Below are 57,671 nucleotides of genomic sequence, written 5' to 3' on the forward strand. Positions count from 1 at the left end.
TTCCTGGCGACCATAGCGGTTTGGAACCACCTGAATCCATCTCGAACTCAGAAGTGAAACAGACATGCGCCAATGATAGTGTGAGGTCTCCTCATGTGAAAGTAGGTCATCGCCAGGGTTTTATTAAGAATAGAAAAGCGGCCTGGAGCCGCTTTTTTTGTTTCTGCAGTCTGTAAATGATTACCCAATACCCATCTCCCGCGCGTGACCACAGAGCCTATCAAGCTTCATTCGTGGGCGAGAGAGCCAAATACCAGCCATTATTTTAACTTGAATCCGCCCATAGAACCTCATCACTGCCAGAGAGGAGTGAGTACGCGCTATGATTTTAATAGGGCTCTTCGCAAAATTCGCTCCCCGTCATTGCGAGCGCAGCGAAGCAACCCAGGGGTTCCGTGCTTCACATCACATTGCTAATTAGGATTAACTCCTATGCCCCTAAGCGTGCGAGCCTCGCAAGTGAAGCCTAAATTAAAGCAAAAGATGAATGAGAAAAGAGAGTAAAAGACAATACAACAATTTCAAATACTCTTACCCAATAAATAAAAAAACCTGGTTGCAAGCAACCAGGTGACATTGGCTCAATAATAATCAATAGTAGTAGTCGTCACATCAATAGGCCCTTGGCGATAAGGGAAAACCATAACTGGTTCTACAACAGGAGTAACAGCCACTTGCCTATAGGCAACAACTTGGGTACAACAACAACCAGACATAAATATCACAACCCCCAGCAGAACAATCCATTTCATCGTAAGCCCCTATTTCTTTATTTTAATCAAAGTGTAGATTAATTAATCACATATCGCCAATAAGGTTATAGCTTTTTTTATTAATACAACTGGTTCTCCCGGCTTCCAGATCATTTTCAATCCGTATATACTCATCACCTTGATATCGACAGCAATTCGACAGGATGTGAGGATGTTAGATAGAGCCAGTGTAGTTGATGAACAATTTGTTAAACGGGTACGGCAAGCAGATTTTCCCATACCCAACAGCTCGATTAGCTTGGAAACAGCCGAGCTCGATAAAAAAACTGCCATAGAGTTGTTTGACTCCCAAATTAAATCACGCTTACTCGATTTAATCGCAAGACAGCTTAAAGAAAAAGGTTTATCTTTCTATACCATTGGTAGTAGTGGGCATGAAGGAAATGCTGTTTTTGGCCAGGTCTTTCGACCACAGGATATGGCCTTTTTACATTATCGCAGCGGTGCCTTCTATATACAGCGCTCAAAACAAGTAAAAGGGATTGATGGAGTAAAAGATGTTTTACTATCCCTGGTTGCGGCTTCCAATGATCCAATTTCTGGCGGGCGCCACAAAGTATTTGGTTCTGTTCCCTTAAATATTCCCCCGCAAACCTCAACAATCGCATCGCATTTACCCAAGGCTTTGGGAGCCGCTTTATCGATTAAACGCGCTAAAGACTTAGGAATAGGAAGTAATTTAAGTCAGGACTCAATTATTCTTTGTTCCTTTGGTGATGCCTCAACAAATCATGCCACAGCCCAGACTACATTAAATGCTTGCTCTTGGATTGCCCAACAAAATTATCCATTGCCGATCATTTTTATTTGCGAAGATAATGGTATAGGTATTTCCGTACCCACGCCAATGAATTGGATTGAACATTCAATAAGTTCTCGCCCTGGGTTAAATTACATAGCTTGTGACGGGCTAAATCTTGCGGATATTTATGCCAAAGCTCAAGAAGCAGAATATCTGGCCCGCTATAAAAAACAACCTGTGTTCTTGCATATGCGTTGTGTCCGCTTATTAGGTCATGCGGGCTCGGATATTGAGTCACAATACCTATCACAATCACAAATAGAATTCACCGAATCTCATGATCCTTTATTACACACGGCGGGAATGCTCTATCGAGAAGGCTGGATGAGCTTAGAAGGCATTATCAGCCTTTATGAAAGTAATAAACATTTAATTGAAGCAAAAGCCGCCGAAGCAATTAGCCAGCCAAAAATGGATGGTGCTGAAGCAATCATGGCTTCCATTGTTCCTAAAATTACGCAGAAGCCAAAGCAGGCTTTGCCAAACGAAATAACCCGTGCGGCAGTATTTGCTAATGCGTACCCGCAATTAAAACAAAAACGTAACCTATGCCAACACATCAATTTTGCACTAACTGATTTGATGATGCAGTATCCCAATATGGTGGTTTTTGGTGAGGATGTAGGGAAGAAGGGCGGAGTCTATCGAGTTACTGCCGATTTACAATTTCGTTTCGGCAAACGCCGAGTCTTCGATACCATCTTAGATGAAACCACAATTTTAGGCACGGCAATTGGGATGGCTCATAATGGTTTTATCCCGGTTCCTGAAATCCAATTTTTAGCCTACCTCCATAATGCAGAAGACCAATTACGGGGAGAGGCATCAACTTTATCCTTTTTCTCGAGCGGCCAATACCAAAACCCCATGGTGATTCGTATTGCCTCGCTAGCCTACCAAAAAGGATTTGGTGGTCATTTCCATAATGACAACTCAATTGCCGTATTGCGCGACCTACCTGGCGTGATTGTTGCATGTCCTTCCAACGGTCCAGATGCTGCTAAAATGTTACGCACATGCATGCGCTTGGCTTACGAAGAAGGCCGAGTAGTAGTGTTTTTAGAACCGATCGCACTTTATATGACAAAAGATTTACACCAAACAGGCGACAATGGCTGGTTGTTTGACTACCCGCAGCCTCATGAAATGATTGCACCAGGAGAAGTAGGCACTCATGGTGAAGGATCTACCGTTATTTTAACTTATGCCAATGGTTATTATTTATCATGCCAGGCGGCAAAAGTTTTAAAAGAAGAACATCACATCGATGTAAAAATTGTTGATTTACGCTGGTTAAGTCCGTTACCTGCAGAAGCTATTTTAAAAGAAGTAGCGCAGGCAAAACAGGTACTTATTGTCGATGAAGGCCGGCAAAGTGGTTCGATTAGTGAGGGACTAATTACTTTATTAGTAGAAAAAGCCTCATCAAGTTTGCAAATTAAACGAATTACCGGTAAAGATTGTTTTATTCCATTAGGAACTGCTTGGCAATATTTGTTACCAAGTAAAGAAAGTATTATTGAGGCGGTAATCGCGTTACAGTCAGAGAAAAGGGAGATAGAAATTGGACGACTTGTTGTTTCTTGATGAACAATTGCGAGATGACGAACGAATGATACGCGATAGCGTAGCTCGTTTCGTTAATAACGATGTAGTGCCTTTAATGGCTGAATCCTATGAACAGGCACATTTTCCACGTGAACTGATTCGTAAGTCTGCAGAATTAGGTTTATTAGGCCTCACTTTACCGGCAGAATATGGTGGAGCAGAAGCATCCTATGTTTCTTATGGTTTAGTATGTCAAGAATTAGAAAAAGGTGATAGCGGCTTACGTAGTTTTGTTTCCGTACAAAGCTCCCTATGCATGTACCCAATTTTTCGTTACGGTAGCGAAGAACAAAGAGTACGCTATTTGCCGGGAATGGCCACCGGCGAAATTATTGGCTGCTTCGGTTTAACTGAGCCTGATGCCGGCTCTGATCCTGCAAGCATGCGTACCAACGCTAAAAAAGAAAATGGTGGCTGGCGTTTAAATGGCGCAAAAATGTGGATTACCAATGCTCCAATCGCAGATATTGCTATTGTGTGGGCTAAAACTGATACAGGAGTGCGCGGATTTATCGTTGATACTAAATTCGAAGGAGTAAGTCGCCCTGAAATTAAATTAAAGATGTCCTTACGTGCTTCCATCACTGGGGAGTTAGTTTTTGACAATGTATTTGTTCCAGATGAGAACTTACTTCCAGGCAGCGAGAAAGGTTTAGGAGCTGCGCTAAGTTGTTTAAGTCAGGCACGTTATGGAATCGCTTGGGGAGCAATGGGAGCAGCAATGGCATGCTTCGACATTACCCGTGACTACCTATTAGAGCGCAAGCAATTTAACAAACCTTTAGCTTCGTTCCAGATTATTCAAAAAGACCTGGCAGATATGTATACTGAAATTATTAAGGCACAATGTCTTAATTTACAAATAGGTCGTTTGAAAGAAGAGCAACGCGAAACACCAGTAATGATTTCATTAGCAAAAGGGAATTCTTGCCGCGAAGCATTGAAAATTGCTAGAAAATGCAGGAACCTATTAGGAGCTAATGGAATTAGTCTCGAGTATCATGTTATACGGCATATGCTTAATTTAGAATCAGTCTTTACCTACGAGGGTACGGATAATGTCCATACCTTAGTGCTAGGGAAGCATATTACGGGAATTAATGCGTTTGGTTAAACATAACTATTCAGCATTACGACTCAATGATCCTCTCTCCTATTTTTAAGGAGAGGGGAGGCATAAGTGAATAGTTTAATTGTCCTATGCAGCAATTCCTGCAGTTTAATTGCAACTTACAGGGAGTATCACTATGTCAAAAATGATTTTAAAACAAGCGCTTATCTTAAGTTTATTTACATTAAGCATGTCAGTTCAGGCAGATCAAAACAAAGAGCTATTAGTAAATCGATGCCATGAACTGGCAAAAACAGTAAAGTCATTGGTAGTAAGCCAACACAACCCAGCCTGCGTTGATAAATTAGTATTAGCTTCCAATCAAATGAGTGTTGCAGCTGCGTTGATTTCGGATGATTCTGTAATGCAGGCAAAACAAATAGTTGTAAATGCAGTAAAAGCATTACAATTTGCAGAGCTAACTGGATGCATCCATTACATTCAAATTTCGCATTCGAAACTGGAAGCAAACAAGCTAAGACACTTACTCTAAAAGCTCTAATTCTGCTTGAGGTGTTTAAAGTTGAATTTAAACCTTGTCTCTACACCTCAACTACTTGTTATTTCTCCCAGACTTAGTTATCATTTGGGCCATTCGGGGCGTAGCGCAGCCTGGTAGCGTACTAGCATGGGGTGCTAGTGGTCGAAGGTTCAAATCCTTCCGTCCCGACCAATAAAATCAATGAGTTAGCAAATTACGGGTCTTTCCCAATTACGGGGGCACTAATCAAGAACACAAAACTTTAACCCTTAACCTATAATTTTCATCTTACATAGTTTATTGATTAACTCTCGATATTGTTCCTCATAATGGCGTTGATACCAACGTTCTATTGTCGCTTTACCTTTCTTATAGCGCTCGGATAGGTCTTTTTGAGAGACCCCTCGGCTATGCTCATGAAATACCCCCCGCTTGGGCTCGCCAAGTCGAACGTTGGTGTTTATTTATTCCAGGGAATTGTTGATTACCATAACGCTTACACGCATGACAATACAACTTATACGCTTTAAATTTTAAGATACTTCTCCGATGACCTATCAGCTCATGATGAACCTCTCGAGTATAAGCCGACTTCTTTCTAACTTGTTTACTTTGACAATGACCACAACGCGCAAACGACTATAGCGAACATCTAAGAGTAAGGGTTGATAACCACTCACTTTTACTATAGTAAATCCAGGTAAATTTAGGATAAGATTATATTTTGGCACTTTAATTCCTTTTGATTGCTATCAGGGACTTAATCTAGACTAATTTAATTAAAGTGCCCCTTCGTTGAGGTTGAGCCATATTTCTGAGTTTGCGTAAGTCCAATAGAATTAAGCTCTCATCAAACTACGTAAAAATCTAAATTGATCCGAGATGCGCTCAGCTAATGATAAAACCTCATTACACAAGGGGTTGTCAAATTAATTGTGACTTAAATAATTTTAATTACAAAAAAAACATATAAATTGACTTGAATATATCGTCAAATCATGTCACATTTACGTTGACGAAATAATGGCTTTGGGCATATATGAAAAAGTTATTCTTCTATGTTAATGCTCGTATCATTTTTAATTGAAGCATGTAGTGAGGGATCCGCTAAAAAAAGAAAGGCAATCGATCAAGGAGTGAAAAATATTCAAGATAAGATGCAAAACAAAGGGTCAGCACAAAAAGCATGCGAAAAAATTGATGATGCAATCGGAAATCAATGGCTGCATATCTTGGAATAATCAGCATGACAAGACAATTGAGCAAATACATAAAATTGATGGCAGCTTTATTAATATTATTGTGCCCCGCCAGGGAATTGTGGCCACATCAAGCTATTGATAAAAATATTATTGAATCCTATAAAAATAAAAAAAATACGGTTTCATTGATACTTTTTTTTCAGAACAGTAAAGAAATTCCTCACTTCATTAACACGATGAAGAGTTTTAAAAAAATATTCATTCTACCTCTTAATTTCATGCCTGCAGCAATACTTACTGGGAATGATGATCCTATTATTTTAAGTGCAGTATTAAAAAGCCCCTTAATAACACACATTGCCCTCAATGAGCCTGCAGGTGAAAAAAGTGAAGCAAAATATAAGCGCGAAAAGAGGATTATACAGTATCGCTATCCAGGTATAGATAAATGGTGGGCTAAAAATTTTAAAGGCCAATCAGGCGTAGTAGGTATTATCGACTCAGGGATAGATAAAAATCATCCCGCTTTAATTAATAAAACCATACTCATCAATAAAACAAAAAATGCCTGTTATTCAAAGTATAAAGATGGGATCCGTACTCCTCATGGTACAGGTGTTGCATGTATCTACTCTGGATATCCTATAGAAACTGATCATAAAAATATACGTGGCGTAGCTTATAAAGCGCCTGTTTTATTATCTACGTTAGCAGGTGAAGGTTATCAAGTTAAAGAAAATTTTTGGCTTACCTATGCGGGGTTGAATTGGTTTTTTACGTACAAGTCAAAACCAAGCGTTATTAATTATAGCTTTGGTAATGGCCCCGTTAATTGCTCCGACTGCCCTGACTGGAGCGGAATGAGTATGATAATAGATTATATCGTAAATAAGTATAAAATCTTATGGGTTACCTCTGCCGGTAATAATGGGTTCGTTAAACCAAAAGCAAAGGCTCCTTTTTCCTCAAGCATGACAATCCCTGCAGACAATTATAATGCGCTTACTGTTGCCAATATGAATATCTACCATAAAAACCATGTTAATACTAAGGGCAGAAACGAATACAGACAAGCTATAAGTTTTAGTAGCAGCCGAGGACCGACTCTATTAGGAAGGAAAAAACCAGATATAACCGCGCCAGGTAATGACACCTACACCTGCGCGCCGCGTAAAAAATATCATTTTACCTATACAAAAAATATGAGTTATAAAAAAGGGTATCGTTACATGGGAGGGACAAGTGCTGCAGCCCCTCATGTGGGAGGAGCTATTTTATTAGTTAAAGAAGCAGGAATTACTAATCCTATAGCTATCAAGGCTCTTTTAATTAATAGTGCGGATACATGGACAGATAGTGGTCTACCTGGACCTGGAGATCCGGATTACCTCTACAAAGGTGGGCACCACAAAATAATAGGCTCCCAATGGAATCCTACCTATGGCTGGGGATACATTAATATGAACAAGGCTTTTGAGCAAAGATTTAATATTAAAATGGGTAGCTTATCGCAAAATAAAAACATTATTGATTATATTATACATGTCAAACCTCAAGAGAAAATTACTCTAGTGCATGAACGAAGAGTTGGATTTCATAAAGATAAATCACCATGGAAGTTAAGCCATTTAGTACTAGAGCTTATTGACCCCATATCTAATAAATCTTTAGTAAGTGATAAGAGTTCGATTGATAATGTTCATCAAGTGTCATTATGCTCACAACTTCCCTTTGAGCTATGCAAAAAAAACAAAGTTAAGAAGGTTATAGTCCGAATTAGCCTACAAAACACAATAGAGGGAGAAAAAAGAGAGCCCTTTGCTTTGGCATATGGTTAATTTTAGTCGATATAGGTATAGATTTAGATTTGATAACTAAAATTATAAATTTACAATTAAATCATAATAGACAGAAAAACACTTACCATTTAAAATAATACATAAATTTTAACTATTTAATTTATTACTAATAAACTGTTTCAAGAGTGAGAATAAAAATGTTGATTTTTAAGGAAAAAGAAGACGACAAAATCCAATTTCGTATTCGCATGAACGCAGCTACTTTAAAGCAGATTGAAGATTACTGTAAATGGGCTGGTATTCAGTATAAAGACTATTTTATTCAGCGAGCTTGTGAATATATATTTACGCATGACGAAGAATGGATTAACTTTAAGAACCAATCTAATAATTAGTAATCTTTTCAAAGATTTTGATAAATTTTAAAATGCTACACTTTTAAGATCAAATGCCAGAAGAAACAGCTCTAAAATAAGAAAGTATTCATTTAACTGTGTCACCTCATTGCTTATTTAAGCCCCAAAGTTAGTCTTTCTTCAAAATCGATTTGTAGTTGGGATACGATAAGCGCCCAATTGTGCATGGGCGGATTCTATTTTCCAGTACTTTCTGAACAGCACAGTAAATGAGTTTGATAAGGGCGTTTTCGCTGGTGAGTGCGCCTTTATTTTTAGTGTATTTGCGAATTTGTCGATGAAAACCTTTGACAATATTGGTTGTATAAATGATACGTCTGAGCTCTTCTGGATATTTAAAGTACTGTGATAAAGCTTCCCAGTGATTATTCCAATACTTTATTACAGCAAGATATTTTTTCCCCCATTTCTCTTCCAGCTCAAGCAGATGATGCTCCGCTAAGTCTTTGCTTGAGGCTTTATAAACAAGTTTTAAATCAGCCATAAAGGCCTTCTGGTCTTTGTTGACCACATACTTCAATGAGTTGCGAACCTGATGAACAACAAAAAGCTGCACTTCAGTATGGGGAACTACTTCGGTAATGGCATCAGAAAATCCCTTAAGCCCATCGATACTAGCAATAAGAATATCTTTTTCTCCTCGAGCCTTAAGGTCTTTTAAGCGTCGAGCCTAAAAGACCAGTGGTCGATTGAATTGTTTCAGTCGTTTTACCGTTACGACAGATGGCGATACCTGTCTCAGTGCAGTCGATCATATAGGAATCCCTTTCTCCTTCTAAGGCAAACTTTAATAACTCTTTAATTAGGGGTAAGCATAGGTCTTTTACTGATTTTAACTGCGCTAATTCTTATGACTCGCACTCGTTGAAATCCCAAGTCGATAAATCGATTGTCTTCTTATTCATATGCACCTCTTTTAAGTGTTAAATTATAACAAGTTAAAAGATGACACAGTTATTTAAATACTATGAAAATTTTAATTTAAAATTAGATACTCTATAAATGAAACTCAGTTAAAAGTTTGTTTATTTTTATATCATTTTTTTTTGCCGTATGTTATCTTTGAATCTTTAAATTATTTATCTATACCTAGATAAGGAAGTTCCATGCCTTTAATAGCTAACCGTGACAAAAGGAAAAAAGTTTCCATAACTACAGAAATATTAGCTGATGTTGATGCAGTGATTAAACAGTATTGCCAATGGAGTGGTGTAGTAGATATAGGATATTTTTTTGAAGAAGCGGCTAAGTATGTTTTAGCTCATGATCAATTATGGCAAAAGCATTTACATGAACTAAAGAAAGATAGTGAGTTTGTTGGATAATTTGTTTTGCTATTTATTAGGTAACTCATAACTTCACTAGCTCCAGTTTTAGCAATCTCAAAATTTATAATGTTCTGTACTTTGAGATTGCAGTCAATTAACTTTGTTCATAATTTAAAATAATTGGCTCTTTAGAAGACCGGCCAAACGTTTCTTTAATTTTAAATAATACAATCAATAAAGATACTATAGGCAATAAGGCAAGCAAACTAAAAACTCGCTGATAATCTGCCAAAGTAGGGCCTATATGCGTAGCATTTATTGAAAGAATATAGCTGATTATAGGTGCCATAACAGAAGCCGATAACATAGTTACAGCATTATTTATGCCTAACGCGCTTGATACTTGATTCGTTTTAAACTGTTCGGTCATAATAGCTATACCGACACTTGCTGAGCCGATACCAAATCCATAAGCAAAGAAAGCAATAATTGCTCCCCATTCTGCAAGAGGTATATAAACAATAAAAAACAGCGAGAAAAAACTTGTTACCGCACTAAACACAAGAATTGGCTTACGTAATTTTATTTTATCTGAAAAATAACCAAATAATGGAGAGCCTAAGGCAAAGCCAAACCAAGAAAGGGTAATCATATAAGAAGAAAATGAAGAGTCAAATCCCTTTGCTGCGAGTAAGTTTTTACATTCATTCTCAGACAAATATTCAAGACTGAAATAGATTAAGGCACAATAAATAGAAATATCCCAAAATTGTTTTTGCTTGATAATAGCCATTAACTCAGTTTTAAACTGAGTAGTTTTTTCTAAAATAATAAATGAATCTTCAGCATTAGATTTATTTCTAATAAATAGACTCATTAGTAAGGATAACAACAAACCAATAAGACTTAATATAAAGAAAAATTGTTGCCAAGTCATAATCGACGAATGAGCAAGCTCGTTAAAAGGTCCTCCAGCAAACATAGGGCCCAATGTACCCAAAAATTGTGATAGGCCTATAAAAAGAGCTAAATTGTTCCGGGGCATCCAATCATAAACAGCAACTAATACACCAACAAATCCGAAAGCCGATCCCAGGCCCATTAATGCTCGAAAGAATAATGCGCCAGCTAGATTGGTTGAGCAGGAAAAGCCAAGGGTAGCGATGGAGCAAATTAATGAAGCAAAAAAAATCGATTTCTTAAACCCATATCGAGTAATAATTGCTCCTATGGGTATTTGCATTAATCCATACACAAATAAATAAGCTGTAGAACTTATTAAAGTAAAGTTTAAGGTAGATAAATTTAAATCATGCATAATAGGCTCTTGGAACGTACCTACTAAGGTCCGCAGCAAAAACTCATAAAGATAGAATGAGACACTGAGCAACCATATTATTGCCCCTTGAATTGAGTATTGATTATTGTTCATGTTCGTTACCTTGTGCACTCCATTCTTCCAGGAATAATTCAGCACGGATGTTATCCATAAACGTGGCTATTTTGTAAATATTTTGACCTTCAAATATAAGTGGATTCCTATTGATTCCAACGATAATACCATCCTTAGGGGCAGAAACTACTTCGGATAGTTCTGCGTTAAACGGATCTTGAATATGACCTAGGATGTCTTTTTTGCTAACATGATGTCCTAATTTTAGGTCATTAATTAAAATGCCACTATAATGCGCCCTAACCCACTCTTGTTCTACAGAGAAAATAGGCTCCACTTTTACAAACTCTTCATTAGTCCCTTTTATCATATCAAGGGAGTTCAGCAAATTGATAATTCCATATTTCCCTACTTCAATTGCCTTTTCATCAAATCGACACGCTTCTCCTGCTTTATAAATTAAGAAAGGAATACCCATTGAGTAGGCGGTATCATGTAACGAGGTATTGATTTTAGTGTGGTTGATAACAGGGGCACCAAAATCTTTTGCTAATTTTTTTAATTCAAAAGTAGATAAATCAGCATAAATTTGCGGCAGAATATCATCATTGACCCTCCCTGTCTTAAGCTCGATTAAATAGTTAACCTTAGAAAGAAGTTCTTTAGTGAAAATTTCAGCAATACGCTCTCCATAACTTCCATCCGCTTTACCAGGAAAGCAGTCTTCAAAATTCTTTTCAAAGGGATGGAATGTTGGATTAACTAAAGAGGGTACATTAATGATTGGTATAGTTATTACCGTACCATTAATCAGTTTAATAGAATCATCTTTGATTAGACGATTAATAATTTCAATACCATTCATTTCATCAGCAATTAACCCTGAAAAAATTAATATACACGGACCTTCATTTTTCCCGTGAGTTACTTTAATGGGCATAAAAAATGAAGTACAGGAGTTATAATCAGGCAGAGGTAGTGCCAAATTAGCAGTTTCACCAGGCTGAATGGTAACATTGCATATCTTTAAAGGAGTATTTTTCATAATCGGCTCTTTTTAAAAAGTTTACGTAAATTAGGTATCAAAGGATAATTCCTTAGTATCAAATTTATAGCGAGCGGCAAGATCTACTAGATCATCAGCATGCTCTTCTTCCATGGCTAGAATTTCTTCAAAAACCTTTCGTGTAGTAGAGTCTTCATTTCCTAAAATAATAATAAGTTGTCTGTAAGTATCGATTGCAATACGTTCTGAAATTAAACTTTCGCGAATCATTTCTTCAATAGTATTACACTCAACGTATTTGATATGGGATCTCTGAGCTAACTCAATTGGATTGTAAATAGGAAGGCCTCCTAGTTGTACAATTCGTTCTGCTAATAAGTCGGCATGTTGCTGTTCTTGAATTGAATGTTCCAAAAATTCTTGTGCAACTAAAGGTGACCCTAAACGTAATGCTTTATAATAGTTTTGTTTGTATCTCAGCGAACAAATTGTTTCTGTTGCTAAAGAGGCATTAATCATGTCATGCATATATGCTAAATCAAATTTATAAAATTCGGTAACCGCCCCATTTTGTAAATTCCTTTGTGCATGTTTACGAATTAAATTTATATCTAATTGAAATTTATTATTCATCGTATCCTCTTTCATTTTATAATCCTGGTGAGCGTGCTTAACTATTTTACTAAGTGCAGTTCAGGCGATATATTAAAGAAAGATATTAACTCTAGGTTAATAACTTGTTTGCATCAATCAGGGACTCAACGCCGGAGCACTAACTGTGTTACCGCAAACAAATCGTAAGTCATTTAGGGGTAGACATTTAATAGATCTTAACTTGGCGCTTGACCATGCAAAGTCAAGCAAAACTAATTTCTACAAAATATACTTTAGAGCTGATATTTTTCTCCAGTTACCATTAAATTAACTGTATCTACTGTTTTTTTAGCTTGTTCTGCAGAATAACTATAATGCATCCTTAATAAGGATATATTTTAAGGTGGTCATTTCTAAGCTGCTCTATATCCGTCTAAGTTAACTTGGACTAAGCCTTGCGTACTGGGATATATATATCATCCCAGTCGCCTTTTAATATTTGCTTACCTCCCTAAGAAATTATCTACTGATTTCTTAGCCTCTTCTTTGGTATAGCCATAATGTTTTTGTAACGCTCCATAAATTTCTTGGTGATTTCCTTCAATAGCGAGGCAGTCATCATCAGTTAATTTAGCCCAAGCTTGTTTTAATCTTCCTTTTATTTCTTCCCATTTGCCTTCAAAAATATCAGTATTCATATAAACTCCTTATTGTATTATTATGTAAATCTATTTATAAAACGTCATTTTTTCAAAAGTTGAGCTAATTTAGGGGTTGCAGCGGATCAATGACTCCTAAAGGTATTCCCCCGGAATTAATTTTCGCTTCAAAATACTTTAACTTTACCTTCAGATACTCCAAATTTTAGCGTTATCGCAAGCCACTTCATTTTTATTTGCTCTCTTAAGTATCATTTTTTGAATCTATTCATGTTTCCTAATAATGATTTATTTACTAATAAAATTGACATTTTCTAGTTAAAAATTAAAGTCACTTTTTTAATTTAATATTAAAGCCAAATAATGTCAACAAATATTTGACACTATAATTTAAAATAAAGTCTTTTCTAAAGAATAATAAAATAATGGTTCTAAATTATAAGGGTAAATTTCAACATAATATTTGACATATATTGTTTAACAGTAGTGACAAAAACATAGCAAAAAATATGTATCAATTGTTTGTGCTTTAATATTGAGATTATGTAATCAAAAATAATTTTTAAAAAATGTCAAAATATATTTGACAGATCTGTCTTTCTGATTTAGATTAACGTTTCCAATTAACAATAAAGAGAGAAAATTATGAATAAATTTAAAATTGCAGCTTTATCAACATTGCTATTGAGCGGATTAGCTTCTGCAAATCCTGCGTGTGATAGCTTTCAATTAAGAATTAAAAATAATCTTGCAGAAGATTTAGCAATAACAAAAATAAGCCTTACTGGTGCTAAGATACAACCAGGACATTTTGAGGTTTTAAAAGCTAAAACGGAGCAGGTATTTACTGTAAATAGCAGTAACGAAAACGTGCGCATGGATGGTGAGTTTAATTTCCACACTATTTCATTACCAAGCAAAAGTGTAAAAATAAGATACAGCCTGATCAACTCAGGAATGACTTGTGAACATAAAGAATACTCTCCAGACCTTGATTATGCTGTAGAGAAAACCAGAAACATTGGTGAAGTTAGTTATACGATCAGTAATAAGTAATTATAAATATTAATAAGTAATTATAAATGAATAATGGCAATTTAAATGAATCGTAGATAAAGCACAGACTAAAGCAAAAACCAATTTGGTGTGATTTTTTAAATTTATAAAAACCTAAAAAGTTGAGTAAAAGCTTATATTAACCCCAAGCTACGCATCATTCATTTAAATGATATATATAATATGGAGCGTTAAATGAAATACCTGCAAACTAAAGAAACTTTGGATAACCTATATAAAAAACTTGAAGAAGTACACAAATCGGTCAAAAAAACTGTTGAAAATAAGCATTACAAAACAGCTAGTGAAACATTAGACAAAGCCATTGGTGAAGCTAATCGCGAAGTTACTAAAGCGAAGCAAGAAGAACAGCTACCGGATCCTACGCTGTCACAAGAATCAGTCCCGCTTGAAGACCTTGAGGCAAGTTACGAACGTGTTCAGAAAAAAATCAATGAATTAAATAAACTTAAGGAATTCTGCGATACTAGCTATAGTTATGAGCAATTTATAGAAGAGAGGTCTGATGCTATAAAAAGCAGAACAACAATACAAACAAAGCGCATGATAGATGAACAATATGACTTGAGTTTTGCACAGTTAAATGCACTTAGAAAACAAACTGAACCTTTTCCAGGAGTGGATAGTAAGTTGAATTTATTTCTAAAAACAATAAGGCAACTTCATACTGATAAATCAGTTTCAACTCAAAAGCTTACTCAAATAATGGATGCTACCTATCACAGGCTAACAGGTGGCCCACGTGAACCCTTTGATAATATGGTTGATAACCTCAACATGGAACACTCTATTCCCTTGCAAATTCTGGGCGCTACACTGGTCTTATTAGGTACCGCATTAGTATCTGCAGCAATATTTTTCGCTCCTGCAATAATAACTGCAGCTGGCACTGGTTTAGGTGCGGCCTCCCTTTTCAGTGGTGGGGTAGCAGCAGTGAGTACAGCTCTAACTTTCGGAGGAGCAGCATGTTTCTTTAGTAAAACTAAAAAAATGGAACTTGCGACAGCCGGAAAAGAGTTAGGTGATAATAATTTTGAACAAAGACACTATAACCAATTTGGTTAGGACAACAACCTACGTTTTAATATTAAATTTTTAAAGGAATTATCATGAATATGAAAAACATAGTAATTTTATTTGCCTCATTAACTTTAGGTGCAGCCCATGCGGCAGACACAGCGCCTTGTAATGGTTTCAAAATTAATCTTAAAAATCACACAGCACATCAATTGTTTATTGACCAAGTATCATTAAGTAACGGAACTATTCATTCGTGTGATCCTAAAGCAATTGAAGCAAATGAAAGTGCATTGTATACAGTTAATGGCGCAGTCGAAGATACAGTGATGCATGGTCAGATTATTGCTCATATGACTGAGGCACCACAAAAATTAATTCGCATTAACTTTGATTTAACTAATAAAAATATAACTTGTGAGTTAAACAACACCGCACAACAAGGTAATTTATCTACTGACTTTAACAGGGTTATAGGTGGCTTAAATTTACCTATCAAAGATTAGATCAAAGAAGCTCTTTATAGAGCTTCTTCTTAAAAATATTATTAGTTAATGCAACTTTTCGGAGCTTGAAATGTTTAAAAAATCTATATATTCAATTATTGCTTTATCGTGTATTTTAAGCGCTTGTCAAAAACAAATAGACCCTACTAACGCTCCTCTTACTCCAAATTATGATGCAACACATGAATTAATTACCGTCTATAAAGATAGTACTGAGATTCCTAAAGGTGCAACAATTATTACTCATGTAAAGGCTATGAATTCCCTTCCGAATGGTACTAAAGCTACTCCAGAGGCTATTATGGTGGAGCTTAAGAGACAAGCAAAACTAGCAGGTGGATTTGGACTCGTTCATATAACACCCGGAACTGCCCAAACTACAGCTGATGTAGTAGGTGTTCGTTAACATTTAAATTTTAGATGTCACTCTAAGAGGGACATCTAATTTCCTTTTGCTCCCTATTGACTGCGAGTGCCTGAACTTCGAGGTACAGCATTAATCATGTATAACACTGGATAAAGGGACTTTCCCTTCCTCTACTGGGGCAGAGTCAATTTAACTTTTGAATTAAACTGTATTTTATTTGCAGGAGGATCGTGATGTTAGGAAAGGAAGCCCAAAAGATATCGTTCCCCCTTACAGAGACGTTGATGCTTGGCCCCTAAAATTTGACAAATCTTCTCATAAATAACCTGTATTTGATAATATTTACAATCAATAGTTTTCAGTGGCTGGTTTTAATAAGGCATATGTTTCCAATATTAATTATGTTTGGACTCAAGAAGGCTGGTTATATCGGGTAGTTGTATTGGATTTGTACTCCAGGAAATCGTTGGCTGGCGCATGAGTTCTCGAATGAAAGCTCAATTGGTTTGAGATGCTCTTAGAACAGCTATTTGGCAACGTAAACAATGTAATGGACTCATTGTTCATTTAGATATGGCGACACTCAATACGCAATCGATGGGTATAAGCGCTTTTTTGGCGATCCAACATTTCCAAGGGAGTATAGAAAAGGAATTGTTGTGATAATTCCGTGGCTGAAAGCTTCTTTGGCAGCTTAAAACAACAGCGGGTTCAGTGGAAAAACTACCAGACTCGTTATGAGGCATAACAAGATACACTAAATTACTTTACGATGTTTTATAACAGTAGGCGACTGCCTTTTTCATTGAACTATTTGATTTCCACTCAATATGAGTTGCAGAGACATCAATTACAAAAAGTAGCTTAACTGGGTTGTATCGTTTTGCTTGACCACATCAATCTAATCAATAAACACACTAGCAACGATGAAAAAATAATGAATTCTAATAGTATCAATTAAGAAATATCAAATAGTACTAAACCATTATTATCTTGGCCGTTACTAATCGTACATGTCCAATCAACAACTAATTGTTCCTTTTGCAAAATGGGATCGAAAAAGCTAAGGTGAAGTGTCGCTGTATTATCTTCGAAGACATTTAACCGACCGGATAAGATTAAAGATTCCCCTGTAGGACGCTCTATAAAAAATTTTATCGGTGTAGTGACGGTATCAATTAATCGTTGATTAATTGTTTCTTGAGCATGGAAATAATGGGTAAAATTAAAACCAGTTGTAGCGCCATTTAATCGTCTCGTTACCTGAGTTCTGATAGATGGTTCTGTTACAAGACAATTATCAAAATGGATAATTGCTCTTACCTCATTACCACTCTCAACTGCTTGCACTAAATCAGAAAAGCTAGTGATATTCGTGCTTGCTGCATTCACTTGATTTAAAGAAAGTAATAATAAAACGTTAACAATAATTATTCGCCAGATTTTCATTTATGTCCTCCATGACCATGATTTAGAAAAAATATCAATCAGAGTAATTAATAATCTTCCATTAAATGTATTTAGTGTATTATCTGTTGACTAAATTTTCCACTTTTCATTGTGCTGGAGATCCCGAAATCCTATAGAAGAGCCTAATGTAAAAGCAGCTTGCTTGTTGATAAGCGATTTGCCATGGCTTGCGGTCGTATTTTAAAAATACGGCGCTAATATTGCTGACTCCATACTTAACTCAGGTGGGGCGCACTTCTCAGACTGTTCTGGTAAGTTGTCGGGCTGGCAAAACTCTAAGGAGAATAGTAAGGAAGCATACGAGATTGAGTTATTGACTATGTGTGCCCCTATAGCGGCCCATAGTCCAAACTCAATAGCCGTCACCCCTAGCGCAATACCTATAAGTGTTGCGACCAACGCTTGGCGGTAAGCTCCTTCATGGTCGTTCCTAAGATGCAACAGCCCGAACATTCCAGCAGTTACGCCAATCGAGATAGCGGCTGCCAAGGTTATACCTGTTCCCCAAAACATCATCGTAGTGGTAATAGGGAAAAAAGCAGTTATCGCCGCTAACATTGCAGGCAATAATAATCCTCGAAAAAAAACCTCTTCAAGTACTGGTGCTATTAACGTTACATATAAAGGCTTATTAGCAACTGTACGGTAATAGCTGCTATCTTGCAGAGTTAGGGGGTTTATTTGTTGCATGATAAGGGTAAGCGACATGTTAGCTAAAGCACATGCAAATCCTATTGATAATCCTGCAGTGAATCCTGGTAAATAAATGAGCCCCAATGCAAGGCAAGCTACATATATAGTAATAAACTCAGGTTCAAAATTTCCTATGGCGGTAAGCGTACCGACTCCTATTGCTGCTGCCACAGAGGTTAATGAAGGTGGATTTATATTAGGATTTGAACCGGTATTAGGCTGTGGCTTAAAAATAGAGAATTTTCCTAAGGAATGGGTTAGGTTTTTCATGGAAAACAGTTATTCAATAAATGAAGACTAAATAGTGTACATTGAGATCTTTAAAAGATCTACTTTTTTGCTCAATGGGCAAAGAATCTATTTAGGCCACTAAGTGGCCTCTGTTTAGTAATTTATCCTGCTTTTTTTAATATGCATATTGAGGCCGGGAAGTGAGACGAGCGCAGCTCAAGCGAGTCTCCTTTTTTAACTATATCAACATGCAACGAGGTTAAAAGAAGATGGCTTCCCGTTTCCCCTGTACCTTCCTCAGCTATAGACTCATAGTTAATTGAAATCATATCGCCGGAAGGAATGCTGACTCGCTGGATTGCTGCCTCTCTTTTGTTGTATGAGCTATTGCTTTGAGAGGATAGAGGATTCAGATTAAGTACTACGGTGTCTTCTTTTTTATCACCAAACATTAGGGACATCTGTTCTTTGTTTTGAGTAATTGTAAGTCGGGCTTCCCAATTCCCATCTTCATCCTCATCACCACTACCACCATTACATGAACCCAGCCATACCCCTGTGAAATCGTTAAGAGCAGTATGTTTTTGTGGTACTAATGTGTGTGGCTTTTGGTATTTTTTATAAAAAGGAAAGGCAAAAGTATTTGATGCGAGTACTGAGGTAATAATCAAAACGGCTAGTTTTTTCATAATTTTCTCCATAAATAGATTGAATGCCTTTAGTCTTAAAGGTTTATCATTTCCTACGTCGAATTTGCTTGAGCAACAATACCATCTCTGGTGATTGGTAACAAATATGGAAAATAATTACTTGTCAAAGAGGTAAATTTGAAAATCGCACTGAGCTGCGGGTCTTTTATTGCCTAGAGCAATAGATTTTAAAGATGAAAATAATTTTCTGGTTTATTTTTCTCAAGTACACTTCGGGGTATTCGTTCATTTCCGAGACTACTACAGTGCTGCGATTCTCCTTCTGTTTATTTATTCCACTGCTCCTACTTATTGTAAGCCCCATAGCAGTTGCATCTTCTCAATTAGTTAAAAAACATAGCAGCTATGGTGAACCCCTAATTGTCCATTCCTATAAATTTTATGATAAAACAAGAAACCGTATTCTCCCTGTGACGGTCTATGTCAGCCGTTCTCCCCTAAAAGAAACAAAATCCCATCCTTTACCCGTTGTTATTATTAATCATGGCTATGGTGTAAAAAATACGGAGTATTCGTTTTTGGCTAAACTACTTGCCGCACGAGGCTATTATGTAGCCAGTATTCAACATGATTTAAAAACTGATCCTCCTTTGGCAAGAACAGGTGATTTATTTGTCAGGCGCAAGCCGTTATGGAAAAGAGGCGTCTTAAATATTCTTTTTGTCATGCACGCGCTTCATCGAGTAGAGCCTAATCTCGATTTGAATAAAGTTATTTTAATTGGCCATTCTAATGGAGGTGATATTGCCATGCTTTTTGCAAAGGAGCATCCTCAATTAGTGCAAAAGCTAATTTCATTGGATAGCTTGCGCATGCCTTTTCCTTTAAGTGGCACATCACCTATTTTATCCTTACGCGCGAATGATACGCAGGCTGATAAAGGGGTTCTGCCGGATAAAATGAAGGCGAAGCATCTTGGCATTGAAATCATTAAGCTGGAAAATGCTAAACATATTGATTTGTGTGATCGCGGAAGTAGAGAAACACAGCAGAAAATAAACCAACTTATAGCGCAATTTTTAAATAGTGCAGGCGGTGGAGGAGCATTTTAAAGGGCGAGGATTAATAACATTAATTTATGTACAAGTGCTTTTCAGGCTCCGGAATTTTATAAAAAATACTGTTTGCGGAGTTTACTCGTGAAAATAAGGTGAATCCTAAGTTATCAAAGCATTTTTTGTGAAATTTTTTGAAGAAGAAAATCAAAAACCAGGGTTTACTTAACCCTACTGGGAGTTATAAATGTTAGCTGATTCTATATGTGGAAAATACCGGCATTATAAAAACGAAAAATTATATGAAGTCATTGGCCTGGCGCGCCATAGTGAAACCGAAGAGGATATGGTAGTGTACAAGGCGCTTTATCATTGTGATGACTTTGGGGAAAATCAGCTTTGGGTTCGGCCTAAGCACATGTTTTTTGAGAATGTAATTCATAATGGGAAAACAGTCCCTCGGTTTCAACGAGTAGCGTAGGTCGACATAGGGCTGATGATTGTTCCTGCGTAGGCAGGAATCCCTCCATAAAAGTGGCTCAGTGCCAAAATAAAGATGGATCCCCGCCTGCAATTACTAGTTTTTGAATTTGCGTGATTGGAGCTGACCTTGATTAAGCCGTTTTTTCATATAGATCATGACCAATAAACCGCGCGCCAGGTCCTTCATGAGTTATATCATCAGCTTGTTTATTTAATATTGATAAGGTATCAATTGCTTTTTTATCTTTACTTAGGTTACCTGTAACACTTAATACAGAATCGCACATGGGATAAACCACACTGAACGTTAATGCATTTCCTACTATATATCCGGTAATTGGTCTTTTTTGTTTTATTGCTTGCGGACAAGTTTTAGACGCCACGGCAGTAGTAAAATATCCACTGATTTTGTTATCTTCTAATATATTAAGTTCTAAAATTGATCCTCTTTGATTTTTAAAAATAGTTGTATTTTCTTGTGCATTAATTGTTTGTGATAAGAGAGAAGAAGCGATGATGGTGGTATAAAAAATTGTTTTAAAGCTCATAAAGCATTACTCCATTTTATTGTGAAATTAACCATTTAGTAAAAAGCGTATTAATAGACCGAACAAAAAAGCAATTAATTCTGCGCGAATTTTTACACAAGTAACCTCCGAGAACAATATTATACCCAGAACCTTTGGGCAGCATATTGTTATTCATGTTTGCCCCTAACCTATTACCTTCGCTGCATGCCTCCAAGCTATCTTGCCCTGGAAGACCTATACACCCGTGAGAATAGGCTATAATGGTATTAAGGAGCCTTATGTAGAGAAATGATATGTCTAAAGATCTAAAAAATAGCGTAGATAATCCTAATAGTGCTGTTGATAATGCAGCAAAGATTAAACGTCTGTACCTTGATACGCAACTAGGTAGTCCTGTTGATACAGTAGAAGAGTTTGACGCGCAACTTCACAATCTAGGACCATTAGATAGTAGGGCTGAAGTCTCAGAACTGGATAATGATGATCCTGAACACAGTAACATTAATAGGCCTAAATAGTGCCGACATGGCATTCATCTTAATTTCCTACCCTTATAAATTCTAATTAACCCAATTTCCAACAGGAAGGTTGGGTTAATTATGGCGCTTGCGACTTTTTATCTACCTTAAACAGAGGCAAAAAAACATTTCATATTGAGATACTAATAATTAGGGATAATTGGACAGTTGCTGCCAGTATGTCTTTGCTTGCGCTGTACCAAGGGCTACGGAAAAAACTAATCTATACTTACGGTATATTAATTATTCATCGTTTCTTATGCCGAACTTAAAATCCATTAATGATAAATTAAAAAGCGAGTTTGCAAAGAAGCATCCTCAGCCAGTATTTACTTCCGAAGAAATATGGCTTATGCAGGAGGTAGCGGCTAAATGGAAAGACCGGTTTAATAAAATAAGTTTTTCGGGGCGCGATGGGGTTATGCTGGGATTTTTTCGAAGCCCTGAGTTTAAGCATTTATGTGAGTCACCTGGGTTAATAAAAAAAATTATCGCAGCGGAGAATAACCTCAATCAATTAGACGATTTGGTCTATCCTAGAATCAAGAGTGCTAATATAAATTTGACTTTCGGCTCTATTCTAAAGTTTGGTTTATCGATGGCGGCTAGTACTGATTACTTACGGATTGGTACGGAAAATATAGATAAGGGTATAGCTAAGGACCATAAGGATCCGGCGAATGCACGGTTGGAGTTAGCAGCAAATAGAGAAAAATGGTATGCGGAAAATACTCTACCTGCCTTGCAGGCAATAGCAAATGAATTAAACAGCAATCATGAATTTTCTCAACAGGAACCCCAATCGGCAACGAAAAAAAATCTTGCTGAACGTTGGAGTGCGCTATGTAATTCCTTATTGTCTTTAAATGATAAGTTGAAAGGCCAAATAATTAATGTTCCGGGATATGCGAATAGTTCCATGATAGATCAAGCGCACTGGTGGATGAGAAATACATTCGGCGCCAAAGACAGCCCCCAAACAGTGCACGTCAATCAGTTTTTCAATGAGCAGAAAAATGCATCAGAATGTTATGCAGGCAAGCCAATCAATGAATATGCAAAAACTTGCTTTATACCGGATAAATATAAAAATTTAGACGCATTAACTAATCATTTTTTAGATAATCATTTCTTATTAGATGAATGGTTTGGCCATATGGTGACTGATCGCGCCCATCTTGAAGCGTTAATTTTTGCAGAATACCCTGAATATGCCTTCCCGGATGGTTCGAAACATAAAATGCGAGATATTATTGGTGCTTTATGTACTAAGGTTCAAGAAAATCCAACACAATACAAGCAGGCTTTCGACCAGTTGAACTTACGATTAGGGCGTGTAGAAGATCATTTGTCCCAAAATATTCCTTTTATGAATATTCAGGAAGCTCAACAAGGGCAGCATAAAGATGCTCCAGGGAGTATAAAAAATCAAGAACAAACACCTAACAAAATGCTGATGATTTCTGAGGCGAAAGCCTCGGGTATTTTAGAGCGCATCTCCTCCATATTTAATGCTTTTAGTAAAGCGATACAATCGGCTTTGGCGGCAATGAAAGAGCTTGCTTTGGGTTCTGAGAATGATAAAGGGAGCAAATTATGACGCAACTCAATACGCCATTAAGCGGTAATCCGAACACGCAACAACTTTTACTATTGCTTGATGCGTTAAGGCCTCTACTTAACGATTTACGAGGAGTTCTTGCCGATGCAAAAAAATTTCATTCTAAATATCAGCATCATTTAAATCATTTAAATTTATATCTTAAAATGAGCAATGCTAAAGAACCGGAAATGGGGGATGTCGAGTTGGAAGAATGGGTTAACCATATTGGTTCTATTTTAGAAGGCCTTGGAAATCTTATGATTGAAATTTCGCATGATAAAGAGGAAAGCAAATTTTATATCGAGAATGGCGTTATGGTGAGGCTTCAAGAAATCGCGCAAAAATTTGTATTGTTAATTTCTGAATGAGCGTTAAGGCCTATTTATTTCAGTAGTCTAAAAGACAACCTCCTGAGGAGGGCACGAATTAATACGTGCCATATTCAGGGCTCCCTCGCGATGGTTCAGGATGATGAACTTCAACCTGCATGAAAATTTATTAAGTTCGTATTTAAATCTTAGCCAGCAATTCTGATTTAGTGGTTAATGTTTCCTTATCTTGAATACGATCTAAAAACAAATAACCATTAAGGTGATCAATTTCATGTTGTAGGATTCTTGCTTCTAAGCCATGCGCTCTTTTGCAAATGAACTTTCCATCGCTATCTAAACCAAAATATTCAATTTCCATTGCTCTAGGGACTTGCCCCATGATGTCGCCACAATTGAGGCAGCCCTCATAATCGGTTTGTATTTCTTCTGATAAGATATTAAACGAGGGGTTAATTAGTGCGGTATCAGGTATTGAGTATTCCAGGTTTTTGCGTTGTGTATAGGCAGTACTAAATACAATAACACGTTTACTGACGCCTATTTGTGGGGCGGCCACACCTACAGCACATCGCTCTTTCATGATGAGAAACATGTCCTGAATTAATTCGTTTAGCCAGCTGCTCCCAAATTCTGACTTGGGAACGGACTCAGCAACCTGTCTTAAAACGGGATCATTTTTATCCAATAACAGTTTCATAATTCGTCCAATTATTAAAATTAATAAGATGCTCAGGGGCATCGCCTTGTGACAATTTTAATTAGCTCCAAAGTTCTTTGGGTCGGCTCGTTCTGTTAGAGCTTGGCATTGTTTCTATACTTGCATGTTTTTTCCTTCGTACATTCCTTTGTGGCGGTTTTTTTTATATTAATAGAAATTTGTAAAAAAAGCAGTGGCTTGTTTATGGGATTAATTGTAGGTTGGGTCTTGAGCTAACCTACACTTTTTAAAATTTTCTTAACGCGTAAAGGGTTCGCATCAAACTTTGTAGACAACTGGGAGGAGGGTTTTCTCCATTGGCTCAGGGCTTAACTCCAAATATTATTCCCATAAAAATAATTTTTAAAAAACGTTGAGGAGTTAATCAACCCTTAAGCTTAAGTGTTTTACACTAATAAAAAGCAAAGAGGAGAAATACTATGTCAAACAAAAAACTAACTGAACGTTTGAATCATGAACTTGACGAGCTAGGTGTTCCATCCTTGATGACTGAGCGCGTCCAAGTATGCTCCAAATTATTTGAACTGCCCAAGTTTAAAATAGAGGCTTTACTAAATGGTGTAGTTGCTTTAGATGCTTATGCCATGAAAAAAATTGCGGATGAACTTGAAGTCAGTTTTGATTGGTTGTGTGGTAAATCCAAGCATAAAACACAACACTAAAATTTATTATATTGGCCCAAATAGCCTGAATTTTTAAACATGAAAATCAGGAAATTTGGGCTTAAATTTACTAATGTAAACTGCTTTTAAGCACGAACCTGTTCTATTAAAAATGCACTATACTTATAGGTAACCTTAATGGACAGGAGGTTTGTTATGGCTTGTGCGGCTAGTAATAAAAATAAGTCTATCTCATTGCTTTTACATATTTTTTCAACTTCTACTCCTCAATTTTTTCTTACGCTCATCTTGCAGGAAAACTCATATAAGGATCATTAATGAGTAAAGCAAATATTGTTATAGGTGACGAACGCATCAAGCCAGGTGAGAGGAAAACCGTTTTTTTACCTTTACCTAAATTATACGATTGGACTCCGATGAGCTTACCCATACACGTCATTAATGGTACGGAGGAGGGGCCTGCACTTTGTGTGACAGCAGCTATCCATGGGGATGAGATCAATGGGGTGGAAATCATTAGGCGTTTAGTACATAAAAAAGGGTTAAAGCATATTAAGGGCAGCATCATTGCGATCCCCATAGTTAATGTTTATGGCTTTTTATATCAAGAGCGTTATTTAATGGACCGGCGGGATTTAAATCGCTCTTTTCCAGGTGGTCCAAAAGGCTCGCTGGCATCGATTCTTGCTGGAGTAATTAGTTCAGAAGTTCTTTCGCAATCTCAGTATGTTATTGATTTGCATACGGGATCAAATCATCGATTTAATTTACCGCAGATTCGCGCCAATCTGGATATGCCAGGCCTGGAAGCTTTGGCTCGGGCTTTTAATGTGCCGGTGATTTTGCATTCTGCCTTTAGAGATGGCTCCATGAGAGAATATGCTAATGAGCAGGGTGTAGCTATTTTAGTTTATGAAGGTGGAGAAGCTTTGCGCTTTGACGAATTATCAATTAGAACGGGACTTAATGGTATTTTGAGCGTTATGGCAGCTTTAGATATGATTAAACCTGGACGATTCGGCTTAAAAAAATTTACCCCAACTATTTCAAGAAATAGTTATTGGCTAAGGGCTCCGATTAGTGGCATCTTGCGGCACATTAAAAAAGCCGGTAATCGTGTCAGCAAAGGGCAAATCATTGCGATTATTGCTAATCCTACCAGCACAGAAGAATACAAATTAAAGTCACCTATTTCAGGAATAATCATTGGCGAATGTATGTTGCCATTAGTGCATGCAGGCCAAGCTTTATTTCACATCGCAAGTTTTGAGAAATTAAATGTTGTTGAGGAGCAGTTGGAAAATATTCAAGAAGTATTTAATTTGAATGATGAAGATATGCAATAGCTACAACAATGTTTGCTCATCCTGCACTCCGAGTTATAATTATGCCACCCATTTTGGGTAATTGGTTTCAGAAAGGACAATAGCGTGTTTCACAATCACATCGAGCTGCGCTCCTATCATTCCGAAAGTTGTAGCCATATTCATGATTTTGCTCAGTTGGTGCTTCCTTTGTATGGTTCTATGGAGTTGGAAGTAAATCAGTATTCCGGACTTATTCATAAGGACATAGGCGTTTATATTGCCCCTGAAGAGCGGCATTGTTTTTCTGGGGGCGAGGATAATCTTTTTTTAGTTATTGATGTTAAAGATAAATGCTATTTATGGAATGAGGGCTCCATTCCTAGTTTGCTGAACCTATCAAGCAGCGCTAAAAAGTTGATTCAATTTAGCCATCATTATTTAACTAATAATGAACCTGATGTATTTACGGATGCCTTATTGAATCAATTGTTACTGCAAATTACCACCAAACCCTTTGCCCCAGAAGGGGATGCATTGGTGCAAAAAGCAAAGCATTGGATTGATTTACATTTTGCCGAGCCAGTCCAGCTTAGTCAGGTAGCTAGACATTGTCATTTGAGTATTAGCCAACTACAGCGTCGTTTTAAGGAACAGATGGGATGTGCTCTTGCTGAATATTGGCGCATGAAAAAATTAGAGCAGGCTCGGGCTTTATTAGCCAGAACGACGCGTTCAATTGAAGAGGTAGCCTTTAAAGTTGGTTACGAGAATTTATCTGCATTTAGCCGGCGTTTTACTAAAGTGTATGGAGTATCGCCATCGCAATGGCGTGTAACGGCACAACCAATGCATGTATCGGATAACTAATTTTGCTTTTAAGCCTGCTAAACTTGCTCGTACTTCGAAATAAAAAAGCGGTACGCGATGCAAAAAAGTGATTCTTTTATCAGGGGCATGTTCTTTCTTTTTCTTGCGCAAGTGATGGTGGGGATTAATATCGTATTGTCTAAGTACATCCTGGCCTCCATTCCTATCCAGCTCGTTCTCGCGCTTCGTTTTAGTTTAGCGGCTGCAATTTTATTGGTGCTACATGAGTTGTCACCGGCAAGAAAGCTGTCTATTGCCTATTATTTCTCGCAATTAAAACGACGAGATTGGTATTTTATTTTAGCTCAGGCTTTATGTGCGGGCGTCCTTTTTAATGCATTAATGTTATTGGGCTTACATTATACGGATGCGAATGTAGCCGGTATCATTACTAGTGTTTTACCCGCAATTATTGCGCTTATGTCCTGGATTATTTTAAATGAGAAGATTTCCGGAAAGAACGCGATTTGTATTGGCTTTGCAACGTTTGGCCTCTTGGTTATTGCACGAGAAAAGTTGGGGGGCGCGGTTGTAAGTCACTCGTTTTTAGGTGATGCCATTGTATTAATTTCCTTACTTCCAGAGGCTGCTTATTACATTTTAAGCAAGATGTATGTAAGTTCCCTACCCGTATTTTTAGTTTCCTCGTTGCTTAATGGGATCAATGCCATTTTATTATGTTTTTTAAGCCTGAATTCGTGGAGTAGTATTCACATTGATGGATTTAGTTGGTGGGTTCTAATTGTTTTAGGCTTAAGTTCAGGTTTATTTTATGTTTTTTGGTATTTTGGTTCGCAAAGCGTGGATGGCGTAATGGCTTCGTTATCTACGGCGATAATGCCTTTGGCAACGGTACTTCTTGCTTGGCTCTTATTAGGTGAACAACTCACGCTTGGGCAAATGATAGGAATGGGAATGGTTTTATTGTCGATTGTTATTTATGCAAAACATTAATTGCAAATAATATCCTAAGTGTGGTTTTATATGTCAGTTTTTTATCATCAGATAGGATCCGATGCCTTTATGAGAGAGGAACTTGTGGCTGACAAAATAAAAGAACCCAAATCCAAGTATTCATCTTACGGAAAAACGGCAGCCACAGCAGTGGTTACCTCCTTGGCTGCTTATGGGGCGATGCGAAAGGGTAATTATCGTGTAGCTTTGCTGTTTTATGCTAAAACAGGAGGCGGGGGAATTAACCTATACAAACAAGTTGAAGGACATTCACGCCGTATTTTTGCTCTTGATTATCACCCTTTTTGGAATAAAACCACTCAAACCAAGGAATGGAAGCTTCACTATCATCGCGGTAAAACAAAAGAAGAACTTAAAGAGCATCGCCCATATGATGGTCATTGGTAGCATACAGACTAGCTCTTATCAGGCTTTATCAAAAGTGGTCTGGGCTCATGAATGTAGCAGGTTTATTTTAGAGATTGTTTTGTTAAAATAATTTTGTATGATGATTAACTCTGTTACCACTTAAAAGTGATTTATGCGTGGAAAAAATGTAGTAGTTGTTGGAGGCTCGATTGCCGGTTGCGCTTTAGCTATTTTGCTTCAACGTTTAGGGGCAAACGTTAGCATTTTGGAGCAATCATCAGGACGAATAGGTCAAGGCTCAGGGATTACGCTTCCTGAGGCGGTAATTAATCAATGTATAGAAAATGATTTATTTGACGCAGACATCCCACGTCTATTAGTTACCAGTCGCTCCTTTATTCGTAAAAATGAACAGGAAACTCCAGACATTCAAGTATTTTGGAAGCAAGCAATCCAAGTTATGACCTTAAATTGGGTTGATGTGTATCAAAATCTACGCAAACGAGTTGAGTCGATAAACTATTATACGAATGCTGAAGTCTGCCACCTTGAAGAAACGCAGGAAGGCTGTCTAGTGAAAACGTCTGACGGTACTGTTTATAATGCAGATCTAGTTATTGCTGCGGATGGAATAGACTCCACTGTGCGTGCTCATTTATTACCAAATGCTCAGCCAGAGTATGCAGGTTATGTGGCTTGGCGGGGTGTTATGGATAATGAGCATTTAAACTCAGATAAGCTTTTTCATCAGCATATCCCTTATAGCGTTTATCCGCATGGTCATATTCTTTTATACCGAATTCCTGGTGCAAAAGGAAAAACATTACTGAACTGGGTTATGTATGAAGATAGAAGAGGCCGCTCTTTAAATAGTTTATTAATTGATAACGAAGGCAATCAGCGCACTTATTCTCTACCCGCAGGAACATTAACCGTAGAGCACATGCAATATCTGCACAATTTCGTTCAAGTATTACCAACTGCAATTAAAGAAATTATCATGGAAACCTCAAGGCCTTTCCTCCAGGCTATTTTTGATTTTCATTTGCCGCCTTATGCAAGTAATCGGGTAATTTTTGTAGGCGATGCTGCGGCGACCTTAAGGCCGCATACGGCCTCCGGAGTATTTAAGGCTCTAGCTAACGGGTTTGAATTGATAAATCTTATCGAAAATAATCCTGGGCTTAAACTGACTGACTATGTTTCTTTATGGAAACAAAATCAGCAACAGCAGTTAGTTGAGGAAACACAAAAGGCAAAAGCTATGGGAGAGGCCTTGGTAAGCCATACCCCTGATTGGCACTTGATGGATCAAGAGTCTATGGATGCTTGGTGGGCTAAGGTGATGCAAGGAAAGATTTGGTATGCCACGAATAATGATGAGGCATAAGGAATAAAAGAAAATTATGCTTTGTAGTTGCGTGAATGGTGCTTGTTACAGGGAGTCCTATATAAATACAACCAGCATCCTGATTTAATCAGGAGCTTGGTGTTAAGATGGTTTGGATTGAGTTTTTGCGTTATATCCAGGAAAGAATATCAGGCTCTAAACGGGGCACGGGTTCGACAGCACCGGCGGGAACCCCTATTATAATTGGTGCAATTGCAATCATTTCAGCTCCAACATGGAGTTTTGATTTCCATTCTGGAGTATTTAAAGCAGGAACAGCAAGGGATACCACACAAGAACCTAAACCATTAACACAAGCTGTGAGCATTAAATTTTCCGCGGCTAACCAGCAATCAGCTACAACAAAAGGTCTTTGAAACCTACTGTAAATAACGATAAGAGTGCTTGCATTATAGAATGCGTTAAAATTTGGCTTTTCTGTGAGTTCTTTGACGCGCTTCATCAATTTGGGGTAATTACGTGCTTCATTATAAATCAAGCCTTGTATCGTATCAGATAGTTGCTTGAGCATTTCGGTATCTTGAATTATCGCAAAGGCCCAGGGTTCTTCACGTAATGCGGTTGGTGCATGAACCGCGGCATTAAGTAAGGCATGAATCATTGGTGCTTCGATTTTTTGCGGTTTGTAATCACGTACCGTTCGGCGTTTATAGATTGCATCTATTTCGCGCGCAGGGCGGGCTTCCCTAGGTCTTTTTGCTGTAGCCATCATGGTCTCCGTTCAGGTCCTGTCAGATAGAGTTGAAATTGATGCCAATGAGTAAATTTTGGTCTATCCTTGGGGTTTGTCAAGTCCATTAAGCTAATATAAATGGCAATAGCCCACCTTTCTTTTCATCGGCATTAAGAATGCCTCTTAACAGCTGTTCAACACTTTGATAAATAAATATTCTCCAATGAGTTTATACACCTGCTGAGGAGAATAAATTTAGCTTCATTAGCTATTAACTGAGTTCATTAATGTTTTGAGTATAGTATTAATTTAAGACCTTACTTGACAAAAATTAATATTGCTTTCTAAAATGCAAATGACCAAATTGTTATTTGGTATCTCAAGCGCTTATCAATTCAATTAAAAGGAATTAATCAAATGAACAAAATTAAATTAACTGGTGCTGCACTTGCTGTGGGTGCTGCTTCTATGTTCGCTTTAGCTCCAGCATTTGCTAATGATACTTCCTCTTCTTCTCATATGGTTCACTGTAAAGGCGGTAATTCTTGCAAGGGTCAAAGTGCGTGCAAAACTGCTGATAATTCCTGCAAAGGCCAAAATTCCTGCAAAGGAAAAGGCGTTGTTAAAATGACCAAAGAAGAATGCCAAAAAGCTGGCGGTACCGTTCAGTAATTTTTGCCTTGCACCAGCCATGCTCCATGCCTGGTGCAATCAAGGTTGATTATGTCTCAATATAAGTCCATGCAAAACATGCCCTTTCTTGGTTTTGGTCTAGGATTAAGACCAGACTACTATGAAGAAATTTTATTGCAAAAACCGAACGTCGATTGGTTTGAATTAGTTACGGAAAATTATCTAATTCCGGGTGGCAAGCCTTTATATTATCTTGATAAAATTCGGGAATATTATCCTGTGGTAATGCATGGCGTCTCTCTTTCCTTGGGAAGTTGTGACCCTTTAGATCATGATTACCTACAGCAAGTAAAAAATTTAGCTTCCCGGGTGGAACCGAAATGGATTTCTGATCATTTGTGCTGGACTGGTGTTAACGGCCTTAATGCCCATGATTTATTGCCCATTCCTTATACTCAATATGCGATAAAGCATATTGTATCGCGCATTCATCAGGTACAAGATTTTCTGCAACGCCCAATTTTAATTGAAAATGTATCCAGTTATCTAACCTATAAACAGTCAGAAATGTCGGAATGGGAATTTCTTCTGGAAATAGTTAAAGAATCGGGCTGTTATATTTTATTAGACGTAAATAATGTATATGTAAGTTCAGTTAATCATCAATTTAATCCTTTAGATTATATTTATGCAATGCCTAAAGAGCGAGTTGTGCAAATTCATTTAGCAGGGCATTCTAACCATGGTGCCTATATTATTGATACTCATGACGCACCAGTGGTACAGGCGGTATGGGAGCTTTATGCAGCAACAATCCGCCATTTAGGGAAAGTCTCTACCATGATTGAGCGCGATGATAATATGCCTGCGCTCGCCGAATTATTAGCTGAAATGGATAAGGCTCGTAGTATTACTGAATCAGTATTATACAATGAGGTATTGGTATGAATGAGCTGAAGCAGTTACAAGAACAATTCCAACAATTTTTATTATATGGCGATAACGAAATTCATAGTTCCATCATGCATACCGAGCAGGTTACAGCCGAGACGCGTTTAGGGATTTATCGCGATGCTTATGAGTTACGCCTAATTGAAAGTCTGGTGGCAAATTTTCCTTGCCTCTATGCTTATCTTGGCACCGAAGAGTTTAACCACCTGGCTCGAGCCTACATTAAAGAGTATCCTTCTTCATTTCGTTCGATTCGCTGGTTTGGAGATAATCTGCCGACTTTTGTACGAACTAATTATGCACCATACCCTTACCTTGGGGAGTTAACTGATTTTGAATGGAGAATGACTTTAGCTTTTGATGCAATAGAGGCGCCTGTGGTATCTGTCGCGGATATGGCAGCAGTTCCAGCAGAGGCCTGGGCTGATTTGCAATTTGTCCTTCATCCTTCAGTACAGCGATTTAATTATTTGTGGAATAGTGTGTCCCTGTGGCAAGCGTTAGCTCATGAACAGGATATGCCAGAGTTACAACAACAAGCAGAAGCCGAAGCTTGGATTTTATGGCGAACCCCTGAATTAGTGATGCAATTTTGTAGTTTAACACCGGATGAGGCCTGGGCTTTAGATAGGCTGGCTCAAGGCGTTTCTTTTGGCTCACTTTGCGAAGGGCTTTGTCAATGGGTCGCTGAGGAGGATGTTGGAATGCATGCTGCTTCCTACCTTAAAAGTTGGATTCAGCGGGGTCTTTTTTCCGCGCTCCTTACTAATTAAATACTTCCTCCAAATAAGGCAGCGCAATATAACCAGAAGAGTAGTATATAGCAAGTAATACCCCCAATAGTTTAAATAGATTCCCCATTGAATGCTTTGCTCTCTCGTAGTATAATAACTATACACAGTGGAGTATATCCTATATTCCCGGAGGGGCTATGACTGGCGGCACAAAGAATACATCTGATTTAATTTTAGACTCTAAGCAAGGTTCTGCAAACCTTCCCATAGCTATTGAGTCTGAAGGTGCCGATAATTTGCCTAAGCAGACAACGGCTCCTGCTCAAAAAAAGATAACAAGACGCATCGACAATCCAGGACTTGGTAATTGTGCTTTTTATGCTTTTGCTATCGGTTTAATTGATATTATTAAAAAAGAAAGAGCGGCTCATGGCGATGTACGTCGTCCTATGTTTGAGCGCTGGGTTGCTTTAGATCCCTCTCTGACCAATGATTATTATGCCATTTGTGCATTTGACCTCAATAATCCTAATAAACAGAAAGCATTATTAGATCGCATGCAAATGGGGCTTAGGAGAATTGCTTATCAATATAAGATCGACGAATTGCGCAAGGCTTGTGTGCAGTCGCGAGTTGATGATGGGTATAAAAGTCTTGTTGGTACCAGTAGTTTTGTCAATTTTTCATACCTGTTTTATGGTTTAAAAAAGGATAATGACAGCAGGTACAACGAGTTTAGTGATAATAAAATTAAAACTGCTTTATTTGGCGGTCGTAATTTTCATCTACTGACTGAATTTCCTGCGAATCTTAACCAATTTAAAAATAGTTATATTTTTTGCAATGATGAACTCTCTTATATTAATGTAAAGGGAGAGGCTACAAAGGTAAAAATAAATAAGTTAGCCTTATTCAAGAAAGAGTTAGCCAAAATAAATGACAGTGGCGCTAGCTCATTGAAGTTGACTGCGGAACAAGTTAGAAAGTTAATTACATCAAATGGAGGTCACACTCCAACGGCAACATTAAAAAGAGTAAGTGTTAATGAAGCCTTAGCCAGTAAAGGTTTAACTGAACTTGAACTGAAAAAGAGGCTAAGCCTAGCCATGCTTCCACATTTATTAGAGAACGTTCTTAATATTAGTGAAGCGGAACAACAAGCACCCTGGCAGGCAATATTTAATGAAGCTACATGGAATGTAGACAGACCTAAATTGGTGGAGCTAATAGAAGCGCATCTACCTAGTCTTACCGAACAAGAGCGTGACAATCGACGAAAGGCAATATCGGAAGCGCTTTATGAAGGGGTTTCGGCAGAAATAAAAAAGCATGTGATAGCAATACTGCAAGAAGATAATACTTTATTTGTTGATGGCTATGAAAACTATACGTTAGCACCATTGTTTTTGCGTTTATTTTATGGTGACGATGTGGCCCTTGATGCGATTACGGAGGAAACACCGATCGCACCTAATTCAATGATACCCCCTGCAATCCAACGCATCACGCAAAACTATTTTTGGGGAACCCATTTGGATTTGGATTATTTATCCTATCCATTTGAAGTTAATTTACATACCTTAGAAAATAAACAGCAAAAATATCCTTTTACTGATCTACCTGATCGACCAATCCTTACGGTCAATAATGAGGGAAATGGACATTGGACAACCTTTATTGAAGAAATTCAGACAGTTGTTCCTCGTCCAACGCACAATACTAAGACGGTAAAGGATACGAAAACAGCAAATAAACCTGAAGAAACAGTAAAGCCTGAGGGTAGGGTCGAGTCCGGGAAAAAAGTAGAAGTAGGATCAACCTCCTCGTTGCTGCATAAACCCGATCGTAATAAATTATTTAAAGAACTAAGTAATGTAGAGACTTTGCAACGTGCAATAGGTGATGCGGTAATACGGTATTGCGACTATAGTGACAATATTACCTTTTCTTTTTTTCACCGCCATGGTGAAACGGGAAGACAGCGCGCTAAAGACTTTTTAGCTGAAATCAATGAGGTAAAAGACTTTAATGAAGCTAAGAAGCGTTTAGTTAGCTATCTTGAGAATAATAAGAATGGCAATACTCATCCTCATTCATTTCGTACCATGCTGTTGCATGAGCTGATAAATGCAAATCTGCACTGCACTTTGGCGGAAACGTCAAAAAATTATGATTGGCAATTAGTTCAGTTCAAAAAGCAAATACGCATGGAAGAAAATATAGCAACAGCAATTGTAAGTACATTATAAATACAAGCAATTGCCTCTGCTCCTCTATGTTCCTAGTCTCCGCGGTTTGCGCGGGACTAGGAACATTTAAAGTAAATACAGGATGAGATTCTTAAACAAAATCTAATCTACAATCGCCCTTTTTTTTTATTAACTAATGCCAAAAACGCAGGTAATAGAGAAACAAATATAATCCCATAAATTACTAGGACAAAATTAGCTTTAACAACAGGGATTGAGCCTAAAAAGTACCCTAAACTAAGCAAGCCACCAATCCAAAGCAGGGCACTTACTACGTTATAAAGAGAAAAATGCAGTACTTTCATGGTACCTATGCCAGCAACAAAGGGAGCAAAAGTACGAATGATGGGAAGAAAGCGCGCAAAGATAATGGTTTTTCCGCCATGTTTTTCATAAAAAACATGGGCATCGTGCAAATGTTTTTTATTTAATAACCAAGATTCATTGGCGGAAAAAATACGTGGGCCTAATGCTCTACCAATAAGAAAATTAAGTTGATTTCCTAATACTGAGGCAATAAAAAGTAGCATAAATAGAATGATTATATTAAATGAATTATCCGGCTGAGCAGCGATACTTCCTGCAGCAAATAACAGTGAATCTCCGGGCAGAAATGGCGTGACGATGAGCCCGGTTTCACAGAAAATCACTGCAAATAAAGCAAGATAAGTCCAAAATCCATAAGTAGTAACAAAGGTATTCAAATAAATATCAATGTGAAGGATGTAATCAATAAGTTGATGTAAGTAGCTCATTTTATCTCTATGTTTAGATTATTGATGGGTTATCAAAAATCGCTAATGAAATATTAAGGCGTATTCATAAACGTCACCATACCAAAATGTGCATACCGCACATGAGTGGTGACCATACCAAAGTAGCGGCCATTTTCACATACTTTATCCATCCTTGTCGATGCTATTCCATGTAGGTAATACAATGTCATATAATTTAATAATATTTAAATTTGCATCTTTTCGCCTGGGCGGAAAAGCCTATGCATAAAATTGATAATTTTATTTGGAGCAACCATTATGAAAACCTTGTTTCATTTGGCATTTCCAATACATGACCTGGCTTTAGCTAAGGACTTTTATCAAGATAAATTAGGATTTATTTTAGGACGAGAATCGGAACATGCATTAATTTTTAATTTTGGGGACCATCAAATTGTGGCCCATAAAGTTGAAGAGCCAGTGCCTATGCAGGAGAGTATTTATCCACGTCATTTTGGTTTAATTTTTCTTAAGCAAGAAGATTTTCTGGCATTTATTGACCGGTTACATGCTCAACAGGTTCCTTTGGAAATCCCAGTAAAAACTCGATTTACTGGTACTCGTATAGAGCATCGATCGTTTTTCCTGAAAGATCCCAGCAATAACTTACTGGAGTTTAAATATTATTCTTATGACTCTGCAATTTTTGGTGAACGAGATTATAAAAAAATCGGGGATGCACTTTCCTAAAAGTTATTCTGGTGCAATGAAAAATAATGGGGTCACCTTTGGAGAGCGAGCAAAATCTGCAGGTGTGATAAAGCCTTCCGGATCATAATCCACATTAATTCCCACCGATTTATAGCAAAGCGAAACATATTCTGAGCAAATATAAGCATTATGTGCAGTAATTTCTGGACTGGTTTTATCAAAGCCAAAAGCAGATATTCCTAAACGCGCCGCGATACGCAGAATGTCTTCCGTATTGTACGGATAGCCTAATAAATCAATCGCTTGCCGAGAAAGACCGGCAACGTATTGGGTTTGAAAATCTTGATGGCGAGCAATCATAATTCGTCCCGGATATGCAGCCTTAGTCCCATTATAATCGCGAACATAACTACTTAATGGTACGGTACGTACGCCAATGCTTTCAACGCTCTCTAAGACCATAATTCGGTCCATGACCTCCAGGCGAATAACAAAGGCAACATGACTCCAAACACTGCCGGTCGCACCTTCAATCATTTTTGACATAATTGATGTACCCGAGCCAAACAGAAGATCACCTGAATTTATGGTATTTCTGATTTGATCATATTGCTGAGTTGGAACATTAGGAAATTGATCCATCATTACTCCTGTAAATTAAGATAGGTATAAATATGCGCCACTTAATTCTAAATTGCTAGGTTTATTGATGATTTCATACGTTTACGCGTTTAAGTTGAATATTAATTTTTATAATCCTACAATACGGCCTTTATAGAATTTTAGGTAAGCGTTCGCGTCATGGCGAAAGTCGTAGGCTGGGCTGTCAAGCCCAGCAAACAATCTCCAAGCGACCAGTGCTGGGCTTGACAGCCCAGCCTACATGATGCCATTAAACAATAACTTCGGACTCTTACAAATTTAGTTCTTCAACAAGGATGTGTGGTGGTGCTACATTTTCTATTTCCTGTGTGCTTATTCCTAAGCGCAGTTTTGTTATTCAGTATCCAACCTATGGCTGCGAAGGCTTTATTACCTATTTATGGTGGAACTCCTGCCGTTTGGGCGGTCTGCATGCTATTTTTTCAGGCAGTACTATTGATCGCGTATGGGTATGCAGCGTTTTTGAGTGTTTTTAAAAATACTAAAATTTGGCGGATAATTCACAGCAGCGTCCTAATACTTAGCTTGAGCGCCCTCCCTGTTTTTTTACAACCAGTCGTTTCTCCAGGAGCACCTGAATGGGGTATTTTGCATAATTTATTAACGCAATTGGGGTTGCCACTATTAGCTCTTGGCGCTTCGGCTCCCTTATTACAATTTGCTTATAGCCAGACTAAAGCGAAAGGAGCTGCTGATCCTTATTTTTTATACAGTGCCTCTAATTTAGGAAGCTTGTCTTCTTTAGTACTTTATCCTTGGATAATCGAACGTTTTATTGGCTTAAAAGGGCAATTTCATTGGTGGGGAATAGGTTATTTAACTTATATAGGACTTTTGTTATTAATATTTTGCACTAACCGCTTCACCCCCTTAAAATCAGAAACCCAAGATAATTCGCCCTGGCCTTGGAGACAGATGGCTCTCTGGGTGTTTTTAAGTTTTGTTCCATGTAGTTTAATGTTGGGTGTTACTTTATATATTACAACGGATGTTGCTGCGACCCCTTTGTTTTGGGTATTACCTCTGGCATTGTATTTACTGACATTCATATTTGCCTTCTCATCCAAATCCCTCATTTCCTTTAGCTGGTTTGCTCAAAACTTTGTTTTGTTTTTAGTATTTACGGTACTTTGTTTTGTTTTGAATGTGAGCCAAGTTCGGGCATGGCAGAGTATCTTATTTAATTTAGCTAGTTTTTTTATTTTGGCAGTACTCTGCCATCGGCAACTATTCTTAAAAAGACCAAAGCCGCAATTACTTACTTTATTTTATTTTTGCTTAGCTCTTGGGGGTGTTTTAGCGGGTATATTTAATGGGATTTTGGCCCCGCACTGGTTTAACCAGGTTTATGAATATCCTTTAGCGCTTTTACTCAGTTTAATTGCTTTACCCATAAGCTGGTCTGCGGGGCCCAATGGTGAAATAAAACAGGTGTACCAACCACAGTCTATACTGCAGTCATTGGCTATTCCTGCTGTTGTTTTAGCTATTTTATTAGGCCATTATTTTATTCCTGCCATTCAATGGCCAGCAGGATTTTCGAATTTCCAAATAGCTGCTATTGTCGCGCTAGCGATCACCGCGGTTTGGGGACGAAGTAAAGTAGGTTTATTAGGATCTTTATTCATTTTATTTAGTTTTCTCTTTTCACCCTATTTGCAAGAAGATAATATTTTAGTGCAAGAACGGAATTTTTATGGGGTAAAAAAAGTTGTTGATAAAGGCGTTAACAGAAGTGCTGTGCATGCCTTGATTAGCCAATCTACGGTACATGGATTGGAGGCAATGAGCGATGCAAAACCCTTTGGTTTTAGTTCTTATTATGGGGCAATTCAATCGGTTGTTATGGATTTGCAACAGCAATGGCAGTCTATGCCGGTCACGATTATTGGCTTAGGTATTGGTACTATGGCCTGCCAATTTCGTCCTACGGATCAGGTTAAGATTATTGAAATCGATGAGCAAGTGATTCAAATTGCTAAAAATCCGCAATATTTTACCTATTTGCGTGATTGTCCTCCACAAATTGAACTTATCAAAAATGATGGCCGTTTAGCGGTAGAGCAATTAAAGGATAAATCGCAAAAGCTTTTAATGGTTGATGCGTTTAGCTCGGACGCCATTCCTATACATTTAATTACTTTGGAAGCTTTCTCTTTATATAGCCAGAAAATCAGCGAAGATGGCGCCATTCTAATTAATTTGAGTAATCGGCATTTAGATTTATTACCCGTTGTGACTGCGGTAGGGCGCGCTTTGGATCTTATGGTGTTTAGTAAAAATGATTCAGGAAATGCCGCCTTAGGACAATTTGCTTCGCAATGGGCTTTATTAACCATGAATCAGGAGTTAGCCGCTAAATTAATGAATGATAATGAATGGCATTTTGTGGCTAATAATAAACAGGTTTTATGGACGGATGATTATTCGAATATAATTCCCTTATTGAAGTGGTAGTATCCTGGTTGTTCGCAACCAGGATTTCTTTTGATGATTAGGGCGTAAATACCGTATTCCTTTCCTCAATGTTTTCTTGCTTTTTATCCGAGAAAAACCACTCACTTAAGGTGAGTTCTGCAGTCTTATCTTTTCTCAAAATACGCTGAGAGGGCGGTTCATTGTTTTGACGGTTTGCGATTTTAGCATCAATTAGAATCGTTTCATCATCGGCCAATAATACGTTTATCGTTTCAAGAAAATTGTCTTTTTGTTCTTGAGTATACATCCATTCGCCTATGTTACTTACATACACGGTATCTATTTGAATTGCATTTTCAGTTAATAAACGGCGAATGCGTAAAAAAGTCTCATGGGCGCAAATACTTTGAGTAATCACAGTAATTTTATCTGTTAATGCTAAATTTCTAATATAATGATAACGCTCTTCTGTAAATAACCAGCTCGTCTCTCTTTGTTGTTCTAAAGCAATTTCTTCAGTTACGGAGAAATGATCTGGGTACTCCTCGCTAATATTGAGGCTAAATTTTATACTTTTAGGCTTAACAAAACGCTGGGCGGAGTTTTTTTCAAAATTAGTTCTAAATCCTTCATATCTATTTTCTTTAACAAATTGTGTCATTTTCTCAATAAAATCAACTTTATTGTTACACCTTATTAGATATTTTAAGGTGTAATGCATAAATAATGCATTCTCTGGATTAATATCACAAATAATCCCTCTCGATGAACCTCTTTTGGCCATAATATCCAAATTATGCCAGCCAGAAAAACCAATGTGAATGGCTTCGGGTATGAGTGGGAACGACTCTAACTGGGCAAAAACATGCTGAACTTGGTGTTCATTGGTATTAATATACACGCCGGCTTGATTAGGAAATGGAAATTTAATTTCCTGATTGTTATGCTTACGTAAGCGTCTGGAAAGAGGGTCTGGAATAAGGAACGGAGGAGCCTTATGTGGAACAGGGATGTGATGTGGCATTCCCTCACGTAATAGTTTATCTATTTTTAACGAAGACATAACAAATACTCTTAATGTTAAATTTTCGTTCATAAATTTAACATAAGATACTTAAGAGAAAATTAATGGGTGGAGCAGCATCATTGTAAATGTAGCGAAACAATCCAGAGGAATACTGTAAGCGTTCACGAGCTATGTAAATTTCGTTATTGCGAACCATGGCGAAGCAACCCAGAGCGATACTTCGATAAGACTCAGTACTGGGTTGCTTCACTTTGTTCGCAATGACAGCAGTTTTTTATTTAATTAATAGAATAATACTTACAGCGTGAACGCTTACGCGATACTTGTTCAAGCTCTGGATTGTTTCGCGGTGCTCGAATGACAAACTTAACGGCAAGGAAATCAAGCGGAAATATGTATGAGCACTGTCTGTGATCAGATCGCCTAAATTTCTGCTAAATTTCCTTTCGTTTCTAACCAAACCTTACGATCTCCAGCTCGTTTTTTATTGAGCATCATATCCATTACTGCTTCGGCATTGGCTTCATCATCCAAAGTAAGCTGAACCAAACGACGGGTATTAGGATCCATTGTGGTTTCACGCAATTGTATGGGATTCATCTCTCCCAATCCTTTAAAGCGTTGCACATTGATTTTAGCTCGGCTTGTTTGTGTTAAATGGGCGATTAAGCGATTCTTTTCCTCATCATCAAGGGCATAGTGAATCACTTTTCCTGCATCGATACGATAAAGAGGGGGCATCGCTACAAATACGTGACCTGCCTGGACTAATGGTTTAAAGTGACGTAAAAATAAAGCACAAATCAAGGTTGCAATATGTGCGCCGTCGGAATCCGCATCGGCAAGAATACAAATCTTTCCATAACGCAGACCACTGAGATCCACTGAGCCTGGATCAACGCCTATTGCCACAGAAATATCATGAATTTCTTGGGAGGCTAGCACATGAGACGAATCCACTTCCCATGAATTTAATATTTTTCCACGCAATGGGAGTATTGCTTGATAGTCTTTGTTACGCGCTTGCTTTGCAGAGCCGCCCGCAGAATCCCCCTCAACCAGGAAAAGTTCTGCTTGACTTAGATCCGTTTGCAAACAATCCGCCAGTTTTCCCGGAAGAGCAGGGCCTTGGCTTACACGTTTACGCGCTACCTGCTTGGCTTGTTTTAAACGACGTTGTGCACGGTCTATCGCTAGAGCGGCAATTGCCTCTCCTTGATTTCGATGTTGGTTTAACCACAATGCAAATGCATCCTTTACCACATTACTGACAAACGCTGAGATTTGTCGCGAGCTTAAGCGTTCTTTAGTTTGACCTGCAAATTGAGGTTCTTTCATTTTCACAGAAAGGACATATTGGCACGAGTCCCAAAGATCATCAGCAGTAAGTTTAACGCCACGTGGTAATAAGTTTCTGAGTTCACAGAATTCATTCATCGCATCAAATAAACCTGAACGTAAGCCATTAACATGCGTTCCACCTTGGATAGTTGGGATTAAGTTCACATAGCTTTCACTAAAACCCATGCTGGCGCCATCGGCCCAAACCAATGCCCAATCCACCGTCGCCTCATCGCTTTTGAACTCACCAGTAAATGGTTCTTCAGGTAAATATGTCCCATCGCTTAAAGATTGATTTAAATAATCAACCAGCCCATGTTCATAACACCAATTAGACACTTCATCACTTGTTTTGTTAACGAACGTCATTGATAAACCAGTACATAGTACCGCTTTGGCTCTTAAAATATGGCTGAGGTGTTTGACGGAAATGCGGGTGGTATCGAAATATTTAGCATTGGGCCAAAAACGAATGGTGGTTCCCGTGTCTCGCTTTTTAGTTACTCCAGTCTCATTTAACTCACAGAGTTTATCTCCATTAGCAAAGGACATTTGGTAAACAATTCCATTGCGTCTAATCGTGACATCCAGACGTTCTGATAAGGCATTCACTACGGAAACCCCTACACCATGCAACCCGCCTGAGAAGCTGTAGTTTTTATCAGAAAACTTACCACCTGCGTGCAGGCGCGTCATAATCACCTCAACCCCGCTTAATCCTATTTGTGGATGAATATCGACAGGCATACCGCGACCATCATCTTCTACTTCAATAGAACCATCTTCATGAAGGGTAACCGTGATGTGGCTAGCAAAACCAGCTAATACTTCATCCACGCTATTATCAATGACTTCTTGAGCCAAATGATTTGGGCGGGTGGTATCGGTATACATCCCGGGGCGACGTTGAACTGGCTCAAGTCCACTAAGGACCTCAATGGCCTGGGCGGTGTAATTTTCTGACATGGCGTTCACTCAAATATTGGTACTAGGGTTTATTTTATCATAGATATGATAGAGTAGAGGAATATTCATAAGTAATAAAAGATATGGAACATCGAGTAGAAGCACATTTATTGTCAGTCGCATTCCAAGAACAGCATAAAACGGTTCCCGCGTTGGATAAGTTAAGCTTCATACTCCATCCTGGAGAAACTCTGGTCTTGTTAGGCGAGTCAGGCTGTGGCAAATCATTAACCTCCTTAGCTTTGATGCGTTTATTGCCACACACCGGCGTTTATGGTCTTGAAAGTCAAATTAATGTTAATGGAACGGACATTCTTAATTTACCAGAACAGATGATGCGACAGCTTAGGGGCAAGCGATTGGCTATGATTTTCCAAGAGCCAATGACCGCTTTAAATCCAGTCATGACGATTGGCGAGCAACTAGCCGAGGTATTAAAAAGAAAACAACCCTATTCAAAAAAGGGTTTAGAGCAGGCTATGTTGGCATTGCTTAACGAAGTAGAAATGCCACAACCACAAATCAAAATGCAGCAATACCCCCATCAATTATCAGGGGGGCAAAAACAGCGGGTCGTTATTGCCATGGCTTTAGCCTGTAACCCCGAAATTTTAATTGCTGATGAACCAACAACTGCTCTGGATGTAACGATTCAGGCGCAGATACTTGGACTATTGAAAAAGCTACAAAAGAATCATCAAATGAGTTTGCTGCTCATCACTCATGATTTAGGGGTGGTGAAAGCTATGGCTGACAGAGTATGTGTTATGTATGCGGGGCAGATAGTCGAGCAATCAACAGCAAATGACTTTTTTTCCCAAGTGAAACATCCTTATGTGCAACAATTGCTGTCTTCATTACCCTCTTTTGCTAAAAGAGAAGAGCGCTTATCGGTAATTCAAGGTTTTGTGCCCGCTTTGGATGCCTTACCTTCGGGATGCCGTTTTCATCCTCGTTGTCGTTATGCTTTTTCGCGTTGTCACCAAGAAGAACCTCAATTGCAAGAACAGGAACAGCGGATAGTACGTTGCCATTTATATCCTGAGCTTCATAAGTTGCCTCCTCTGGATGCGAAGAAAATTGCCTGGAATGCCAATACTAGAGAGGCAGAAACCATATTACAAGTAACTGATTTGTCAGTTAATTTTGTGCAAGAAAAGGGATGGTTTAGCCGAACTAAAGTGCTCTTTCCTGCGGTAGACAAGCTTTCTTTCCGTTTACAACAAGGAAAAACCCTGGCTTTAGTAGGAGAGTCAGGTTGTGGAAAGACGACTACTGGTAGGGCTTTGTTACGTTTATTAGCCGTTTCTGGTGGTTTGGTGAACTATCGGGGGCAGGATATTTTATCGTTGCGCGGTCGAGATTTAAGAGAGTACCGCAAAAAAGTACAAATTATTTTCCAAGATCCGTTCTCTTCAATGAATCCCAGGATGACTGTAGGGGAAATTATTGCTGAGGGCATGCGGGCTCAGGGCATGAAGCATGCGCTAATTCATAAGCGGCAAAAAGAGCTTTTGAGCCAAGTGAATTTACCTGTAAGCAGTTTGCATCGCTATCCTCATCAGTTTTCTGGTGGCCAACGTCAAAGGATTTGTATTGCCAGAGCATTAGCCACGGAACCAGATATTTTGATTTGTGATGAACCGACAAGTGCTTTGGATATTTCCGTGCAGGCCCAGATTCTTAACTTATTAAAAGAATTACAGCATGAAACCGGGCTCTCTTATTTATTTATCACCCATAATATGGGTGTTGTATCGTACATCGCTGATGACATTTTAGTAATGAAGGCGGGAAAGGCAATTGAATTTGGGTCTTGTGAAAAAATTTTTCAGCAGCCGGAGCAGGCATATACGCGGCAACTGCTCAACGCGGTATTGGATATCTAACCGTATTAAACACTTAAATTCACGAACTTAATAAATCATTAATAAAAATCCTATATGATAGCCCTGCATTTCCAAGAAACATCAATTGCCCTTAAACTTAACTCATAGGAGTATTTAATGCGTAAATTATTTACCTCATGTATGTTTTTCCTGTTTGCACTCGTTTTTGCAACTGGCGCCAACAGCTATGGTGTTCATGAAGATCATCCTTATGATTTAGCAGTCACCAAAGATATTTATAAGTTTTCTGAAGTGTATCAAATCAAATCACCACTTAAAGAAACTTACCCAGGTTCAATAAAAAAGAGCGCATTTCGTATTCGCACCAACTATGATTTATCTAATAAAGAGGGTTGGCAAGCTACAGGGATTACCCGCGTAATTTCTATGGGTTCTATCTATCCTTGGGCAACCGACATTGATATTTATGATACTCGTGGAATAAAAATTGGTTTGATTGATGGGGACATGGCGACTCTTGAATCAGCTAAATTCAATATCTATGAGTATGATGAATCAGGCAATGCGAAGTACATCGGCAGTGCTTATGCAAATGAAAATTTTGATCGATTTGTTATTCTCGAGTCCAATACTAATCCACATCCTATTGCCGAAGTAAACCGCAATAAGAGTGAGAATAATTGGAGCGTTTCAGTACATTACCCGGAAAAAATTGATGACCGAATTGTGCGTATTTTTGCCGGTTTTGTTATTGATTTCGAAGATAAATTCCTGGCTTCTCCTGAAGAATTAGCCAAAATGAACGCCGCTAAATAAATTCATTTATATCAGGATGATAAACCATCCTGATGATTTTTTAATTTACATCTTGCAAAAATTATAAATATCACAGAATATGGCCTCCTAAATAAAATGGATTTAAATAGGTTATATCTATGGACAGCGTGGCAAACACGTGGTTAAAAAATTACTTGGCAAACTATACGGATGTACCCAAAGGCACAGGAAAGGTAATTCCCTTAGTGGTTATTGAATCAATTGCGATGTGTGTCTCGCACTTAATTTCAATCTATTTAGTTCATTCCTTACACTTTACAACCTTCCAAGTCGGAAAATTATTGTCTGCGTTCTCACTTGGGACTTGCATTGGCTCATTAATTAGTGGTTATTTAACAACCAAAATCTCGGTAATTAAAGTTTCGGCATTTGGAATTTTTCTTTATGCCCTGGGCTTTTTCTTACTTTCGTCCATAACTTCTTACTCCTATCTGCTGATAGTTTTATTTTTATGCGGTATTGGTGGGGTTTTTATGATGATCGCCAATCTAACTGCGCTGATTAAATTGGCTGATAGTGATGCAATGAAAAATCGAATTGTTGTGATTCAATCCGTAGTATTTAATTTATCATTTTCCATCAGCAGTTTTTTTATGAGTTACTTTCATGCTGAGAGGTTAAAGAGTTTATTTCTACTCTTTGGGTTCCTCCTCTTATGCTCAGCTATTTTGTTACTCAGCAGGGACGATGGCTTTGTGATGGAAAAAAGAAAGATTAACTATGCGGTTAAAAGGAATTGGTCAGCTCTAATTATGATTATTCCCATCGTGTTTTTTTATGGAGTTATTTATTCCTTAATTCGAATTTATTTTCCTTTAGAAGCCGTCTCACGGTTTAATAATCCTTTCTTGTCCTGGCTGGTATTATCATTAAACCCGATAATGATAATATTTATTCAGCCATTATTGATTAGCAAATTACAAGCCAAAGGGAATTTAGTCCTTTTAAGCACTGGGGCTTTTTTTCTCGGCCTCGGATATGTGCTATTTGGGACCACTAGCTATCTAACATTGAGCTTAATTTTTATATTCTTCGCCTCCATTGGCGAAATGCTCTTTTCACCCATTTCAAAAAAAATGGCCGCAACATCATTCGGCCCCGGAAACGAGGGTTTAGGCCTCGCTACATGGAAAATGACTTATTATTTTAGTGGCGTTATCGGAGCTATTTTTGTAGGGTATGTGGGTGAAAATTATGCAAGCATAAATATTTGGACTATCTGCGCTCCTTTATCATTATCCATTATTCTATTGGTTGTTTGTTATGGTAAGTACATGGAAAGGGTAGCTGGATTGACTAACTGAGAGCGTTTTTTGCATTATATTAGTTTTCTCGACGGAGCAAGATAATTCATAAATAGAGCTCTGCGTTAGGACTTCCTAGTAATTCAAAAAACCCTTGATTGCCATTACTTGTGTAATTCATTGATGAAAGAATAATCTTTTTATTTGCGAGTTAATTATGCGCAATGATAATTCATTAAGATAATCAATGAAAGAAAATTAGCCTCATTCATAAGATTGCGGTGACTTTCTTAATACCTTAATCGCACCTTTTTTAGATTTTTCATCCAACATTCTTTGTTTGGAGCGTCTGCTGCGCCGTTTCTTTTGGCGTTTTATTTTTTCAATTTGTTGTTGCGCTTTGCTTTTTTCATCGCAAACTAAGGAGTGTATTTTTTCACAAAGTCGCACTCTGGCGAAGTATCGATTGTCTTCTCGGCTTCTGGATTCTTGACATTTTATTTCAATGCCGGAGGGGTAGTGTTTTAAATACACGGTGGAGGCAGTTTTGTGGAGCTTTTGGCCTCCTTTGCCACTGCCCACAATAAATTTTTCAGTGAGCTCCGACTCATTAATATTGAGTTTATGCATTAACTCTGCGAGCTTATCCCATTTTTCTTTGGTAATCATGAAGAATGCTTTATTAGCGAATTGATTCTATGGTACTAAAATAAATGCACTAAATAAAAGTATTTCCTGGTGTTACTATGTAGGAATATCTTTCGATATTCCTACGCATCAGAGGTTCTGTTCCTGGAACAGGCTCTTTTTCGGGAATTGGTTCGTTACCTGGAATAGGTTCTCGTTCAGGTATGGGCTCTTTTCCTGGAATAGGCTCTTGTTGGGGTATGGGTTCTTTTCCTGGAGTAGGTTCTTTCTCGGGATTGTCACTGGGGTTTGGGATTTGTGCTTGGATAAGGCTTTTTGAGTCGTTCATATTCATCATAAAACTCCTATAAAAATGCTCTCTTTTCAATGATAGGAATTTAATAATGAATTATCATTAGGGGTTTACCTTTTTTCAGTTACCTGTATTTTAAAAGGGAGGAGCCTGTCTAAAATAATTGGCAGCCATGTACTACTTAGCCTTGCTAATGAGATACAATAGTTTTTCTTCTATTTTATTGATTAATAATAACGTTTGGACGATGAGCATTTTTTATGGATAAAGTAAGTTATTCTTGGTGGGCAAAAGTCATACTCAGTTTTTTTCTTTGTATGGGCATGCAAACGACCCATAGTACTAGAACCTACAGTAAAGATTGGGCTGTTGTAAATATTATTGGCCCGGTATCTGAAAACTCTTCGTTTAAATATTACTTGGAACCTCAACTGCGCTTAATCGATAACAGATCGGTTTTTAATCAATTTCTTTTTTTAGGGGGATTAGGTTACCAATTTAATCCTAACCTAATGTTTTTTGTCGGACCGGGTTGGATTTTAACAAAAACGCCTGCAAACAAAAGACAGACAGAAACACGATTCTGGCAACAATTAAATTGGCGCATAGCGAATGATTCCCATTTTAGTCTGCAAAGCCGAACTCGACTGGAAGAGCGGCAACAAAGCAATCAATCGCAAACGGCTTTTCGCTTGCGCCAACGTCTGTGGTTACGAGTTCCTTTTAAATGGCGCCATTATTCTTTTTCCACCTTTAATGAGTTCTTTTTCAATCTTAACCATCCTCAATGGACTTCACCTTATCTGTTTGAACAGAATCGAGCATTTATCGGAATTGCCAAGCAGCTTTCTAAATCGGCTATTATGGATTTTGGCTATCTTCATCAGTCCATTCAGTCCCGTCAGCATGAGTCAAGCAATGTATTACTGCTTAGTCTAACGATGATTAATTAATCCTAGTTTACAGCAAGAGCTGCTTTGTTGTGCTAAAACTATTAAAAAGGAATAACAGAACATTAATTGGAGAGCGATTATGGATAAAGATAAAAACTTAAATAAATTTTACCATGAAACTTTTAAAAAATGGTTAAAAGGAAAATGTTCTCCGCAGTCAAACTCAGTTTCCAATTCATTTCAAGATGAAAAGATAAATGCACAATATGATGAGCAACAAGAGGTATTCATTATTGGTACTAAAGAATATCCTCGTTCTCAAGTTGAGACTACTATAGATAATGAAGAAGAGTTTAATCTTTTAGTTATCGACATGGTACATGATTATCAATAATGTAGCAGCTTATTGATATTATCCTTTTGGATGTTTTTTTCGCTGAGTTTTGGTATAAACACACTCAACTTGCTCTACATTTATATTCATACAAACCGACCGGTTTGAGCATCCTATCAAAACCAAGAAATTTAAATAGTTTATGTTCTTAATCCCCACTGGCACTTAATCGAGGAAAACTTGAGCTGAAATTATTCATTTCTTCATATTATCTTAAGGCTATTTGTGCTATATTTTCGCACTCAATGAACAATAAGATATAAGTATTCGTTATTTGAAGGGGATGGCTGCATGAAGATCACTGTGGATACGCTGAGTTTTGATACCGTCCAAGAGTTTACTGCTCATTTAGAACATACTTATGGACAGGCTCAATCTGGAACAAAGGAAGTACTTATTCGTTTAAAATGCGAGGCTCTTGAAGCAGAGCATGTGGCACAAATTGTCGAGTATATTTTAAATCCGGACCAGCTCCACATTTATAAATTACAAATAGCATCCTTAAAGAACAGCAGCGCCCAATTAGCTTTTGATAATGCGTATTTGGCTAGTAAACGACAACGGTTAGCCCTTGATTTTCAAAACAATGTAGCTGATTTACCTCAGCCTATCCGAGCATTTCAGCCTCTTGAACTTCCCATAAGGAAGTCTAAAAAAAATTGGATTGAAGGAACCCAAGGGGCTAGTTTAAATATCCAAATCCCCATAGAAGAGCCTTTACTCACTGTGCAACCCACCTCTCCTATAGCGGCAAGCTTACGAAAACAAAGAGAAGCGGTGATGAGGGATGAAATTGTTCAGAAGCCCCCTGTACCAATGGCTTCGCTCGGTGAACTTATTGATCGTGAAACGATTAATGCCAAACTAAAACGTTTTGCTAATAAATTATTTAAAGAAAAAGCTCCTAACTTACAGCTCTTATGGGATCGTTTGGTAGGGGTAAACAAGAAAATAACTCATGTGCAAAATGAAGCCTTGGAGTATATTATTCGCTATTACCCAGAATTCGTTGATGGGGTAGTTTTGGATAATCTACCTGCTGGGCTTTATCTCCAAGCTACTAATGAAGAAGGGCTGGTTTTGTGTTACAGCCCAGAGCTTGAAGCGCAACATCTTGATACAATTACTCCTTTAACGATTCTTCCTGAGTTGGTGAATCCAATTGTAAGCGGTTCATTTCAACAATTTACCCTACTTGGAAATGAATCATCGAATAGAGGACGTTATGAGATTGAATTTGCCCATTTATTTGCGCCTAAAATCGCCTCAGAAACTCGTTTAAATGCATTAAATTTTTTCCTTTCGGAGCTAGAGCAAGATCCGTTAAAAATACGGCGCATCCATAATCTATTAAAATTTTTACCGTTAACTAATTCCCATTACCATGGTTTAGCTTATGTATTAGTTAATTCCGGTGCGGATGGAATGGTATTGGTGTTGCAACAATTTAAAATACTTCATGAGCAAGAGCGTTTTAATGATTTGCATGACCTATTTCTTGAAAATCCTCAAAGTTATGCCGACTTAGCTACACCGAGAGGGCTTGATAATCTTAAAAAATTAGCGGTGTTAACCCCAGAACAATACATGTGGTGGCGCGCGCTAGTGAGCCAGCATAAAGCGGCTGGTGTACGGACTAATTTTAATGAACTATTTGATGCTTATTCTTATTTTCTAACGGGGTTAGGTGAGCTTGCCCAGGATTTACCGGCGAGTTGCCCTCTAGTACACGTTAAACATATGAAACCTGCATTGGATAGAGCTTTATTTATTATTAAAAATTCAGCCGACCCCAAAGAACAATTGGCATATCTTCATGGTTTAGATTTTGCTGCTGATTATGATCCAGAATATCGTATTATTTCCCAACATATGGGATTAATTTCAGGACAGGCTAATACTGTAGCGTTTAAAAACCCACAAGAACTTTATACGTTCTTTGCTGGAAAGCCTACATCCGAAGAAGCACGTATCCAATTTTATCGTTTTATTGGCAAACAGGATTGGGCTTATGGTTTGAGTGTTTATGAGGATATTGAAGCGCAAATAAATGCTCACTATCACCTAGATGATGATGCGAGATCCTTATTACTGGGTATTATTCTTTTAACCACTACCGGTAAACGCTCATGTACCGAAGAGCGTGCTCCTTGTGCTGCAGTCCTAAACTTAGTGGATAAAATGATATTGGCAGCCAAACTTATTTCTCCTGAATTGAAAACGGGGTTAATGCCTATCCTTTTAATGTGCATGGGCGCGTTAGGATCTTTTGAACATGATCATATGCCTTCATTACATGAATTAAACCTTTTATTTGATACGTTATTACTTAATCATGGTTCAGCTATAGAAATTCCTGAACGCGAGAAAGCTAATTATATTGCTCTTATTCCGGTTGACGCGCAGAACGAAATGCTCAAGGTGTTACTGGATGAACTCGCTAAACCACGAGCAGAAGCACCAGAGGATGATACGACATCTTCTGATGCGCGAGTGAATATGCTTGCGCTCATGACCCTTTCGCTAAATTTGCTTCATGTTTATGGATCTGTTGGCACCTCATTGCTTGAAAATTACCAAGCACGACTTACTTTAGCGCAAGCCAAGACTACTGCAATTAATTCCTTTAATATAAATCTATTATTAAGACACCTACATCCAACAGCTAAGCTGGGTCAGCATATATCAGAATGTTTTGCGCGCGAGCCAGCCTCTTTATCGCAATTTCTAAGGTTACTCTCTTTAATAAATGATGCTATTCCCCCATATAATGGTGCAGAGGAAGCGCCTGACTCTGAGTTTGAAACGCAGGTTAAAACTTTAGTGCAGAATGTGGTCGCTCTTCCGAAAGCCCAGCAAACCATATTGTTCAACCTGCTCGTTGAAATTGATGTTCGAACATCCTCTAGTCTGCCTTCATTAGAAAACCTCCTTGAAATCGTTCAGGCAGTAAGCCTGGATGCGGGCAATTTGGGAACAATGGATAATATAGAGCAGCAAGCTACTATTTTAGATATAATTCAGGAAATTTTGCCTAATACACAAATAGGCAGTAGACCCGTGCTGAGTCTGAAAAAGCCCCTTAATCCTGAAGATTATGAGGATTGCCTTATTGAAGCCGTAAACTCATTGCAAACAGCAAATCCAGGTTTTGATGATTATTTGCTAAATTTAACCCCTGAATTTTTTGAGGATGAACTCGATGAGGAACTGGAACTTGAGTTAAGCAAACAATTTGATGAGCTTAGCCGCCTTATTAATACCCTAATTGATCTCCGAAATAACCATCATAATGATTTTCGCCGTTGTATTAGTCGTTTAGGTAATGAATTTACTTCCAGTGAGCAACGCTGTTCTTTTACTCCGGCGCAGCTGGGTGGGTTATTAACTGAGTTTAGTCGAATAGCGGAAGACCAGGTTGTAGAGCAACTCGATATTTTATTAAATGCCTTGCATACACACTCGAATTATTCTGAAACCCAATTCGATAATGCGGTGCAGCAGGTGCTTATTTTGGCGCAATATAAAGCAGCTGGTATTATTGATTTTGCTGCCTACATAAAATTATTACAGCTCTCGTTTGTACACAATTTGTCTAGAGATACCTTATTTCCATTTGAGCAGTTAATACAGATTTATGAGTTATTTAGCGGGGCTCAGGATCAGGTTTATGTCTTATTTGATGCTTGGATGGATGTAATTAAAAAAATTGATGTAGAGCAAGTAAATAGTGTGTTGTTGGAACAGCTTATTGCTCATACTTTATTTGTTCTGCAAGCTTTTTCTGAATCGGAAACGGCAATACTTCCGTTAATGACTTCATTAATTAAAACATGCAAAACAGGTAGCGTGCAGGAGTTGCACCAATATGATGAGTTGCTCGCCAAATTTGCCAGGGCGAGTGAGCCAGTATTAAACGCTTGGATTAAAATACTCACTGCTTATAGCCAAAGTATTGCTGATGATAAATTGCCCTTGCTATTTAAATTGCATGAAGGCCTTGAAATACAAGAGTTTAATTTAGCAGAGATTGCCTCTTTGTTTGAAAGCCCTCCTTATCCTGACTTAAAACAATTTATCGGTCTATTAAATGGAAGTGCGAAAGAATTAAGAGCTTATATTGCGCAGTATGATAAAGACCCTAAACAAGGTCGGGCCGAACAGTATGATGCGGAATTCGGTATTACGGTTATTAAAACCACAGAGCAGGTAGTGCAAGAGCAGTTTGATATGGCGCAAGTAGCTCAAGTTGTTGCCGATATTAAAAATATGTTTGGTAATGTTAATTTAACTGCGCAAGCGCAACATGACATAGTCCAACAAATCACCTACATTAATGCCATTGGCAAAGAGATGCCTTTAGTGATTAAAGGCATGGGTAAAAAATATGACGATTTAACGAAGGTTTCACGAGCTGAGTTACGGTTGATTTCCGATCATTTGATTGCAGCAATACGTAACCCGAGTTGTTCTGAGGCAGATAAGCTAAACGCCCAACTTAATCTAATCGCTGTATTACGTGAACAATATGAACGTGCCACGGGGCAAATTATTTATGCTCCACAACTTGCAGCAGTAGTGCTCGCATTAAAACATGAACGCCGTAATCTGTTGATGCAGATTGCAAACGACCAAGATGCACGTGTTGTTAATACATTAGTTGCCGTAATGCAATGGGTACAGGCTGATGGTGGCAGCGTTGATTTATGTTATGCCCAACGCGAGGAAATGGCTCAAGATTATTATGGTCTTGGACATAAGGATTTCTTTACTTCTGTGGGCATCGATTCCAGTTGCCTTAAAGCGGATTCACCTTTGAAAACTTATAAGAAAGGGGGAATTAATTGCTCCACTATGGGTGATTTGGCGGTGTACCGTCAACGCGCTAAACAAAAGGATGAAGTGTTAATCGCTGAAAAAAATGGTCAACCATTATCGACCAATTTAATTCTTTGTGGCACGGATCTTTCAGCGTTAAACGATAAGCAAGTTTTTAGTTTGACCGCGGATAAACCAGAGGAGCATCCATACGCCTGGATTTACCCGTTGGTTAATGAGTTCATTGCTCAGCCTCAATTTAAAGATTTAAGCCCGCCTTATGCTTGGAGTGAGCCTCAGGATTTAATGCAGCTAAAAAGCTTTTTAGAACAACATGCTCCCACGGGTATTCATCGGGCACAATTAAAAAATCTATCAAGCGAGCAATTAAATGGATGGTTAAACTCTGCTATAGCTGCTCAGCGTATGCTCGAAGGGGAGGATTTTGAAGTTTTAAGCCAGGGTGCAAATATCTATACTGCAGTACCTTATAGCTTGAAGTCTGCTCAGAAAGGAATGAGTATCGCGCAAGAGGTACAACAATTTTTGCATGTTCGTTTAGAGAAAGAATATCTGGCTTTAGGATGGAAATTCCCGATTAATCCAGCACGTAAAACAATTGCTCAGGCCTCGGTAAAAGATTTAATTAATGAGTATAAGGCTCAGGGACGCATTATTGGGTTATCTAAAACAATGAATGCAGATAAGCTAGGAGAGGTGTGCGATCAGTTGGGTATTACCTCTGCCAACGCCATTCCCTCAGGCATGAAGGATCCTCGGAGTGAATTGACTGTAGCTCCTACAGTAAACGAGGAACAATATTGTGCTCTAATTCATAACGTAATTTCTGGTGCAGTAAATAACCAGCCTATCGTGTTAATTGCGCAAGATGCGAACGAAGTACGTTATCTCCAAGACATGTTAACTGCCTATTACGGTTCATCACGTACTGTTGGTGTGTTGGATATGAGTAATAAGCAGTCTTGGTTGAGAAAGGCGGGCTCTCCTAATACCGTGACCATCACTACCGCCGAGGCTCTAGGACGAGGTACTTTTTTTAATACCGATCTTTCCGAAGGATTTTTGACAATACAAACTTCCTTAGATCCAGCAAATCGTGTGCGTGAGTTCTTACGTCGTATTTCCACTTATGAAAAACCGGGTAAATATACAGTTATTTATGAAGCTCAAAACTTAATGCATGCTAAGTCTTGGAGTTATTATGATAATGATGAACGTGAGCTTATGTTTGCAGACCTTGAGTTATTGCGTCATAAGCGACAAGAAGTTATAGCGATTCAACATGTATATAACCAGTCTGCTGCAGCGATGCGTTATGTGGCGATGAAGCAGTTTGATGAATGGCAAGCGTTTCTAGCGACTATTTATGCAAAAGATGATTTATTGCAATTAAATAATGAGCTGTTGCTGTTAAAAGATAATTTAGCCTGTAACTTAAGTGAGAAGTGGCAAGAGTGTATTACTTCTCTTGGCCAACAGGAACATTATATGAGCCTTTATGATCGGAAGGATCCCGAAGGACAAAGTTTATTGCTTACTGGTTTTCAGGAAGCAATGCATGAATTTGAGCAAGCAACTGTAGCGATATGGCAAACAACTTGTACTGTGTTGCGTGCAAAGGCTGCAGAGCTAATTGAACCAGGTTCACTAAATGAGTTGCGTAGTAATTATTTAGCGAATATGTCCATCAGTGAGCAATTCCGCTTGCATGAAATCGAAGAGCTAAAGAAAGAAAACGCAACGCAGGTGGAAAAAGAAAAAGCTCAGCGTTATGTCGCAGCAGGATTAGATGTTAATGGCGCAATGATGCGTTATTCTGATGATGAACTCAGTACTTATCGGGCCGCATATACTAAAAATCAGGTTAAATCACTGCAACAGCACATTAGCAAGGTTATTGCTAACGAGAGCGCTTTAAGCAAATCGGTTCGAGATAATTTGTTAATCCAAATAAATTATGCGGATACTTTGAATGCATTAATCTTATTTTTAAATTCTTACGTAAGATGGTTTGCCGAAGAAGATTTCGAAAAGAAATATGCAATGCAACCTGCTATTCAAGAGTTACTGCAAGTGGCTGATCAGGTAAATTATGCCGAAGATGCTGCTCTGATTGAATTAAAAGATATCTACATTAATAATGTTATAGATGAAATTACCGATGAATTGGAACATAACCTTTCTTGGGCCGTTAAAGGAAACCGAGGTTTAGGATATTTATTAGAGCGTACAGCGGTTACTGATGCGGCGAATGATATTTTAGTTGCGGTTGCTTCATTAAGAGCGCAGACTAATGGGGATCGTCGCCAATCAGCCTTGAAAAATCTTTATAAAACTCTGATGCAGCATCAAGCGCGATTGGAGGGTTTATGGATATTTCCTTTGGGACATAAAAATACCCGTAATTTAATTCAAGAAACTTTAGCTACGTTAAATAGTTTAACTCTTATCGGCAATGAGCAAAAAATCTTAGATAAAACATTTATTCAGGAAAGTAAAGAGCAGGCTGTTTATTATGTAATGCGTGACAAGTTTAATGCCGCTTTACGAAGGTTAGAACAAGAGAAGGGCGCCTTGCTGAGTGAGCATAGTGGGTGGAGGCAGATTAAATGGCAGTTGCAAGATATACAGGCAAAATGTGATAGTGTTTATGCGCTTTACGAAATGAATGACTTTATTGTCAATAAAATCGCCAAACTTGGAAAAGCCGATGCAATTCTTCTTGCACCACTAACGCAATTACGTGGTGAACTTAATAAAATGTGGCATGAGTGTGAGCAAAACCATCAAGAATTAATGGATGAAAGTAAATACTTCAAGCTGAAAGCTACAAAAATTGAGACGCAGTTGGTAGCAATGAATAATTTCCAGGTGCATCAAGTTAGTTTAAAACCTGGTCACAACGGATTTAAGGACTATCTGGATTTAGTGATTGAGGGAAGAGGTACAAATCCGGCACTTGAAGGTTTTGTTCATTATAACTCTCAACTTCCTGACTTGAAACGAATGCAAAGAGAGCATGCACAGCAATTAGCTGGGGCTTTGGACTTATCTGTACAACTAGAGCAACTTAAACATACACAAATACCCTTGTTGAATCATAAGGCGGTTATACCTGCGAATTCAAAGTTATTCCCTGTTCAGTTCCAGGGGCAGGTGAATGCGATTTTGCAATTAAATGCTTATGTTCAAGGAGGGACTCCGGATGACTTAAGTGGTTTTCCTGAGACTGTACAGCATCATTTCCGGGACAGAGATCGAATCAAAAATTTTACATTAACTAATTTAGATGTAGATGAAATAAATCAACTTCATGATGAATCGTTAAAAACAGATTTAATTAATTTACACCAGAGAGTTACAGAGGCAGCTAAGTCTCAGCCTATTTGGAAGAGCGCTTGGTCTTTACTTGTGAATACGGTGTTTAATCAAGAGTCTGAAGAGGATAGGAAAGAGTTATTGGAGGAGCTTAAACAGCATTGTATCAAACAAGTGCGAAACAGCTTATTGCCGACAATTAAAAAAGAAGAAGCTGCATTGTCGAGCCAACTTGCAGACCTATATCAAACAACACTAAGTCAAATCCAAACGCTTAATGATAAGTTGGCGTTTTTAGCTCAAGAAATTGAGCGCGAGGAGGCTAAAGGCGCAGTTTATTGCAAACGTTTTGAATCGGTAGCTGAGCTTTATCAATTTGAG

The 57,671-nt window shown here is 38.0% G+C and carries 51 protein-coding genes, 1 tRNA gene, 1 rRNA gene and 4 pseudogenes (1 of these 57 running past the window's edge); 38 read left to right on the top strand and 19 right to left on the bottom strand.

The genetic code is table 11. The features are described from left to right. Window positions 1-2: 2 nt before the first annotated feature. Window positions 3-118, top strand: a 5S ribosomal RNA gene (gene rrf / locus BN3124_RS09095). A 463-nt stretch (window positions 119-581) separates the two neighbouring features. Here rrf and BN3124_RS17195 read toward each other — a convergent pair. Next, window positions 582-752: a hypothetical protein gene (locus BN3124_RS17195; protein ID WP_196398920.1), complete on the bottom strand. Its 171-nt coding sequence runs from the start codon at window positions 750-752 to the stop codon at window positions 582-584. 172 nt (window positions 753-924) lie between these two features. Between BN3124_RS17195 and BN3124_RS09100 the strand changes: the two genes are divergently transcribed. From BN3124_RS09100 to BN3124_RS09115, 4 genes are all read left to right on the top strand, one after another. Beyond that, window positions 925-3,162: a dehydrogenase E1 component subunit alpha/beta gene (locus BN3124_RS09100; protein ID WP_058534499.1), complete on the top strand. Its 2,238-nt coding sequence runs from the start codon at window positions 925-927 to the stop codon at window positions 3,160-3,162. Beyond that, entirely contained in the window at window positions 3,140-4,297 is a 1,158-nt protein-coding gene (locus BN3124_RS09105) for an acyl-CoA dehydrogenase family protein (protein ID WP_058534500.1), read from the top strand. The genes BN3124_RS09100 and BN3124_RS09105 overlap by 23 nt, the downstream gene beginning before the upstream one ends. 133 nt (window positions 4,298-4,430) lie before the next feature. Beyond that, window positions 4,431-4,787: a hypothetical protein gene (locus BN3124_RS09110; RefSeq protein WP_058534501.1), complete on the top strand. Its 357-nt coding sequence runs from the start codon at window positions 4,431-4,433 to the stop codon at window positions 4,785-4,787. Window positions 4,788-4,890: 103 nt separating this feature from the next. Continuing rightward, window positions 4,891-4,967: transfer RNA gene (locus tag BN3124_RS09115), tRNA-Pro, on the top strand. A 98-nt stretch (window positions 4,968-5,065) separates the two neighbouring features. Here BN3124_RS09115 and BN3124_RS17595 read toward each other — a convergent pair. Further along, window positions 5,066-5,506 (bottom strand): annotated as a pseudogene (locus BN3124_RS17595) (transposase family protein); the annotation flags it as partial. Window positions 5,507-5,833: 327 nt separating this feature from the next. Here BN3124_RS17595 and BN3124_RS09120 point away from each other — a divergent pair. The 3 genes from BN3124_RS09120 to BN3124_RS09130 all read left to right on the top strand — a co-directional run bounded on the left by BN3124_RS09120 (window position 5,834) and on the right by BN3124_RS09130 (window position 8,171). After that, the gene (locus tag BN3124_RS09120) at window positions 5,834-6,016 is read left to right on the top strand and encodes a hypothetical protein (protein WP_058534502.1); all 183 of its coding nucleotides are present in this window, start codon (window positions 5,834-5,836) and stop codon (window positions 6,014-6,016) included. A gap of 5 nt (window positions 6,017-6,021) precedes the next feature. Further along, on the top strand, window positions 6,022-7,815 hold the full coding sequence (locus BN3124_RS09125; RefSeq protein WP_058534503.1) for a S8 family peptidase: 1,794 nt from the start codon (window positions 6,022-6,024) through the stop codon (window positions 7,813-7,815). A gap of 158 nt (window positions 7,816-7,973) precedes the next feature. Then, entirely contained in the window at window positions 7,974-8,171 is a 198-nt protein-coding gene (locus BN3124_RS09130; protein WP_058534504.1) for a hypothetical protein, read from the top strand. 113 nt (window positions 8,172-8,284) lie between these two features. Here BN3124_RS09130 and BN3124_RS09135 read toward each other — a convergent pair. Further along, window positions 8,285-8,853 (bottom strand): annotated as a pseudogene (locus BN3124_RS09135) (IS256 family transposase); the annotation flags it as partial. Between the two features lie 445 nt (window positions 8,854-9,298). Here BN3124_RS09135 and BN3124_RS09140 point away from each other — a divergent pair. Further along, on the top strand, window positions 9,299-9,517 hold the full coding sequence (locus BN3124_RS09140; RefSeq protein WP_058534505.1) for a hypothetical protein: 219 nt from the start codon (window positions 9,299-9,301) through the stop codon (window positions 9,515-9,517). Between the two features lie 97 nt (window positions 9,518-9,614). Here BN3124_RS09140 and BN3124_RS09145 read toward each other — a convergent pair whose 3' ends face one another. The 4 genes from BN3124_RS09145 to BN3124_RS09160 form a co-directional block, all read right to left on the bottom strand. After that, entirely contained in the window at window positions 9,615-10,892 is a 1,278-nt protein-coding gene (locus BN3124_RS09145) for an MFS transporter (protein ID WP_058534506.1), read from the bottom strand. Next, window positions 10,882-11,898, bottom strand: a complete 1,017-nt coding sequence (locus tag BN3124_RS09150; protein WP_058534507.1) for a succinylglutamate desuccinylase/aspartoacylase family protein — start codon at window positions 11,896-11,898, stop codon at window positions 10,882-10,884. Before BN3124_RS09150 ends, BN3124_RS09145 begins: the two co-directional genes overlap by 11 nt. Window positions 11,899-11,928: 30 nt before the next feature. Continuing rightward, entirely contained in the window at window positions 11,929-12,492 is a 564-nt protein-coding gene (locus tag BN3124_RS09155) for a ferritin-like domain-containing protein (protein WP_058535858.1), read from the bottom strand. Window positions 12,493-12,956: 464 nt separating this feature from the next. Beyond that, the gene (locus BN3124_RS09160) at window positions 12,957-13,151 is read right to left on the bottom strand and encodes a CsbD family protein (RefSeq protein WP_058534508.1); all 195 of its coding nucleotides are present in this window, start codon (window positions 13,149-13,151) and stop codon (window positions 12,957-12,959) included. Window positions 13,152-13,757: 606 nt separating this feature from the next. On the opposite strand from BN3124_RS09160, the gene BN3124_RS09165 reads away from it, so the two are divergent. The 5 genes and pseudogenes from BN3124_RS09165 to BN3124_RS17390 form a co-directional block, all read left to right on the top strand. Beyond that, a complete protein-coding gene (locus tag BN3124_RS09165; protein WP_058534509.1) occupies window positions 13,758-14,168 on the top strand; it encodes a hypothetical protein in 411 nt (136 codons plus the stop codon). A 195-nt stretch (window positions 14,169-14,363) separates the two neighbouring features. Beyond that, complete coding sequence (locus tag BN3124_RS09170) at window positions 14,364-15,254, top strand: hypothetical protein (RefSeq protein WP_058534510.1); 891 nt, start codon at window positions 14,364-14,366, stop codon at window positions 15,252-15,254. 44 nt (window positions 15,255-15,298) lie between these two features. Continuing rightward, a complete protein-coding gene (locus BN3124_RS09175) occupies window positions 15,299-15,712 on the top strand; it encodes a hypothetical protein (protein ID WP_058534511.1) in 414 nt (137 codons plus the stop codon). Between the two features lie 70 nt (window positions 15,713-15,782). After that, entirely contained in the window at window positions 15,783-16,118 is a 336-nt protein-coding gene (locus BN3124_RS09180; RefSeq protein WP_058534512.1) for a hypothetical protein, read from the top strand. Window positions 16,119-16,404: 286 nt separating this feature from the next. After that, window positions 16,405-16,947 (top strand): annotated as a pseudogene (locus BN3124_RS17390) (DDE-type integrase/transposase/recombinase); the annotation flags it as partial. A gap of 89 nt (window positions 16,948-17,036) precedes the next feature. On the opposite strand, the gene BN3124_RS09185 reads toward BN3124_RS17390, so the two are convergent. The 3 genes from BN3124_RS09185 to BN3124_RS09195 form a co-directional block, all read right to left on the bottom strand. After that, window positions 17,037-17,528, bottom strand: a complete 492-nt coding sequence (locus BN3124_RS09185) for a hypothetical protein (RefSeq protein WP_058534513.1) — start codon at window positions 17,526-17,528, stop codon at window positions 17,037-17,039. A gap of 201 nt (window positions 17,529-17,729) precedes the next feature. Then, entirely contained in the window at window positions 17,730-18,512 is a 783-nt protein-coding gene (locus tag BN3124_RS09190) for a CPBP family intramembrane glutamic endopeptidase (protein ID WP_058534514.1), read from the bottom strand. Between the two features lie 122 nt (window positions 18,513-18,634). After that, the gene (locus BN3124_RS09195) at window positions 18,635-19,162 is read right to left on the bottom strand and encodes a hypothetical protein (protein WP_058534515.1); all 528 of its coding nucleotides are present in this window, start codon (window positions 19,160-19,162) and stop codon (window positions 18,635-18,637) included. A gap of 194 nt (window positions 19,163-19,356) precedes the next feature. Between BN3124_RS09195 and BN3124_RS09200 the strand changes: the two genes are divergently transcribed. The 3 genes and pseudogenes from BN3124_RS09200 to BN3124_RS09205 all read left to right on the top strand — a co-directional run bounded on the left by BN3124_RS09200 (window position 19,357) and on the right by BN3124_RS09205 (window position 20,659). Next, on the top strand, window positions 19,357-20,235 hold the full coding sequence (locus BN3124_RS09200; protein ID WP_058534516.1) for an alpha/beta fold hydrolase: 879 nt from the start codon (window positions 19,357-19,359) through the stop codon (window positions 20,233-20,235). Further along, window positions 20,219-20,407: pseudogene (locus BN3124_RS17565) on the top strand (GNAT family N-acetyltransferase); the annotation flags it as partial. The gene BN3124_RS09200 and the pseudogene BN3124_RS17565, both read left to right, overlap by 17 nt. An 18-nt stretch (window positions 20,408-20,425) precedes the next feature. Continuing rightward, window positions 20,426-20,659, top strand: coding sequence for a DUF1653 domain-containing protein (locus BN3124_RS09205; RefSeq protein ID WP_058534517.1), 234 nt, complete (start codon window positions 20,426-20,428; stop codon window positions 20,657-20,659). Window positions 20,660-20,792: 133 nt separating this feature from the next. Here BN3124_RS09205 and BN3124_RS09210 read toward each other — a convergent pair whose 3' ends face one another. Then, a complete protein-coding gene (locus BN3124_RS09210; protein WP_058534518.1) occupies window positions 20,793-21,209 on the bottom strand; it encodes an avidin/streptavidin family protein in 417 nt (138 codons plus the stop codon). A gap of 275 nt (window positions 21,210-21,484) precedes the next feature. Here BN3124_RS09210 and BN3124_RS09215 point away from each other — a divergent pair, with 275 nt between their 5' ends. The 3 genes from BN3124_RS09215 to BN3124_RS09225 all read left to right on the top strand — a co-directional run bounded on the left by BN3124_RS09215 (window position 21,485) and on the right by BN3124_RS09225 (window position 23,680). Beyond that, on the top strand, window positions 21,485-21,709 hold the full coding sequence (locus tag BN3124_RS09215; protein ID WP_058534519.1) for a hypothetical protein: 225 nt from the start codon (window positions 21,485-21,487) through the stop codon (window positions 21,707-21,709). Window positions 21,710-21,968: 259 nt separating this feature from the next. Beyond that, entirely contained in the window at window positions 21,969-23,309 is a 1,341-nt protein-coding gene (locus tag BN3124_RS09220; protein WP_058534520.1) for a hypothetical protein, read from the top strand. Then, window positions 23,306-23,680, top strand: a complete 375-nt coding sequence (locus tag BN3124_RS09225) for a hypothetical protein (protein WP_058534521.1) — start codon at window positions 23,306-23,308, stop codon at window positions 23,678-23,680. The genes BN3124_RS09220 and BN3124_RS09225 overlap by 4 nt, the downstream gene beginning before the upstream one ends. Window positions 23,681-23,822: 142 nt before the next feature. Here BN3124_RS09225 and def read toward each other — a convergent pair whose 3' ends face one another. Next, window positions 23,823-24,341, bottom strand: a complete 519-nt coding sequence (gene def / locus BN3124_RS09230; protein WP_058535859.1) for a peptide deformylase — start codon at window positions 24,339-24,341, stop codon at window positions 23,823-23,825. 440 nt (window positions 24,342-24,781) lie between these two features. Between def and BN3124_RS09235 the strand changes: the two genes are divergently transcribed. The 6 genes from BN3124_RS09235 (at window position 24,782) to BN3124_RS09260 (ending at window position 29,872) form a co-directional block, all read left to right on the top strand. Next, the gene (locus BN3124_RS09235; protein WP_058534522.1) at window positions 24,782-25,024 is read left to right on the top strand and encodes a hypothetical protein; all 243 of its coding nucleotides are present in this window, start codon (window positions 24,782-24,784) and stop codon (window positions 25,022-25,024) included. Between the two features lie 278 nt (window positions 25,025-25,302). Then, a complete protein-coding gene (locus BN3124_RS09240; protein WP_058534523.1) occupies window positions 25,303-26,331 on the top strand; it encodes a succinylglutamate desuccinylase/aspartoacylase family protein in 1,029 nt (342 codons plus the stop codon). A gap of 84 nt (window positions 26,332-26,415) precedes the next feature. Next, window positions 26,416-27,159, top strand: a complete 744-nt coding sequence (locus tag BN3124_RS09245) for an AraC family transcriptional regulator (RefSeq protein ID WP_058534524.1) — start codon at window positions 26,416-26,418, stop codon at window positions 27,157-27,159. Between the two features lie 57 nt (window positions 27,160-27,216). After that, window positions 27,217-28,113: a DMT family transporter gene (locus BN3124_RS09250; RefSeq protein ID WP_058534525.1), complete on the top strand. Its 897-nt coding sequence runs from the start codon at window positions 27,217-27,219 to the stop codon at window positions 28,111-28,113. 84 nt (window positions 28,114-28,197) lie between these two features. Continuing rightward, entirely contained in the window at window positions 28,198-28,521 is a 324-nt protein-coding gene (locus tag BN3124_RS09255) for a hypothetical protein (RefSeq protein ID WP_149865238.1), read from the top strand. A gap of 133 nt (window positions 28,522-28,654) precedes the next feature. After that, complete coding sequence (locus tag BN3124_RS09260; protein ID WP_058534527.1) at window positions 28,655-29,872, top strand: FAD binding domain-containing protein; 1,218 nt, start codon at window positions 28,655-28,657, stop codon at window positions 29,870-29,872. A 130-nt stretch (window positions 29,873-30,002) separates the two neighbouring features. Here BN3124_RS09260 and BN3124_RS09265 read toward each other — a convergent pair whose 3' ends face one another. Then, window positions 30,003-30,605 carry a nitroreductase family protein gene (locus BN3124_RS09265; protein WP_330139186.1) on the bottom strand — a complete coding sequence of 201 codons (603 nt, stop codon included), beginning with the start codon at window positions 30,603-30,605 and terminating at the stop codon, window positions 30,003-30,005. 378 nt (window positions 30,606-30,983) lie between these two features. Between BN3124_RS09265 and bufA2 the strand changes: the two genes are divergently transcribed. The 4 genes from bufA2 to BN3124_RS09285 all read left to right on the top strand — a co-directional run bounded on the left by bufA2 (window position 30,984) and on the right by BN3124_RS09285 (window position 35,133). Then, window positions 30,984-31,238, top strand: coding sequence for a BufA2 family periplasmic bufferin-type metallophore (bufA2, locus tag BN3124_RS09270; protein ID WP_058534529.1), 255 nt, complete (start codon window positions 30,984-30,986; stop codon window positions 31,236-31,238). A 45-nt stretch (window positions 31,239-31,283) separates the two neighbouring features. Then, window positions 31,284-32,147, top strand: coding sequence for an MNIO family bufferin maturase (gene bufB, locus BN3124_RS09275; RefSeq protein WP_196398921.1), 864 nt, complete (start codon window positions 31,284-31,286; stop codon window positions 32,145-32,147). Beyond that, window positions 32,144-32,923: an HvfC/BufC N-terminal domain-containing protein gene (locus tag BN3124_RS09280; protein WP_058534531.1), complete on the top strand. Its 780-nt coding sequence runs from the start codon at window positions 32,144-32,146 to the stop codon at window positions 32,921-32,923. The genes bufB and BN3124_RS09280 overlap by 4 nt, the downstream gene beginning before the upstream one ends. 158 nt (window positions 32,924-33,081) lie before the next feature. Continuing rightward, complete coding sequence (locus BN3124_RS09285) at window positions 33,082-35,133, top strand: hypothetical protein (protein WP_058534532.1); 2,052 nt, start codon at window positions 33,082-33,084, stop codon at window positions 35,131-35,133. Between the two features lie 107 nt (window positions 35,134-35,240). Here the strand turns inward: BN3124_RS09285 and BN3124_RS09290 are convergent, their stop codons facing one another. Beyond that, window positions 35,241-35,888 carry a DedA family protein gene (locus tag BN3124_RS09290; RefSeq protein ID WP_058534533.1) on the bottom strand — a complete coding sequence of 216 codons (648 nt, stop codon included), beginning with the start codon at window positions 35,886-35,888 and terminating at the stop codon, window positions 35,241-35,243. A gap of 279 nt (window positions 35,889-36,167) precedes the next feature. On the opposite strand from BN3124_RS09290, the gene BN3124_RS09295 reads away from it, so the two are divergent. Beyond that, window positions 36,168-36,599 (top strand): VOC family protein, encoded by a 432-nt coding sequence (locus tag BN3124_RS09295; protein ID WP_058534534.1) that lies wholly within the window; start codon window positions 36,168-36,170, stop codon window positions 36,597-36,599. Between the two features lie 3 nt (window positions 36,600-36,602). Here BN3124_RS09295 and BN3124_RS09300 read toward each other — a convergent pair whose 3' ends face one another. Further along, entirely contained in the window at window positions 36,603-37,205 is a 603-nt protein-coding gene (locus tag BN3124_RS09300; RefSeq protein ID WP_058534535.1) for a YiiX/YebB-like N1pC/P60 family cysteine hydrolase, read from the bottom strand. Window positions 37,206-37,508: 303 nt separating this feature from the next. Here BN3124_RS09300 and BN3124_RS09305 point away from each other — a divergent pair, with 303 nt between their 5' ends. Next, a complete protein-coding gene (locus BN3124_RS09305; protein ID WP_058535860.1) occupies window positions 37,509-39,680 on the top strand; it encodes a spermidine synthase in 2,172 nt (723 codons plus the stop codon). 37 nt (window positions 39,681-39,717) lie between these two features. Here BN3124_RS09305 and BN3124_RS09310 read toward each other — a convergent pair whose 3' ends face one another. Continuing rightward, window positions 39,718-40,737: an LIC_10091 family protein gene (locus tag BN3124_RS09310; protein WP_149865239.1), complete on the bottom strand. Its 1,020-nt coding sequence runs from the start codon at window positions 40,735-40,737 to the stop codon at window positions 39,718-39,720. Window positions 40,738-41,091: 354 nt separating this feature from the next. Further along, complete coding sequence (gene parE, locus BN3124_RS09315; protein WP_058534537.1) at window positions 41,092-42,975, bottom strand: DNA topoisomerase IV subunit B; 1,884 nt, start codon at window positions 42,973-42,975, stop codon at window positions 41,092-41,094. An 83-nt stretch (window positions 42,976-43,058) separates the two neighbouring features. On the opposite strand from parE, the gene BN3124_RS09320 reads away from it, so the two are divergent. The 3 genes from BN3124_RS09320 (at window position 43,059) to BN3124_RS09330 (ending at window position 46,966) form a co-directional block, all read left to right on the top strand. Beyond that, a complete protein-coding gene (locus tag BN3124_RS09320) occupies window positions 43,059-44,864 on the top strand; it encodes an ABC transporter ATP-binding protein (protein WP_058534538.1) in 1,806 nt (601 codons plus the stop codon). Window positions 44,865-44,981: 117 nt separating this feature from the next. Beyond that, the gene (locus tag BN3124_RS09325; RefSeq protein ID WP_058534539.1) at window positions 44,982-45,641 is read left to right on the top strand and encodes a hypothetical protein; all 660 of its coding nucleotides are present in this window, start codon (window positions 44,982-44,984) and stop codon (window positions 45,639-45,641) included. A gap of 119 nt (window positions 45,642-45,760) precedes the next feature. Next, on the top strand, window positions 45,761-46,966 hold the full coding sequence (locus BN3124_RS09330; RefSeq protein ID WP_058534540.1) for an MFS transporter: 1,206 nt from the start codon (window positions 45,761-45,763) through the stop codon (window positions 46,964-46,966). A 204-nt stretch (window positions 46,967-47,170) separates the two neighbouring features. Here BN3124_RS09330 and BN3124_RS09335 read toward each other — a convergent pair whose 3' ends face one another. Both BN3124_RS09335 and BN3124_RS09340 read right to left on the bottom strand, forming a co-directional pair. After that, window positions 47,171-47,575, bottom strand: a complete 405-nt coding sequence (locus BN3124_RS09335; RefSeq protein WP_058534541.1) for a peptide chain release factor family protein — start codon at window positions 47,573-47,575, stop codon at window positions 47,171-47,173. Window positions 47,576-47,624: 49 nt separating this feature from the next. Next, a complete protein-coding gene (locus BN3124_RS09340; protein ID WP_149865240.1) occupies window positions 47,625-47,891 on the bottom strand; it encodes a hypothetical protein in 267 nt (88 codons plus the stop codon). Between the two features lie 215 nt (window positions 47,892-48,106). Between BN3124_RS09340 and BN3124_RS09345 the strand changes: the two genes are divergently transcribed. From BN3124_RS09345 to BN3124_RS09355, 3 genes are all read left to right on the top strand, one after another. Then, window positions 48,107-48,799 carry a DUF2490 domain-containing protein gene (locus tag BN3124_RS09345; RefSeq protein WP_058534543.1) on the top strand — a complete coding sequence of 231 codons (693 nt, stop codon included), beginning with the start codon at window positions 48,107-48,109 and terminating at the stop codon, window positions 48,797-48,799. Window positions 48,800-48,878: 79 nt separating this feature from the next. Beyond that, window positions 48,879-49,133, top strand: coding sequence for a hypothetical protein (locus BN3124_RS09350; RefSeq protein ID WP_058534544.1), 255 nt, complete (start codon window positions 48,879-48,881; stop codon window positions 49,131-49,133). 291 nt (window positions 49,134-49,424) lie between these two features. Continuing rightward, window positions 49,425-57,671: the 5' portion of a hypothetical protein gene (locus tag BN3124_RS09355; RefSeq protein WP_058534545.1), read on the top strand. 129 nt of this gene lie beyond the right edge of the window; the window shows 8,247 of its 8,376 coding nt (coding positions 1-8,247); its start codon is at window positions 49,425-49,427; its stop codon lies beyond the right edge, outside the window.

The organism is Legionella saoudiensis (genome assembly GCF_001465875.1).
Lineage (GTDB): Bacteria > Pseudomonadota > Gammaproteobacteria > Legionellales > Legionellaceae > Legionella > Legionella saoudiensis.

Coding starts and splice junctions, on each gene's coding strand:
- BN3124_RS09100 (WP_058534499.1), top strand. CDS start 925: ATGTTAGATAGAGCCAGTGTAGTTGATGAACAATTTGTTAAACGGGTA.
- bufA2 (WP_058534529.1), top strand. CDS start 30,984: ATGAACAAAATTAAATTAACTGGTGCTGCACTTGCTGTGGGTGCTGCT.
- BN3124_RS09190 (WP_058534514.1), bottom strand. CDS start 18,512: ATGAAAAACCTAACCCATTCCTTAGGAAAATTCTCTATTTTTAAGCCA.
- BN3124_RS09225 (WP_058534521.1), top strand. CDS start 23,306: ATGACGCAACTCAATACGCCATTAAGCGGTAATCCGAACACGCAACAA.
- BN3124_RS09340 (WP_149865240.1), bottom strand. CDS start 47,891: ATGATGAATATGAACGACTCAAAAAGCCTTATCCAAGCACAAATCCCA.
- BN3124_RS09175 (WP_058534511.1), top strand. CDS start 15,299: ATGAATATGAAAAACATAGTAATTTTATTTGCCTCATTAACTTTAGGT.
- BN3124_RS09145 (WP_058534506.1), bottom strand. CDS start 10,892: ATGAACAATAATCAATACTCAATTCAAGGGGCAATAATATGGTTGCTC.
- BN3124_RS09165 (WP_058534509.1), top strand. CDS start 13,758: ATGAATAAATTTAAAATTGCAGCTTTATCAACATTGCTATTGAGCGGA.
- BN3124_RS09205 (WP_058534517.1), top strand. CDS start 20,426: ATGTTAGCTGATTCTATATGTGGAAAATACCGGCATTATAAAAACGAA.
- BN3124_RS09160 (WP_058534508.1), bottom strand. CDS start 13,151: ATGAATACTGATATTTTTGAAGGCAAATGGGAAGAAATAAAAGGAAGA.
- BN3124_RS09350 (WP_058534544.1), top strand. CDS start 48,879: ATGGATAAAGATAAAAACTTAAATAAATTTTACCATGAAACTTTTAAA.
- BN3124_RS09300 (WP_058534535.1), bottom strand. CDS start 37,205: ATGATGGATCAATTTCCTAATGTTCCAACTCAGCAATATGATCAAATC.
- BN3124_RS09180 (WP_058534512.1), top strand. CDS start 15,783: ATGTTTAAAAAATCTATATATTCAATTATTGCTTTATCGTGTATTTTA.
- BN3124_RS09150 (WP_058534507.1), bottom strand. CDS start 11,898: ATGAAAAATACTCCTTTAAAGATATGCAATGTTACCATTCAGCCTGGT.
- BN3124_RS09125 (WP_058534503.1), top strand. CDS start 6,022: ATGACAAGACAATTGAGCAAATACATAAAATTGATGGCAGCTTTATTA.
- BN3124_RS09285 (WP_058534532.1), top strand. CDS start 33,082: ATGACTGGCGGCACAAAGAATACATCTGATTTAATTTTAGACTCTAAG.
- BN3124_RS09310 (WP_149865239.1), bottom strand. CDS start 40,737: ATGAACGAAAATTTAACATTAAGAGTATTTGTTATGTCTTCGTTAAAA.
- BN3124_RS09330 (WP_058534540.1), top strand. CDS start 45,761: ATGGACAGCGTGGCAAACACGTGGTTAAAAAATTACTTGGCAAACTAT.
- BN3124_RS09290 (WP_058534533.1), bottom strand. CDS start 35,888: ATGAGCTACTTACATCAACTTATTGATTACATCCTTCACATTGATATT.
- BN3124_RS09240 (WP_058534523.1), top strand. CDS start 25,303: ATGAGTAAAGCAAATATTGTTATAGGTGACGAACGCATCAAGCCAGGT.
- BN3124_RS09185 (WP_058534513.1), bottom strand. CDS start 17,528: ATGAAAATCTGGCGAATAATTATTGTTAACGTTTTATTATTACTTTCT.
- BN3124_RS09250 (WP_058534525.1), top strand. CDS start 27,217: ATGCAAAAAAGTGATTCTTTTATCAGGGGCATGTTCTTTCTTTTTCTT.
- BN3124_RS09265 (WP_330139186.1), bottom strand. CDS start 30,605: ATGATGGCTACAGCAAAAAGACCTAGGGAAGCCCGCCCTGCGCGCGAA.
- BN3124_RS09280 (WP_058534531.1), top strand. CDS start 32,144: ATGAATGAGCTGAAGCAGTTACAAGAACAATTCCAACAATTTTTATTA.
- BN3124_RS09200 (WP_058534516.1), top strand. CDS start 19,357: ATGAAAATAATTTTCTGGTTTATTTTTCTCAAGTACACTTCGGGGTAT.
- BN3124_RS09295 (WP_058534534.1), top strand. CDS start 36,168: ATGAAAACCTTGTTTCATTTGGCATTTCCAATACATGACCTGGCTTTA.
- BN3124_RS09215 (WP_058534519.1), top strand. CDS start 21,485: ATGTCTAAAGATCTAAAAAATAGCGTAGATAATCCTAATAGTGCTGTT.
- BN3124_RS09110 (WP_058534501.1), top strand. CDS start 4,431: ATGTCAAAAATGATTTTAAAACAAGCGCTTATCTTAAGTTTATTTACA.
- BN3124_RS09140 (WP_058534505.1), top strand. CDS start 9,299: ATGCCTTTAATAGCTAACCGTGACAAAAGGAAAAAAGTTTCCATAACT.
- BN3124_RS09210 (WP_058534518.1), bottom strand. CDS start 21,209: ATGAGCTTTAAAACAATTTTTTATACCACCATCATCGCTTCTTCTCTC.
- BN3124_RS09155 (WP_058535858.1), bottom strand. CDS start 12,492: ATGAATAATAAATTTCAATTAGATATAAATTTAATTCGTAAACATGCA.
- BN3124_RS09345 (WP_058534543.1), top strand. CDS start 48,107: ATGGATAAAGTAAGTTATTCTTGGTGGGCAAAAGTCATACTCAGTTTT.
- BN3124_RS09325 (WP_058534539.1), top strand. CDS start 44,982: ATGCGTAAATTATTTACCTCATGTATGTTTTTCCTGTTTGCACTCGTT.
- BN3124_RS09170 (WP_058534510.1), top strand. CDS start 14,364: ATGAAATACCTGCAAACTAAAGAAACTTTGGATAACCTATATAAAAAA.
- BN3124_RS09120 (WP_058534502.1), top strand. CDS start 5,834: ATGTTAATGCTCGTATCATTTTTAATTGAAGCATGTAGTGAGGGATCC.
- BN3124_RS09130 (WP_058534504.1), top strand. CDS start 7,974: ATGTTGATTTTTAAGGAAAAAGAAGACGACAAAATCCAATTTCGTATT.
- BN3124_RS09320 (WP_058534538.1), top strand. CDS start 43,059: ATGGAACATCGAGTAGAAGCACATTTATTGTCAGTCGCATTCCAAGAA.
- BN3124_RS17195 (WP_196398920.1), bottom strand. CDS start 752: ATGAAATGGATTGTTCTGCTGGGGGTTGTGATATTTATGTCTGGTTGT.
- BN3124_RS09335 (WP_058534541.1), bottom strand. CDS start 47,575: ATGATTACCAAAGAAAAATGGGATAAGCTCGCAGAGTTAATGCATAAA.
- BN3124_RS09235 (WP_058534522.1), top strand. CDS start 24,782: ATGTCAAACAAAAAACTAACTGAACGTTTGAATCATGAACTTGACGAG.
- BN3124_RS09260 (WP_058534527.1), top strand. CDS start 28,655: ATGCGTGGAAAAAATGTAGTAGTTGTTGGAGGCTCGATTGCCGGTTGC.
- BN3124_RS09220 (WP_058534520.1), top strand. CDS start 21,969: ATGCCGAACTTAAAATCCATTAATGATAAATTAAAAAGCGAGTTTGCA.
- parE (WP_058534537.1), bottom strand. CDS start 42,975: ATGTCAGAAAATTACACCGCCCAGGCCATTGAGGTCCTTAGTGGACTT.
- BN3124_RS09195 (WP_058534515.1), bottom strand. CDS start 19,162: ATGAAAAAACTAGCCGTTTTGATTATTACCTCAGTACTCGCATCAAAT.
- def (WP_058535859.1), bottom strand. CDS start 24,341: ATGAAACTGTTATTGGATAAAAATGATCCCGTTTTAAGACAGGTTGCT.